Below are 57,671 nucleotides of genomic sequence, written 5' to 3' on the forward strand. Positions count from 1 at the left end.
ATTGATCTTTTGTAAAAACTTCATTTTTAATACCAGAACTTATTAATTGTTCTAGATTGTATTGAGAAGAGTCTAATGTTCCAAAATTAGAACTAATTGTTTGCCCTTGAATAGTTAATTGTATTTCTTTGTCTTCTATAGTTGGTCCTAAAGAAGCATAAAATTGATGTGTTTTTCCTCCTCCTCTTGCAGGTGGTCCTCCACGTCCATCAAAGAAAATAACTTCAATATCAAATTCTCTAGATATTTTTGTTAAAGCTTCTTTTGCTTTAAAAATACCCCAATTTGCCATTAAATAACCACCATCTTTTGTTCCATCAGAAAAACCTAACATTATTGTTTGTTGATTTTTTCTTTTAGATAAATGGTATCTATATGTTTTATTAGTATATAACGTACGCATTACATCACTTGCATTTTCTAAATCGTCTACAGTTTCAAAAAGAGGAATTACATCTACTGGTAATTCGTTTTCAAAACCACATAAATTTAGCATTGCAAAAGTTTGCATTACGTTTAATGCTGATTGGTTATTACTAATAATATATCTATTTGCACCACGTTCTCCATTTCTTTGCTGAATGGTTTTTAAAGCATAAATTGATTCTATGGTTTTAACAGACATTTCATCAGATAAAATTTTAGGATCTATATTACCTTTAACTATAGCTAAAATTTCAATTTGTTCGCTTTCTGATAAACGTTGGTAATTTTCTGGAAAAGTAGTGTCTCCAGCAGCTAATAAATCATCAACTATTTGAGTAAATGCTTTGTGATGTACTCTACTGTCTTGTCTAATATCTAAAGTAGCAAAGTGAAAACCAAAAATTCTTACTTTATTAATAAAGTCATTTAATTCTTCAATAAATAAAGAATCATGTTTTTCTTTAATAATGTTTCTTGCGTCTTCTAATTCTTGTAATAATATTTTTTGAGAAAAATTTACTTTCGCATAACTTCTAACAACATGTTTATACAAACGTTTTTCTATTCTTGCTAAAATTTCTTGAACACCATCAAAAGTAAAACGTCTTTTTAAACGTCTTACATCTCTATAGTAGCTTCTTAATATAGATTGACGCAATCTTTCTGCTACATCTAAAGTAATTTGTGTAGTTACAAATGGATTACCATCTCTGTCTCCACCAGGCCAAAAACCAAGATCTATAATTTCATTATCAGTAGGATGACCATCATATATATTATTCTGAATGTAATTGTAAATTTTACTTACAGAGTGGTAGAATACATTTTCTAAATACCAAATTAAACTTACAGCTTCATCAAAAGGTGTAGGTTTAGATTTTTTGTAAAATGGAGTTTTACCTAATTGAGCCAACAATTTTTTGATTAATAATAAATCGTCGTTTTGTATAGCTTCATCTAAGTCTGTAATAATACCTAGAACAGAACCTGGGTAAAATTGTGTTGGGTGAGCAGTTAAAACGATACGTACTTTAAAATCTTCTAAGTATTTTTTTAATTCTTCTTTTTTGTTGCTTAAAATTGCAGATTCCTTAGAGTTACGTAAAGTACCAAAACCATCCATATTATTTACAATAGGAAAAGCGGCATCTTCAATAGCATCAAATAATACAACTAAACGTTCTATATATTGTATAAATTGAAAAAGTAAATCATTTTTTTCGTTATCAGTTGGTGAGTCTTGATATTTCTTAAAAAACTTTTCAATTATTTGTGTTGGATTTTTTCCGTTCTTAAAACCTTTTTCACAAATCTTTTGAAAAAGAGGCAATAAAACACCTGTATTGCTTATTGTATCGAAAGGTAGTGTTGTGAATATGCTACTATAAATTTGATATTTAGATAACACATTGTCATTAAATCTTGTTAATTCTGGTAATGCAGACATATTTCTTGAAATTTAGTGATGTGAAATTACAAAAAACCAAAAATAAAGAACCTAGGTTTTTAGGAATAATGTCTTTAAAAAATTGCGAAAATGATAGAAATTTACGCCTGTTTTTCTGAAATGTTTAATTTCTATTCAGCTGTGCTGATTTTGTTATTTTTTATACCCTTTTAAAGGTTTTTATTTGATGAAACCTTTTGTTAATACAATGATTTTATTATTCTTTATTAAAGTTTTCTACTCCTTCTTTTAACCAAGAATAATAAGTATCTCTGTCTGTATATTGTTGTGCAGAATTTAAAATCTCTAAATCAGGACTTAATAAAATATAATAAGGTTGTGATGCGTTTTTAAAATTGATAACTTGAAATGTAGACCATTTATCTCCAACAGTTTTTATTTTTTTAATTTTACCATTTGGTTTTAAAAAGTCGAATTGTTGTGCTTCTGGTAATGCTTTCTCATTATCATCTACATACAAAGAAATTAAAATATAATCTTCTTTTAAAGTTTGATAAATGTCTGGTTCACTCCAAACATTTTCTTCCATTTTTCTACAATTTACGCAGGCCCAGCCTGTAAAATCTAATAAAATAGGTTTGTTAACTTCTGTTGCTTTTGCTAAACCTTCATCAAAATCTTTATAGCAATCTAAACCTAAAGGGCAATCGCTTTCTTGTTCATAAATACTATAAAATTGTGGAGGAGGAAAACCACTTAATAAACTTAAATTCCAAGTAGGATTTTTTAAAACTCCAGGAGTAATATAAATGATAAAAGAGATAACTAAAACCCCAAAAGAGATTCTTGAAAATGATAATTTTTTGATTGGAGAATCGTGTGGGAATTTAATTTTAGCAAATAAATACAAGGCTAAGCCTATAAAAATAATTACCCAAATTCCGATAAAGATTTCGCGTTTTAAAATATCCCAATGCGCAACTAAATCTGCATTCGATAAAAATTTGAAAGCTAAAGCTAACTCTAAAAAACCTAAAACTACTTTGGTTGTATTTAACCATCCACCAGATTTTGGTAAAGAATTTAACCAATTTGGGAACAAAGCAAACAATGCAAAAGGCAAAGCCAAAGCCAAACCAAAACCAGACATACCTGCTGTTAACTGTGTTGCTCCACCATCCGAAGTTAAAGAACCAGCTAAAAGAGAACCTAAAATTGGGCCTGTACAAGAAAAGGAAACGATAGCTAAAGTTAAAGCCATAAAAAAGATTCCAATAATTCCGCCAACAGAGGAAGCAGAATCCATTTTATTACCCCAAGAACTTGGTAAAGTTATTTCGTAAAAGCCGAAGAAAGAAAAAGCAAAAAACACTAAAACAGCAAAAAAGAAAATGTTTAACCAGACATTAGTAGAAATTGTATTTAAAATTTCTGGATCTAAATTATCTAAAAAGTGAAAAGGTAAACTTAGTAATATGTAAATTAAGATGATAAAAAAACCATATAAAATGGCATTAAAAATTCCCTTCTTTTTATTTTCTGATTGTTTTGTGAAAAATGAAACCGTTAACGGAATCATAGGAAAAACACAAGGCGTTAAAAGTGCTAATAAACCACCAGCAAAACCAAGAAAAAAGATACTAAATAATCCGTTTGAACTTTCTGATTCTGCGTCAGAAGTGTTTATTAAAAGTTCAGTATTTTTTAATCCTAACTTTAATTGTTTTGTTAATGCTGCACTTCTTTCATCAACAGTATTCGAAATTTTAATTTGATTATTAGTAAGTGAAACTGTAAAATCTTCATCGATATTTATACAAGCAGTTTCACAAACTTGACCAAAGAAATTTAATTTTACTTGCGTGATTTTTTTGTTGGTTAATTGAATTCTTTGAGAAATTTTTGCCTTCTCTTTAAAAACAACTTCTTCTACTTCCCAAACATCAGAATATTTTTTAAATGTATCTTTTTCATCAGCTTTACCAATTAATTTATAGCCAGTTTCGCCATCAGGAATTGTGATTTCTAAAGGTAAAGAAGCCCCATCAGGATTGTATTGTGAGTACAAATACCATCCTTTGTATAATTTAGCATTAAAAATAATATCGTATTCTGTGTCTGATATTTTCTTAACAGAAGTTGCAATGGTTATGGGATCATTTTCTGTTTGTGCTTTTAAAAAAAAAGCAGTGAAAAGGATAAATAGCGTGATGAATTTCTTCATTATATGGTGGTGATTTTTAAATAATTTTCAGTGTTTTTAGTTGATGAAAAACGACGATCTTGTCTGTGGTTTATCACCCAAATAATTTCGTTATCTACATTACAAAGTAACCAAGTATGTTCTTTTTCTAAGAGCGAAAATTTTTCGTCTTTAAAGTATTTGCTCAGTTTCTTTTTTCCTAGCATTCCTGTTGGATAAAGATAGTCTCCATTTTTCCATTTTCTAACAAGCAAAGGGTATTTTAACAAATCTTTATCAATGTAAATAGTCTGTTTATTTTCTTTTGATTTTTCATCAATATCTTCTAAAACTAAATGAATTGGAGTTGTTATTTCTGATTGATCTTTCTGTATTTTAAATGTCATTTCTTGCGAAGTTGACAAATCTATTTTAGATAAAATTAAAAAGTCTCTATCTTTTAATAATCTATGGGTTTTAGAAAAAACTTGTTTACCAGATTGTGCTGATAATAAATCGTAAACATCATGCCATTCTGTAAAATTATAATCCTTTAAAAGTTGATATAAATAGGCTTTTGGATTAGAAAGTTTATTAATTTTAGCAATTGTATATTTTGTTATTTCTAAAGTTGAAGATGAATCTTTTTTGATAATTTTTGATGAAACATCTTGAATTCTATCTTCAATTATTTGCTGCGATTCTTGTAAGTTTTGTAAAGATTTCGCAAAAGTTTCTAACAAACTCGGATTGATTTCCTTTAAAATAGGTACTACTTGATGCCTAATTTTATTACGTACATATTTGGTTGATGCATTGCTTGCATCTTCTCTCCAATCAATATTATTGTTTTTGGCATAATTCAGAATTTCATCCCTTGTAAAAGGTAAAAGTGGACGAACAATATTTCCGTTTTTTTTGGGAATTCCAGTAAAACCATCTAAGCCAGAGCCCCTTGTTAAGTTGATGAGAAAAGTTTCTAAATTATCATTTGCATGATGTGCTGTTAAAATATAATCGAAATTATGTTTTTCTACTAGTTCTTGAAACCAAGTGTAACGTAATTCTCTTGCTGCAATTTGAGTAGAAAGCTTATTGTTTTTGGCAAAAACAGCAGTGTCAAAATTAATTGTAAAGATTGGTTTGTTGTTTGCTCTGGCAAGTTTTGCTATAAACTCTTCATCTAAATCACTCTCTTTTTCTCTAAGTTTAAAATTACAATGTGCTAAAGAAATGTCTATTTTTAATTGATAAAAAAGATGATGAAGAACAACAGAATCTACACCTCCAGAAATGGCAAGCAATAGTTTTTTATCCTTTAAAAAAGGAAAATTATTATTGATATGTTCTTTGAAGTTCTGAAGCATTTGCGCATCAAAAATACGCAATTCTTGTCATTTAAATTTTAGAATTCAACCAGTTTACAACATCTTGTAGCATTTCTTCTTTACAAAGATCATTGTGTAACTCATGATAACCACCTTCATATAATTTTAAAGTAGCAAATTCTGAATTATTTGCAAATTCTTCTGTGCCTTTATAATCGATAATTTTATCATCTGTTCCATGTAATAAATACATTTGTGTTTGTAGTTTACTCGCATTTTCAATAGCCCATTTGCCAGTTTCTATAAAGGTTAACGAAAAATTAGGGCTAATTTTATTATGCACTAAAGCATCATTTACATATTTATCAACTTCTGTTTGATCTCTAGAAATATGAGAAGCATCTAGTTCATTTCCCATAGTTATTGAGGGTGCAATTTTTTGTAAAATTTTTCCAGCTGCTAATTTGATTTTTGGTGGTTGAAAAGCTAGTTTTAAAAACGGACTAGTTGCAATAACTCCTTTTAATTGATGCTTTTTTCTTAATGTATAATTGATTACTGCATTTCCGCCCATAGAATGTCCGTATAAAAAAATGGGTTTGTTTGGGTATAATTCTTTTGCTTTAGCTATGGATTTTGAAATGCTTTCTAAAACCGCTTCAAAATTGGGATTATGGCCTCTTTTACCTTCTGTTTTTCCATGACCAAAATGATCAAAAGCAACAACAGCAAAATCATTTTCAGTTAATTTTTTTGCAACATGTTTGTAACGATTAGAATGTTCGCCCATTCCATGTGCTAAAACTACAACAGCTTTGGTTTCTTTTCCTTGCCAATATCGACCGTAAAATTCAGTGTTATAAATATTAAAATTGAATTCTTTTTGAGTCATATTAGTACTATTAATTTGTTGCTTTAATGTCGTCAGAAGTATTTGATTTCTGGTCTTTACCCATAGAAACGAGTTGGTAATTTAAGGAATCTTTTGATATTTTATAAATAAAATCATTTCCCCAATAATCTTTGGTGATATTTTTATGCAAAGGATTATTTCTAATAATCTTTTTTAATTCTTTAGGATAAAAGCCAAATTGTTTCTTTTCAGAAGAAAGTAAAGTTTGAATTTTAGCAATTTTAGAACTTGTATTTTCTAAAGGTTTGTTGTTAAAATTGAAATAAGAAATTAAAGCAAAAATTATTAAAAATATTGGAAAAGAAATTAAAAGTGGCTTGGTCATTGGGTGCCAAACAATACTTTTCGGAAGATTATTTTCTTGTTCGAACTTTCTTCTTTTCTTATGCTTAATCAAATATTTAACATCTAAATACCATCCTAATATTTCTGCAATTAATTCAGCCAATTTATCTGTTTTTTAACCAAACACGAATTTCCTTTTTTAAAGATTGTTCTGGTTTTGGTAAAGGAATGGTTTTACCAAACTGTTTACTTCTGTTAAATTTACTAAAATTTATTTTTAGTTGTTTCCATTCTTCAGGATACATTTTTAAAAAACCTGCAAACATATTCATCTCATTAGGTTTGTCTGTTATGGTTTCTAAAATTTTTTGGAATTTTGCTTCTTTATTTTGAATCATAATTATTTAGAATTCAACAATACATAACGCATTGCTTTAGCTTTTAGTAAACATTCTTCATACTCTTTTTCTGGAACAGATTTGGCTGTAATTGCACCACCTACAGAATAAGAAATATACTTTTTTTCTTCGTTATACAAAATACTTCTAATTACTACATTAAAATCGAAATCGCCTTCTGGAGTTATGTAACCAACTGTTCCAGAATACAAACCACGTTTTGTTTCTTCTAGCTTTTCTATGATTTTCATTGCAGCGAATTTTGGAGCGCCAGTCATACTTCCCATAGGAAAAGTATCTTTTAAAACTGTTACAGGATGTATGTCCTCTTCAATTTCAGCAACTACTGTAGAAATCATTTGATGTACTTGCTTAAAAGAATACACCTTGCATAACTCCTCTACTTTTACGCTTCCTTTTTTTGCAGATTTAGATAAATCGTTTCTCACCAAATCTACAATCATTACATTTTCTGAACGCTCTTTAATATCTCTAGATAAATCTGATGCAATTTTATCATCATCAATTTTACTTCTTAAACGCTTTGCAGTACCTTTTATTGGTTGAGAAATTATTTTATTACCTTCTTTTTTAATATACCTTTCTGGTGATGCAGATAATAAATATTGATGTTCCATTTTTAGAAAAACAGCAAAAGGAGGCTCAGAAATTTTATTTAAATCTTTGTAAACTTCAATAGGGTTTATGGTCGAATTTTCAGCATAAAATTCTTGGCAAAAGTTGGCTTCATAAAGATCACCGATTTTAATATGCTCTAAAAGTTTATTTACTTTTTGATGGTATTCGTCCTTATGAATTCTGAGTTTGATTTTGATGTCATTTTCAGATTTTTGAGTTGTTATTTTTTTGATTTTTTGGATTGCTACATAGTCACTTTCCATTTCATCATCAACCATTCTTAAATAATGGAATTCAACCTTATTTCCTTTGATAAAAAACAACTTTTGAGGCTGAAAAAAATACAAATCAGCAAAATCTAAACCATCAAAATTATTTGAGTTTAAATTTTCTACATCATTCTTAACATCATAAGAAATATAACCGAAAATATAGTCTTTAGTTGTGGTTTGATATTCTTCTAATTTATCAAAAGCATTAAAATAATCAGTTTTAATTGAAGTAAATTCTTCAACAGCCAAAGCACAATCAAAACTAGAATATTGTTGTTTGTAATTGTTAGAATCTAACCAAATTGCAGTTTCAAATTGTTGTGCCCACAACAAAATTTGTTCTTTAAAATTCTTAAGATTATCAACAGTAAAAGATTGTATGGTTCTCTGCATATTTTTGCAAAAATACTCGAAAGTTTTGGAAACAAAAAAACCTCACTTAATAGTGAGGTTTCTATATAAAATTTAAATTTTAAGCATTTAATGGTTTACCATCCCAAGCCGCTTTTGCAGCTTCTTTTACAGCCTCTGAATAGGTTGGGTGTCCATGACAAATTCTAGCTAAATCTTCTGCAGACGCTCTATATTCCATTGCAACAGCAGCTTCCATAATTAAATCTGCAACTCTTGCACCTACCATATGAACTCCTAAAATTTCATCAGTGTTTTTATCTGCTAAAACTTTTACAAAACCATCAATATCTCCACTTGCTCTAGATCTACCTAAGGCTCTCATAGAAAATTTACCAGATTTATAATCGATTTTTGCATCTTTTAATTCTTGTTCAGTTTTACCAACTGCAGCAACTTCTGGCCAAGTGTACACAATACCAGGAATTAAATTATAATCTATATGTGGTTTTTCGCCAGCTAAATATTCTGCAACAACAACACCTTCTTCTTCTGCTTTGTGAGCTAGCATTGCACCTTTTACAACATCACCAATTGCATAAATATTAGAAATATTAGTTTGTAAATGATCATTTACATCAACTTGACCTCTTTCATTAACTTTTACGCCAGCTTTTTCTAAACCTAAACCTTCTGTATAAGCTTTTCTACCAACAGCAACTAAACAATAGTCACCAGTAAAAGTTACTTCTTCACCTTTTTTGTTATTTGCTTTTACAATAACTTCATCACCATTTCTTTCAACAGAAGTTACACCTGTACTTACGTTAAATTTCATACCTTGTTTCTTTAAAACTTTGGTAAGTTCTTTAGAAACATCAGCATCCATAGTAGGTGTAATTTTTGGAGCATATTCAATTACAGTAACATCTGCACCTAATCTTTTATAAACAGAACCTAACTCTAAGCCAATAACTCCACCACCAATTACTAATAAATGTTTTGGTACTTCTTTTAATTTTAAAGCTTCTGTAGAAGTAATTACTCTTTCTTTATCTAAACTGATAAATGGTAAAGTAGATGGTTTAGAACCAGTTGCAATGATGGTATTTGTACCTTCAATCACTTCTGATGAACCATCACTTTTAGTAATTTTTATATGAGTAGCATCTTCGAAAGAACCTAAACCTTCGTAAACATCGATGTTATTTTTATCCATAAGATATTTAATACCACCAGTTGTAGTTGTAACAACGTTTTCTTTTCTTGCTACCATTTTAGAAAAATCAAAAGAAGGTTTTTCTACAGAAATTCCATGTTCTTCAAAATGATGTACAGCATCATAATAATGGTGAGAAGAATCTAATAACGCTTTAGAAGGAATACACCCAACATTTAAACAAGTACCTCCTAATGTGCTATATTTTTCTATAATAGCTACTTTTTTTCCTAATTGTGATGCTCTAACTGCAGATATATATCCTCCAGGACCAGAACCAATAACAATAATATCGTATTTCATTGTTGATTTTTTTTATGTATTCTATAACCTAATAGGTTGTTTTTTAATAATAGTAGACAAAAATACGGATATTTTTACAGAATAAAGTTAGAATTTAGTAGTTTTACTGAGTAATATATTTAAAGTAATTTCAGATGAAAATCATAAAAAAAATAATGTTAGTGCTTTTGTTAATTTTTATTGTAGCTCAATTTTTTGGGCCAGAAAAAAATGAAGGAAACATAGATACTGTAAATGCATTTATTGCAGAAACAAACCCACCAGAAAAGGTGTTAGATATTTTAAAAACAAGTTGTTTCGATTGCCATTCTGCAAAAACAAGTTACCCTTGGTACAATAATATTACACCTGTTAACTATTGGTTAGCAGATCACGTAAATGATGGTAAAAAACATTTAGATTTTTCGAAATGGAATACTTATTCTTTAAAGAAAAAAGAACATAAAATGGATGAATTGTATGAAGAGGTTGAGAAAGGTGAAATGCCTTTAGATTCTTATACTTGGACGCATTCAGAGGCGAATTTAACTCAAGAACAAATTAATGCAATTGTAACTTGGGGTAAAAAAGTACAGGCAGATTACAAGCAACAAATGACTGCAGAATAATTGAAAAAACAATCTATTTTAATTATAGGTGCAGTTTGGGTAGAGCCCAATTCTTCTGCTGCAGGTAGTAGAATGTTGCAATTGATAGATTTGTTTTTAAAACAGAATTTTATAATCACTTTTGCTTCTACTGCTCAAAAAAGTAAAAATGCTTTTAACCTAGAATCTTTAGGAATTACAACAGTGGCTATTGAGCTGAATTCATCTTCTTTTGATGATTTTATTCAAAAGTTAAAACCAGATATTGTTGTTTTTGATCGATTTATGACAGAAGAACAATTTGGTTGGCGAGTTGCAGAAAATTGCCCAAATGCTCTACGAATTTTAGATACAGAGGATTTACATTTTTTACGAAAAGTAAGGTATCAACAACTAAAAAAAGGAGAGAAATTTACAAACGAAGCTTTGTTGAGATCTGATGATACCAAAAGAGAAATAGCTTCTATTTTAAGATGTGATTTGTCTATAATTATATCTACTTATGAAATGGATTTGCTAAAATCTGTTTTTAAGATTGATGAAAACCTACTTTATTATTTACCTTTTTTATTAGATAAGATTGATGAACATCACACTAAAAAATGGAAATCATTTGAGGAAAGAGAACATTTTGTATTTATTGGGAACTTTTTTCACAAACCAAATATTGATGCTGTACTCACTTTAAAAAATGAAATTTGGAGCAAAATTAGAAAACGACTCCCTGAAGTTGAAATTCATATTTATGGCGCATATATAAATCAACAAATAAAAGAGTTACATAATTCTAGAGAGGGGTTTATTGTAAAAGGGTATGCAGAAAATGCCCAAGAAATTGTAAAAAATGCAAGAGTAGTTTTGGCCCCTTTACGTTTTGGAGCTGGAATAAAAGGCAAATTAACAGAAGCTATGATTTGCGGAACACCAAGTGTTACAAGCTTAATTGGAGTTGAAGGAATGACTAATGAATTGCATTGGAGTGGGTTTGTTGAAGATGATTTTACTGTATTTTCTAAAATGGCAGTAATATTATATGTAGAAAAAAATACTTGGAAAATGGCGCAAAGTAATGGAGTTAAAATTATCAATGCTACATACAATAAACAGAAAATAGGGAAACCTTTTTTAAATAAAATTGATGTAATTAAACAAAATTTAGAACAACATAGAACTCATAATTTTTTAGGAAGTTTGTTGCAACACCAAACGTTACAAGCAACAAAGTTTATGAGTAAATGGATAGAGGCTAAAAATAAGTAAGCAGTTTTTTAGTATTCAGTTTGCAGTCACCATTTTCAGTAAAAAACTCACAGAATTACTGCTTACTGAGAGCTGCCAACTGGCACATAATCTAAAGGTAAATAGGTTGCAACTTTTTCGTAAAAAGACCAATAGCCTTCATAAAACACATCTAAAGGATAAATTAACAATCCGTTTTTATCTACAATAACTCCTTTTTTCTGAGGAATTAAACTTGATGTTTGTGGTAAAGGTTCTCTTTTTTTACTGAATGTGTTTCTTGTAATATATGCTAATTCTTCTTTCTCTTTAGTGTAAACGATACTTAGATTATCATCAAAAGTTAGATAAACCAAACCATTTTTTTGAGTAATTATTTCTTTTTGAGATAGTTTCGATTTGTACAAATAATCTTTAAATTTTACCAAACGAGATTTTTTAAGTACTACTAAAGCAGAGTCTGTTGCGTTTTTTGGTACATCAATTTCTTTATTAAAGTTGATGCCTAAACCTTTACTAAGTTTTATGAGTTCTCTGGCTTTTTTAATTTCTTTTTCAGAAGGTCTTTCTGGATTTGGCACTCTCTTAAATTGGTTAACAATAAAGCCTTGCTCAGTAAAAGTATTGTTTAAAACAGATTTAAAAAAGTGAACTGTAGAGCCACTGTAAGCTTTTTTTCTGTTTTTTTTCCATCTTTTTTGTTTCGCTTTTCCGCCTTTTAATTCTTTGTATCTAGAGTAACCTAAATAATGAACATAGTTTCTGTTTCTTACAAATTCTTCTAGTTCATAAATAATCAAATAGCCCAACGCTTTATGTTTTAATTGCAGAGGTTTTCTGGCAAAAGCAGTAAGAATATTCTCTCTAGCATTGTAATTAAAATGCAAAACTTCAGGATTTAAAAGTTTACATTCTTTAGCTAATTCTGTTATGCCTATAAACTCTTTTTTAAAAAGTTCTAGATTATATTTCCACTCTTCATCATACACTGTTTTTTGAATAATAATTTCATCCAAAACGTTTTCATCATCCTCAAGAACAAAAAACAAAGGTTTAGAGTATGTAGAAGTATTTAGAGTATAATTAATTTTTTTAAATCCAAGATAAGATACAATAAGTTCGAATTTACCTTCTTTAACAGTTAAGTTAAATTGCCCATTGGCATTTGTTGTAGTGCCAAGCATGGTGTTATTTAGGTAAATGGCAACATTTTCTAAAGGTGTTTTTTGATGATATACAGTACCTTTAATTTCTATTTGCGAAAATGATGATATTGTAAAGAAAGCCCATAAAATAAAAAAATTGTTCCTCATTCTATTTTTATAACGAACAAGAAACAATTTTATAACAATTCTTTTGGTTTATTTTTAAGCTTATAACAAACCAGCTCTTCTTAATAAAGCTTCTGGTTTTGGTTCTTGACCTCTAAAGCGTTTGTATAATTCCATTGGTTTTACAGTTCCACCTTTAGAAAGTACATTTTCTTTAAATTTTGTAGCTACTTCTTTGTTAAAAATTCCTTTTTCTAAGAAATACTCAAAAGCATCAGCATCTAAAACTTCTGCCCATTTGTAAGAATAATAACCTGCAGAATATCCGCCTTGAAAAATATGAGAAAAGGCTGTACTCATACAGTTTTCTGCAACATCAGGATACAATCTAGTTTCTGAAAAAGCATCAATTTCAAATTCTTTTACAGAAGTAATTTCTGACGGATTTTCTGAGTGCCATTTCATATCTAAAAGTCCGAAACTCAATTGACGTAAAGTTTGCATTCCTTCATGAAAACTTGCAGATTCTTTAATTTTTTCTACATATTTCATAGGGATAACTTCTCCAGTTTCGTAATGTTTTGCAAACAATTCTAGAGCCTCTTTTTCATAACACCAATTTTCTAAAACCTGACTTGGTAATTCAACAAAATCCCAAGAAACAGAAGTCCCTGATAAACTGTTGTAAGTGGTGTTTGCTAACATTCCATGTAATGCGTGACCAAACTCGTGAAACAAAGTTGTAACCTCATTAAACGTTAATAAAGAAGGTTTTGTAGCTGTTGGTTTTGTGAAGTTACAAACAATAGAAACGTGAGGTCTTTCGTTAACTCCGTTTTTAATTTGTTGCGATTTGTAACTCGTCATCCATGCACCATTTCTTTTTCCTTTTCTAGGATGATAATCCGCATAAAAAACAGAAATAAAGTTGCCTTCATCATCAGTTACGTTATATGTTTTTACATCTGGATGATATTTTTCTATGTTAGAAACTTCTTCAAAATTTAAATCATACAAACGATTAGCGATTTCAAAAACACCATCAATTACATTTTCTAATTTAAAATAAGGCTTTAATATTTCTTGATCTAAATCGAATAATTCTTTCTTTAATTTTTCTGAATAATAAGCGCCATCCCATTTTTGAAGTTGATCAATTCCGTCTAATTTTTGAGCGTATTTTTCTAAATTTTCAAACTCTTTTTGAGCAGCAGGTTTTGCTTTTTCTAATAAATTGTTCGAAAATTCGATTACCTTTTCAGGAGTTTCTGCCATTCTTTCTTCTAAAACAAAATGAGCGTGGGTTTTATAACCTAATAAGTTTGCTCTTTGCTGACGTAAGTTTACAATTTCTAAAACAATTTTTTCGTTGTTAAACTCATTGCCCTGAAAGGCTTTTTTTCCAGCAGCAATTGCCATTTTCTTACGTAATTCTCTATTATCAGCATACGTTAAAAAAGGAATGTAACTTGGATATTGAAGCGTAAAAATATAACCTTCTTTATCTTGTTCTTTTGCTAATTGACTTGCAGCTTCTTTCACAGAATCAGGTAAGCCAGAAACATCCTCTTCATTAGTTAAATGCATTTCAAAAGCATTGGTTTCTGCCAAAACATTTTCGCCAAATTGTAAAGATAATTTAGATAGCTTTGAATCTATTTCTCTTAATTTTGATTTTTTATCATCACTTAAATTTGCACCATTTCTAGCAAAACCTTTGTATTGCTTTTCTAACAACATTTGTTGTTCTGGTGTTAAATCTAAATTTTCTTTATCTTCAAACACAGCTTTTACTCTTGTAAATAAAGCTTCATTTAAAGTGATGTCGTTTCTAAATTCACTTAACCAAGGAGAAACTTCTTGAGCAATTTTTTGAATAGCATCATTAGTTTCAGCTGAGTTTAAATTAAAAAAAATTGAAGTTATTCTATTTAATTTTTCTCCTGTAAAATCTAAAGCTACAGTAGTGTTTTCAAAAGTAGGAGCAACAGTACTATTTGCAATTGTATCAATTTCTGCTTTTGCAATTTCTATCCCTTTTTTAATAGCTGGTTTGTAATCATCAGAAGAAATTTTAGAAAAAGGAGCTGTATTAAAATCTTGTAAAAGTGGGTTCATGTTTTTATAATTTATAAGCCCTTCAAATACGAATACTTGAAGGGCTATTACAATTTGTATTCTTTTATTTTTTTACTCTTTCAGAAGCTTTTTCAACTTTAAGTTTTAAACCTTCTTTATAAGCGATAATTTTGTCTAAAACACATTTATCTGAAGTTCCAATAATTTGAGCTGCCAAAATTCCTGCATTTTTTGCACCATCTAAAGCTACAGTTGCAACAGGTACACCTCCTGGCATTTGTAATATTGATAAAACAGAATCCCAACCATCTATAGAATTTCTACTTTTTACAGGAACTCCAATTACAGGTAAAGGACTCATACTTGCAACCATTCCTGGTAAATGAGCTGCACCTCCTGCACCAGCAATAATTGCTTTTATGCCTCTTTTGTGTGCATTTTTAGAATAATCGAATAATTTTTCTGGAGTTCTATGAGCAGATACAATATCTACTTCTATTTGTATGTCAAAACTTTCTAAAATATCTATTGCTTCTTGCATTATTGGAAGATCTGAATCGCTTCCCATTATTATACCTACCATAATTATTTACTTATCACTCTAATTGTTTCTTTAACTTTTTGTGCTATTTCTCTTGCTTTATTAATATCAGCATTTACAATGGTAACATGTCCCATTTTTCTGAATGGACGTGTTTCTTTTTTACCATAAATATGAGGAGTAACTCCATCAATCCTTAAAATGTCATTTAAATTCTCGTAAATTACATCTCCAGAAAAACCTTCTTCTCCAACAAGGTTTACCATAATTCCTGCTACTTTACTTTCTGTGTTTCCTAAAGGAAGATTTAAAATAGAACGTAAATGTTGTTCAAATTGATTGGTATAACTAGCTTCTATAGAATAATGACCAGAATTATGTGGTCTAGGAGCAACTTCGTTTACCAATATTTTATCATCTACAGTTTGAAACATTTCTACAGCCAATAAACCAACAAAATCTAGTTTACTAACTACATTTAAGGCAACTTCTCTAGCTTTTTCTGCAACCTTAAAATCGATTCTTGCTGGGCAAATTACATATTCAACTTGATTTGCTTCTGGATGAAATTCCATTTCTACAACAGGGTAAGTTGATATTTCACCATCAGAATTTCTAGATACAATTACAGCCAATTCATTTTTAAACGGAATTAACTTTTCTGTAATACATTCTACATTTGGTAAACTTTGTAAATCATCAATATTTCTTACAATTTTTACTCCATTACCATCATAACCAAAACGTGCGGCTTTCCATACAAAAGGAAAATCGATAATGTTATTCTCAAAAGAATGCTTTAATTCTTCTAAATATGCATAATGAGAAAATTCTGCAGTGGGTATTTGATGATCTACATAAAAATTTTTCTGTCTTGCTTTACTTTGAATAATTCTTAAATCTTTTGGCTTTGGATAAATGGTTAAACCTTCGTCTTCCAATTTATCTAAAGCATCTAGATTTACGTTTTCAATTTCTATGGTTAGTAAATCTACAGTTTTACCAAAGTTGTAAACTGCATCAAAATCTAATAAATCTCCAACAACAAACGTGTTACAAATTTCTGCACAGGGTGCAGATGCACTGCCATCTAAAATTGAAGTATGAATGTCGAATTTTTGAGTTTCTGTTAACAACATTCTACCTAGTTGACCACCACCTAAAACGCCTAATTTAAAGTTTGAAGAAAAATAATTTTTCACGATAATTGTAATTGTATTTTAGCAAAAATAAGCATCTAAAAGCTAAGAAACTATTAAAAATTACTGATTCGAATTGTAGAGCCATTTCTGGTTACATTGTACTCAATTGCAGGGCATTGAAAACCTTCTGTTTGTGGTGCACCTCCAAAATCTACACTGTAGGTACTGTCATCACAAGTACATTTTAAAAGTCTGTTTTCAAATATCATTGGAGCAGTGCAATTATTTGCAGGGCATAATCTATCAAAAGCAACAAAATCACTTCCGTTTTTATTAAATAAAAGAATTCCTTTACTTAAACCACCTACACTTGGTAACTCTGCATAACCTCCAGGAGTTTGTGCGTTTATAAGTCCAGGATTGTTTAAATCTGTGGCTGTACTTAAGCTAAAAGATCTTATGCAACCTTCTAAATTAGTTGTATCTGAGCAGTTTATAAAAAAGATAAAACAAGTAAAAATTACTAATTTTTTTAACATTATGGATTTCTGTTTTATTAAAAACGCTGGCAATTTACAAATATTTTGTACATTTGTAGAACAATCTCATTCCTGTTTAGGCAATGAGATTTTTAAATTTAACCCATAAAGGGTTTTTAAGAAATAATTGTATTATCTCTTTTTTGATAAATTATATGTTTTGCAAAGAAAAGGATAAGTTTTAAAAACAAAGAAAATGAGCGAAATTTCATATTATTCTCCAGAAGGATTAAAAAAATTAAAAGACGAGTTACATCAGTTAGAGCAAGTAGAAAGACCTAGAGTTACTCAAGAAATTGCAGATGCTAGAGATAAAGGAGATTTAAGTGAAAATGCAGAATATCATGCAGCAAAAGAAGAACAATCTCATTTAGAAACTAAAATTGCTAAGTTGAAAAATATAGTAGCATCTGCCCGTATTTTAGATGAAAGTCAGTTAGATACTTCTAAAATATTGATTCATTCTAATGTTAAGATTAAAAATACAAGTAATGGAATGGAGTTTTCTTACAGATTAGTTGCAGATTCTGAAACTGATGTTAGAAATGGAAAACTGTCTGTAAATTCACCTATTGGTAAAGGTTTATTAGGGAAAAAAGTAGGTGAACTTGCTGAAATTAAAGTGCCTAATGGAATTATGAAATTTGAAATTGTAGAGATTTCAAGATAATTTTATTTGAAGCTATTTCCTGCTTTCCACTATATCTTTTTTATGAAAAATAAAAAAGGATGTCGTTTCAATCAGGGCTAAACTTGTTTGCAAACTTTTTGAAATAACTTTTTAGGAAATAATTATTTAAAAAACTATTCTAAATTCGGGTTTTGACATTGTCAGAACCCGAATTCTTTTTTTATTTTTACTAAAAACTATTTACTTTTTAATATGAGCATATTTACCAAAATAATCGAAGGAGAAATACCAAGTTATAAAGTAGCAGAAGATGATAATTTTTTTGCTTTTTTAGACATTAATCCAAATGCAAAAGGACATACTTTAGTAGTACCAAAAAAAGAAGAAAACAAGATTTTTGATTTATCAAAAGAAGAATATTTAGCGCTAATGGATTTCTCTTATAGAGTTGCAAAAGCGTTAGAAAAAGCAGTGCCGTGTTTACGAATTGGTATGAGTGTAATTGGTTTAGAAGTACCTCACGTTCACGTACATTTAATACCAACAAATGCAATGGCTGATATGCAATTTACTAAAAAAGAAAAACTAACAAACGAAGAGTTTGTTGCTTTAGCAGAGACTATTGCTAGTAATTTTTCATGATTATAACTTATTCAACAAAATCTGAAAAGTGGTTCCTTTATCAATTTCAGATTTTTTTACAAATATTTTTCCATTGTGGTAATCTTCTACAATTCGTTTTGAGAGCGATAAACCTAAACCCCAACCACGTTTTTTAGTTGTAAAACCAGGTTTAAATATTTGTTTGAATAACTTTTTAGGCATTCCTTTACCAGTATCAGAAACCGTAATTTTAACTTTCTTTTGTTTGCTTTCAATTTTTAGATTGAGCTCACCTTTACCCAACATTGCATCAATAGCATTTTTAATTAGGTTTTCGATTACCCAACCAAATAATTCTGTATTTAATTCTGTAAAAATTTCATCTTCTGTAGATGAAAACGAAAACGAAATCTGTTTAGAACTTCTAGATTCTAAATAATCAAAGGCCTGTTTTGTAATGTCTACAATGTTTTCTTTTTTCAACTCAGGTACAGAACCAATTTTAGAAAAACGATTGGCAATTGTATTTAAACGATGTACGTCTTTTTCAATTTCTTGGATATAAGTTTCATCTACTTTTTCCATTTTTAAAATCGAAATCCAACCTAAAAGAGAAGACAAAGGCGTACCAATTTGATGCGCAGTTTCTTTAGCCATCCCTGTCCATAGTTTATTGGTTTCTGCAGCTTTGTTAGAACTATAAAACAGATAGATAACCGCTAAAAACAAGACTAAAATTAAAATTAATGCTAAAGGATAATAGGTTAATTTGTTTAATAAATCTGAATCTCTGTAATAAATAAAGTCTGTTTTTCCTAGATAATCAACTTGAATTGGCTGATTCTGATCCTTCATAATTTCGAGCTGTTCTTTTAAATATTTAGGATCGTTTTCTTTTTTAGGATCTAAGTTATTAGAACCTTTTATTTCACCATTTGCATCAACCAAAATAAAAGGAATATCTTTTGTTCTGCTGATAACACTTAATGGAAGTTCAGAAATATTTTTTTCTAAATCTTCTAAACTTTCTGTATTTAGTTCTTTAATGGCTTCTCCATGAATTTCCATTTTTGCTCTTTCAGATTGTTTAAATTTTTGAAAGAAAGTGTAAGTGTTCCAGAGAATTAGCGTAACAATTACTAAAGAAACTAGCATTGTTATACGTTTTAATAAAAGTGTATTTGAGAGAAATTTCATTAAAAACAAATATAAAGGTTTCTTGTATATAACTCATTTAAGTATTTGATAGTATCTTTACTAATGAATTTTATTTGTCAGTTAGAGTGAATTTATAAAGTGATAACGTAATAAATTAGTGTCGAGAACTTCTTTATAAAATTTTCTCTTGAAACCGAAAATCACTCAAAGTGACATCTATTTAAATTTTTGAATATGCTTTCAATCAATCCAAAAGAAATTCCAACAGGAAAATTTCACGGCTATTTATTAGGCGCAATTGCACCAAGACCCATTGCATTTGCAAGTACCATAGATACTGATGGTAATCCTAATTTATCGCCTTTTTCTTTCTTTAATGTTTTTGGTTCAAACCCACCAATATTAATATTTTCTCCTGCAAGAAGAGTAAGAGATAATACTACAAAGCATACTTTAAATAATGTTTTAGCAACTAAAGAAGTAGTGATTAATGTTGTGAATTATGATATTGTTCAACAAATGTCTTTGAGTTCTACAGAATATCCAGAAGGAGTAAATGAGTTTGAAAAAGCAGGTTTTACAATGCTAAAATCAGACGAAATTAAACCTTTTAGAGTAGCAGAATCGCCTGTGCAATTTGAGTGTAAAGTAAATGATGTTATTTTTACTGGTGATGAAGGTGGAGCAGGAAATTTAATAGTTTGCGAAGTTGTTAAAATGCACATAAACGAAAATGTTTTAGATGATAATGGAGCAATAGATCAACATAGAATTGATTTAGTGGCTAGAGCAGGAGGTAGTTATTATACAAGAGCCAGAGATGGTTTTTTCGAAATTCCGAAACCAATATCAACTTTAGGAATTGGTGTTGACAATATTCCATCAGAAATTAGAAATAGTACAGTTTTAACAGGTAATAATTTGGGGATGTTAGGTAATATTGAACAATTGCCAACTACTGACACTGTTAATAACTTTGGTAAAGAACACCCAAATTTTATTGGGTTAGAAACTACAAAAAAACATACATTTGCGCAGGATTTTTTAAGTAAAAATGATGTAGAAAGTGCTTGGAAAGTACTTTTATTAAAATAAATATTATGGAAGTTATTGGTAAAGTAAAAATTATTGGAGAAGTACAAACTTTTGGTGCTAACGGATTTAGAAAAAGAGATGTAGTTGTAACTACAGATGATCAATACCCACAAATGATTAGCGTAGAATTTCATCAAGACAAAACAGATTTGTTAAACAACTATAAAGTTGGTCAAGATGTAAAAATTTCAATTAATTTAAGAGGTAGAGAGTGGATTAATCCACAAGGAGAAGCAAAATACTTTAACTCAATTGTTGGTTGGAGAATAGAAAACTTAGGTCAGTCTGCAGCACCAAGTAATTTGCCTCCTGTAGATCAGTTTGAGCCAGCATCTAAAGTTTCTGATGATGAGCCAGATGATTTACCATTCTAGATTGTTAGATTTTTAGTCAGTTAGATTTTTAGAATCTAAGAGACAAGATAAAAAAAGAGAGAATTCATTTAATGAATTCTCTCTTTTTTTTAATTAATATATTTTAGTCTTGGTTCTTGCCTCTAAAAATCTAACTGACTAAGAGTCTAAAAAAAATCTACGATTTTTTAGGCATTGGTCCACGCAAATGAATAATTAATCCGTTTAAGAAATTACGTAGAAACTGATCTCCACATTCAATATATTTAGGATGATCTTCTTTTCTGAAAATTGCACCTAATTCGCCTTTTGTAACTTTAAAATCGACCAAAGCACAAATATCTATAATATCTGTATCACGTAATTTGTGTGCTACTCTTAATTTTTTGAAAATATCGTTATTTGTTAATCCCATATTGCAAAGATAATTGTTTTAATGTACTACTTTAAAAATTGCCCAAGCATAAATTGCAAATCTTGCAAAACGAAATAATCCGAAGAAAAAAACATTTTTAAAAGGATATTTAATCATACCAGCAGTCATACAAGCAATAGAAAAAGGCAAAGGTAATAATGCACCAACTAAAACTAAAATTCCTCCCCATTTACGAGTATTGGCTAGGTTTTTTGCCATTTTAATTTCTAGATATTCTTTTATAGACTTTATTTTTAAGGCCATTCTTCCTATAAAATAAGAAATTAAACCACCTGAATAAGATAATGTTGCTAGAATAGCTAGATTTAAAATAGGTTCGTCAGTTTTTTTTGTCCAAGCAATAAAAATTTCTGGCGGAATTAATCCTAAAATAGTTTCTGAAAGAAAAAATACAGATAAAATAGAAAGCCTAGAAAAAGTTTCTGTAAAATGATGCAAACCATCATTTATATTATAAACGTATTTATTAAATAAGAAAATACCGATAATAATACCTAGAATAGGTAAAATGGCACTTTTTAGGTTTTTACCTACAAAAGAATAAAAACCAGTAATTTTATAATACTTGTGTACTAGTTGGAATTTTTTACCTTGAGATTTTTTAGGTTTTTTTCTTTTAAGCATTTTGTTGTTTTATTAATAAAACGATTTGCAAAAATACTGACAAAATTTTAATAATTTTGAGTAAAATTTTAAATAATTTATTTTTTGATTTTAACGGTTTAAGTAAAAATAGAAACTTTGATTTGGCTCACTGATAAAATAGAATTTCCTGATTACAAATACGCTACAGATGATGGTGTTTTGGCTTTGGGAGGCGATTTGTCTGAAAATCGTTTAATTTACGCTTACAAAAACGGAATTTTCCCTTGGTTTTCTGAGGATGATCCTATTGTTTGGTATTGCCCATCAGAAAGAATGGTTTTATTTCCTGAGGAGGTAAAAGTGTCTAAATCTATGCGAAAAATCATTAAAAATAATGAGTTTGTAATCACAGAAAACCAAGCATTTGAAGAGGTTATTTACAACTGTAAAAACATCAACAGAAAAGATGGTTTTGGCACTTGGATTACAGATGATATGGAACAGGCTTACATTAACTTACACAAAAGAGGAGTTGCAAAATCTATTGAGATTTGGAAAGATAAAGAATTAGTTGGTGGCTTATATGGCTTAGAAATTAACGATATTTTTTGTGGAGAGAGCATGTTTAGTAAAGTGTCTAATGCTTCTAAATTGGCATTTATTCACTTGGCAAAAAACAAAAATTATAATTTGATAGATTGCCAAATTTATAACGAACATTTAGCAAGTTTAGGTGCAAAAGAAATAGAAAGAGGTTTGTTTTTAGAAATTTTAAAAGCCTAGACTTTTTTGATAAAAAAAACAGCCATTTTCTTAAAGAAATGGCTGTAAAATTAGTTTAAAATAGTAGTTAAATCTTTCGTAAATAAATATCTCCGCTAATTGTATTTAGCTTTAAAAAAGCGGTTCCTTTGTTTATGGTAGTTACAATTTTAGAACCAAAACCTGTTTTTTTATTTTTATCAAAATTAATTTCTAAATTAGAATATACACCTCCTGTTAAGGTTTTTGCTTCCAATTTTGCATCAGCAACATAGATATCTATATCTCCACTAATGGTTTTTAGTTGCATTTCTTTAGAGTGTTTTTTTACAGTAATATTTCCGCTAATTAAATCTAGTTTTAAAGCACCAACAAAGTTTTCGGCTTCTACATCACCAGAAATACTTTTAACTTTTAGTTGCATATTATTTGGTACATAAATTATATAATTCACAATATCCTTATGTCTAGAAGTTGAGATTTCTTTGTCATCATTATTAGTATAACTTCTGTATTTTTTAAAATACTCTCCATAATTTGATACTATTTTATAAGTATCACCAATATTTTCTGATTTTAAAGAAAAATAATTATTGTGTTTATTATCATCTAAATTAACAGTTGCTTCAACAGAAATTTCATTTTTATTCCAGTTTTTTACAATAATATTATTAGCGAATTTTAAATGAACATAAACATCATTTTTATTATTACTAGATGCGTTTTCTGTAATTTTTTTTTGAGCTGATAGGTTGTTAATAGTCAATAACAATCCTATGAAGAAGTATAAACTTTTCATTATTAATGTTTTTAAATTAGATGATTTTAGTGTGTTTTAGAAGTAAAGTCTAAAGCGAATTTTCTAAGTAAATTTAGACGATATTCTTATTTTTTGCGCAAATAAATATTACCCATAGAAGATTTAATGTAGATTTTTACGCCACCATTATTTAGTTTAGAAACAATACTTTTTCTGCCACTAACATTTGGTAATCCTTTTTTCTTTGGCATATCAAAATCGAAATTTGTATAAACAGTTCCTTGTGTTTTTAACTCTAAATTTGCTTGTGTATTTGCAGGTATTGCAACATCAATTTCAGAAATAGAAGTAGAAATTGTAATTGGAGATTTTTGGCTAACTTTTACAAAATCGATATTTACTTTACCAACATTAGCATCTACAGTAATTGGTCCTGTAACGTTTTTCATTTCAATTTTACCCACGTTTGCAGAAGCTTCAACTTCGCCTGTAAAACCTTCCATATAAATAGAACCTAGGTTTTCTGCATCCACAGAAATATTGATGTTTTTTGGTAATTTTACAAACAATCCATGTCTTTGAAAGTGCGATTTTAAATCTGTAACATATAGTATATCTCCTTCTTTTGAAATTGAAAAGCCATAACCATTTGTATCGTCTTTTCCTTCAGGATAAACTGCTGTTAAGCCTTTTCTTTTATCTTCTTTTGTACTCGATTTTTCTTCAGAAAAATGATCATTATTATGTTTGTCATTATTATTACTATCTGATAGAATAAGTTCTTGTGTAGTGCCAACTTCTACTCTAATTGCTGTATCTGATGATAATACTACTTTTTTTATGCCAGTTAATGCATATTTAAAATCCTTTTTTTGTGCTGATATTATTGTGCTAACAAATAATACTAAGATGAATATTTTTTTCATGATTTACTTTGTGCTGAATTTAGTGCAGCATCTTTCTATAATAATGTTGATAAATTTAATTCTAATTGTTGTTTTACATATTGAGGAGTTTCCTCATTTTCGAGCATTTTTTCCATGGGTTTAATTGCTCTTTTTTCTTGGATTTTAGATAAAATTGTAATTACTTCTATTTGTACTATAGTACTTTTATCTGTTTCCAAACTTTTTATTAACGCATCTCTAACCAACTCTTCAGACGAAAACTTAGACAACGCTTCTGCTGCAGCTAAACGTACGTTTGTGTTTTTATCAAAAAATAATCTGTTAATTAATGCTTCAATAATTTTTGTATTTTTACTTGTAAATTCTTCTGCATTGTTTACGGCTAAAATTCGCTTGCTTGCAGAATTATCTTCTAATAAAGTTAAAACTTGTGCTGTATTTTTTTCTATTGATGATGTTTTGTTTGGTTGATATTTGCCTAACAAAAAAGCACTGATTACAATTAAAATACTGGCAGCAACTCTTAAATAAGATTTCCAATCTGTTTTTGGTTTTAACTGAACTACTTTAGGATTGTGTCTTTCTATTTCTTGTGCCAACATTTGCTCGAAATTCAACTTTAAATTGGCAGAAGGTGTTTCCATTGTATCATTATCTAAGACAGCTAAAAAAGATTTTAGTTCTGCTAATTCTTGTTGACAATTTGCACAAGTTTTTAAATGATGTTCTACCTCAGATTTTTCTATTTCAGATAAATTATCTTCTAAATAATCGTTCAGTTTATTTTCTATATCTCTACACTCCATTAGTTATTGTTTTGAAAATAGATTTCTTTTAATTTCTTTAAAGCTCTATGCACTTTTACTTTTACAGCATTTTCTGTGCTGCCAATAATTTGTGCAATTTGCTCGTATTTTATTTCTTGAAAACGATGCATAACTATTAATTCTCTATCAGAATTAGAAAGTTTAAGCAACGCTTTTTGTAAATGCTCTAACTCTTCTTGGTTGCTTTCAGAAACCAAAGTTTCGTTAGCATCTAACTTATCATCATCAATTAAATTAGAACGTTCTTTTTTTGTTTTTTGATAATGACTAGAAAATATATTGCGTGCAATAGTATATAACCAAGCTGCAAAATTTCCGTTTTTGTAAGATGTTCTGTACTTAATTACTTTTATAAAAACATCTTGTGTTAAATCTTCGCTAACCATTTTATTACAAACCATCTTATTGAAATAATTATACATACGAACATGATATCTATCAAAAAGAATCGATAATAATTCTATTTTGCCAGTTGCAATTGCTAACATAATTTCTTCGTCAGTTAATTGTTTCAAGGTTGGTTTTTGGTTGGTTTCTATAGTTAAAACCATCAATTTACAAAAAGGTTACATTTTTAATAATTTTTTTCTAAAAAGAACAAATGGTATGGATGCAGATTTGGCTATAATCCATAAAAAAACCCAAGCTATTGCTTGGGTTTTGTATCGTTTTCTAAAAGAAAAAAATTTATTTTTGCTTTGCTAATAAGTCTCTAATTTCAGCTAATAAATCTTCTTGACTTGGTCCTGCAGGAGCTGGTTCTGGAGCTGGCTCTTCTTTCTTTTTAGTTGCGTTTATTCCTTTTATCATCATAAACATAACAAAAGCTACAATTATAAAATCAATAATATTGGTAATAAACTCACCATATAAAATGGCTACTTCTCCAGTAACTTTACCAGTTGCATCTGCAACACCTTCTTTAGCAATATATTTTAATTCTTTAAAATCAGCTTTAAATATTAAGCCAATTAACGGAGAAACAATCCCTCCTGTAAATGAAGTAACTACTTGTTTAAAAGCAGCACCCATAACAAAACCTACTGCAATATCTACAAGGTTTCCCTTCATTGCAAAAGCTTTAAATTCTTTAAGCATTCCCATTTGTGTATAATTTTAGTTTACGCAAAAGTAGAAAAATAAAAACTTTAGTGATTTTTTTATTCGATAAGAGGTGTAAGTTGGGCTTTTAAGCTCCAAATTGTTAAGTTTTATAGAATATTATTTAAAATAAAAATTCTAGTTAAGATAATTATTATTTTAAAACCTTTTTAACGCGCTGAGAAATTGCAGTTAAAGTTTCATAAACAATCGTTTCAGAAATAGTTGCTATATGATTTAGCATTTTCTGATGATTAAAAATGATAACTTCATCACCTTCTTTACAATCAATTTTTGTAACATCAACCATAATCATATCCATACAAACATTACCAATAATTTTTGCTTTCTGATTATTTATTAGTACAAAACCTTTTTTATTTCCTAATTTTCTAGATAATCCATCTGCATGCCCAATAGGGATTGTTGCAGATTTTGTTGGACTTTTAGCTACAAAAGCTCTGTTGTATCCAACAGTTTCACCTGGCTGAATTAAATGAATCTGAGAAATAATAGATTTTAAGTTATGTGTGTTTTTTAATTGAGCAGTTTCTTTATCATCATTACCAAAACCATACAAACCAATACCAACTCTAACCATATCAAATTGTGCTTTAGCATAATTTATAACTCCAGAGGTATTTAAGATGTGTAATAAAGGTTCGTAACCTAGGTGTTTATAGAATTGTTGAGCTATGTATGCAAAGTTATTCAATTGATTTATAGAGAATTCCTTTTCTTCTAAATCTTCACTAGCAGCTAAATGAGAGAATATAGATTGTACTTTTACGTGATTAAAACCTTTTAAATCTGTTAAGATTTTAGGGATATCTGTATGCCAAAAACCTAACCTGTTTAAGCCTGTATTAAATTTTAAATGAATTGGATAATTCATTAAAGGCATTTCGTCTGCTAATTTTAAAAAGGCATTAAAGATTTTAAAATTGTAAAGATTTGGCTCTAATCTATAATCTACAATCGTTTTTAAATTTGGTATCTGTGGATGTAAAACTAAAATGGGTGTTTTAATTTCTGCTTCACGCAAAGCAACACCTTCTTGTGTGTATGCAACAGCAAAATAATCTACTTTATCTTCTAAAAACTTAGCAACTTGCACACCATCAGAACCATAACCAAAAGCTTTAACAACTGCTAAAATTTTGGTTTCAGGCTTTATTTTTTGTTTAAAATAGTTCAAGTTATGCACTAAGGCATTACTATCAATTTCTAAAACTGTAACGTGATTGTTCATAATCTTATATGCTAAATTAGAATCAGCACCTTTTAATCAATTTTTGAGTCATCAGTATTTATATCAGAACCTTCATTTTTTTCGACATTATTGAATTGCTCATTATCAGATTTAATAGTTGAGTTTTGTGAAGTTTCTTCCTGCTTTTTCTTAACAGCTTTATAGTAAGCAGCTCTACTTAAAGGTTCGTATTCTTGGGTTTCTCCAAGCATTACTAATTTATCATTTTGCGCTTTTCTAAAGCTATAATGTGCTAAATTTCCTGTATGTGTACAAACAGCATGTACTTTAGTTACATATTCTGCAGTAGCCATTAGGGCTGGCATTGGTCCAAAAGGATTTCCTTTAAAATCCATATCTAAACCAGCAACAATTACACGAATTCCTCTATTTGCCAAATCGTTACAAACTGCAACAATTTCATCATCAAAAAACTGAGCTTCATCAATACCAACAACATCAACATTGTTTGCTAAAAGTCTTATGTTCGATGAAACTGGCACAGGTGTAGAACGAATTCTAGAATCGTTATGAGAAACTACTTCCTCATCATCATATCTAGTGTCTACAGCAGGTTTAAAAATTTCTACTTTTTGTTTTGCAAATTGCGCACGTTTTAAACGTCTAATTAACTCTTCTGTCTTGCCAGAAAACATAGAACCACAAATTACTTCTATCCAGCCAAATTGTTCAGTATGATTTACTGTATTTTCAAGAAACATTTTGTAATTTTAAGCGTTATAATTTTATTTATTTTTAAGCAATTACAAATCTATAAATATTTAATAGCAAAAAATAATTTATGCTGAAATGATTTCAGCAACTCAAAGATAAGATATGCACAAAAAATTGGAGGCTGATTTAATCAGTTTAGCGCACAACATTTTAAAAATGAAAAACAGAGAAGATGTTTTTGCATTAAAAGAAAAATCTAAAGAAGTTTACGAAAAGCTTGCTTTACTGGCTTTTGTAGAAGAATATGTGAAAGAAACTCCGAATTTAGAAACAACTAAAGAAGATTTGTTAGATAAAGTTGAACTAGCTTTAGAAACAAAAGAAAATACGATTACAGCAGTTCATAAAACTAATAAAGAAATTATTCTTGAAGAAAAAATTGTCTATAATTTAGTTGATGAACCTAAGGTAACTGAAAAAGTAGAAATTTTTGAAGAGTTAGTAGAAGATAAAATTAAAGTAGTTCTAGAAGAAAAAGTTGAACTTAATGATGTTGTTGAGCACCCCATACAAACCAATAAAGTTGAAGAAATTATTGAACAACCTTTTGATGAGTTAGAAGAAATACTTTTTCCTAAAGATGAAGTTGAAGAAAAGTTAGAAGAAAATGAGGTTGTAAAGATTGAAGAAGAAATTATAAACGATGTTATAAAAGTAGAAGAACGTAAAACAATGTCTTTAGAAGAGGAATTACAAGATGTTATTTCTGTTGATGTTATGGCTGATTTATTCGAAAATGCACAGCCAATATCTCTAAACGATAAATTGGCAAAGAACATTCAGATTGGTTTAAATGATAGAATTGCATTTGTAAAAAACTTGTTTAATAATCAGCAAGAAGATTATAATAGAGTAGTTTCGCAATTAAATACTTTTCGATCAGAAAGTGAAGCGAAACATTTTATAAATACAATGGTAAAACCAGATTATAATTGGGATAATCAAGAGGAATTAGAAGTTCGTTTTATGGAGATAATAGAACGTAAATTTGCTTAAAAATTCGAGATTTTGAGTTTATACTCAAAATAATTGCAAACACTTTAGACTTTATCAACTGAAACCTATTTTAATTCATACTCATTTTCACAAGCGTAAAACAGGCGTTACTAGAAGCATAGAAAATGTGCTTCCTTTTTTTTCTGATGAATTTGAAACCTATGTTTATGGTTCTAATATTTCAGGAAATCATCTTACTGCTAAAAAACTAAAATCAATTTTATTTTCTGATGTTAAAACAGTAGTGCATTGCCATAGAAACAATGAAATTATGCGAATGCTTTTTTATCGTTTTTTAGGTGCAAAATTTACTTTAGTTGCAACAAGACACGCAGAAACAAAACCATCTGGTTTAACTTTATACTTATTAAAAAAAGCAGATAAAGTTATTACGCTTATAAAAAGTATGAGCGAAAATTTAGGTATTAAAAACACCATAGTTGGTCATGGAGTTAGAGTTAATGATTTTAAACCAGATGCTAATAAAAAATTAGAGAATATTTCTCAAGAAAACATCATTTTAAACGCTGGTAGAGTAAGAAAAGCAAAAGGACAATTAGTGTTATTAGAAGCTGCTAAGGTTTTAAAAAGCCATAAAAATTGGGCATTAGTAATTGTTGGACAAGTAGATAAACCTGAATTTTTAAAAGAATTAAAAGATATTGCTCAGCAACATAAAATAGAAAATCAAGTTTATTTTATAAACGAAACTAGAGATATTATTACTTATTATCAAGCTGCAAAAATAGTTGTTGCTCCTAGTTTTTCTGAAGGATTTTCTTTAGTAACAGCAGAAGCTATGAGTTGCGAATGTTCTGTAATTGCTACAAAAAATGTAGGTGTACATTCAGAATTAATCACCAATGAAAAGAGTGGATATTTATTTGAAGCAGGAAATAGTACTGAACTAGAAACCCTTTTATCAAAATCTATAACAGGCGAAATTCCACATTTAGGAAAACAAGCAAGACAAGAAATTCTACAAAATTGGAGTGCTCAAAAAGAAGCAGAAGGTTTAATGGAAGTTTATAAATCTTAGACTTAAAAAAATCTATTTTAAAAATTTTATTGTAACAAAATACTTTGGTATTCGTCTGAAAAGAAAACCAAGTATTATGAAACAAATTACAACCATTCTATGTGCATTTTTTATGATAAGTGCTGTAGCACAAGAAACTACCTTTAAAAACTTTTATAAAAAGCATAAAGAACAATCTGCTTTTTCTATTAATTTATCAGCCTCTTTTGCAGGTTCTTTTTTAGATGAAGGTGATAATGACGATTTACAAAAACTACTAAAAAAATCGGGCGATTTTAAATTAATGATTTTTAATAACGAAGACGCTTCAGTATCTAAAGACTTTAAAAAGTATATCAAAAAAAATAAATTAAAAACTATGGCACGTGTAAAAGGTGATGATGGAAAAGCCGCTTTTTATATTTTAGAAAAAAATGATATTGTAAAAGAAATCGTTTTACAAGCCAATAGCGATAATGATAAAGTTATTTTATTCGGATTAAAAACCAATTTAACTATGGATGAATTAGCAGAAATAATGTCTAATTCAGATATTAAATTTTCATCAAAATAATGAGTTAGCTTGTCATTTCAACCTTTTGTAAAAAAACTCCTAATACATTATCAATTTTTAGGTTTCTCTACAAGGTAGAAATGACATTTGCTTTTAAAGAATATCCTTTAAACTTTCAATTACTTTTTTACTATTTCCAATAAATATTTTATCATCAACAATAAAAACTGGGCGTTTTAAAAACGTATATTCATCTAGCAAAAATTGTTTATAATCAGCTTCAGTCAAATCCTGATTTTTCAAATCCATAGCTTTATACAACTTTGCACGCTTGTTAAATAAAGCCTCATAACTACCAGAAAGCACATACATTTCCTCTAATTGTTCTACAGAAATATTATTCGCTTTAATTTCTTGTCGTTCAAAACCATCTGTATTTACTTCTTTTAAAATTCTTCTACAGGTATCACAAGTTTGCAAAAAATAGACTTTCTTCATTTTTATTAAATTATATTTACAACATCAAAATTATACATAAAAAATGAATATACAGTTTGATGTTTTAAGAAAATCTAGAGAACTCGTTTTAAAAGAATTAGAAGGTTTAACTTTAGATCAAATTCACAAAATTCCAGAAGGTTTTAAAAACAATATTGCTTGGAATGTGGCTCATTTAGTAGTTACTCAACAATTGTTACATTATAAATTGTCTGGTTTAAACCCTTTGTGTCCAGATGATTTAATAGAAGCGCATAGAAAAGGAACTGCACCAACAAAAACTTTTACAGAAGAAGAATTTGAAGAAGTAAAAGATTTGTTAATAGGTTTGCCAGATACGTTGCAAGAAGATTTTGAAGCAGGTATTTTCGAGAATTACACAGAATATCCAACAAGTACAGGTTATGTTTTAAAAAACATAGAAAATGCAATTTCATTCAATAATTTTCACGAAGGCATTCATTACGGAATTATAAGATCGATAAAAAAGTTTTTATAGAAGCTATTTCCAGCTTTCAGCACTCGCTTTTTTTGGCTGAAAAAGCCAAAAAAGAGCTCAAACAAATGCTTCAATCTGGGCTAAACTAGTTTGCCAACTTTTAGATAATGTAAGAAATGAAGTTCAACACAAAAACAATTCACGGAGGTCAAAAGCACGAAGAAGCAACAGGAGCAGTAATGCCACCTGTTTTTTTAACATCTACCTACGCACAATCTAGCCCAGGAGTACATAAAGGGTATGAATATTCAAGAGGAAAAAACCCAACAAGAGCAGCATTAGAAAGTAGTTTTGCTGCCATAGAAAATGGTACTCATGGTTTTGCGTTTTCGTCTGGTTTAGCTGCAATAGATTGTGTTTTAAGAACATTAAGTCCAGGAGATGAGGTAATTGCTGGAGACGATTTATATGGTGGTACTTACAGAATGTTTACAAGATTATTTAAAAAATACGGATTAGAATTCTCTTTCGTAGATATGAATAAAGTAAACAATGTTACAGAAGCCATAACAGAAAAAACAAAATTAGCTTGGATAGAAACACCTACAAATCCATTAATGAAAATTGCAGATATCGCAGCAATTGCATCAGCAATAAAAGATGTAAATGAAGCTATTTTAGTAGCTGTAGATAATACTTTTGCAACGCCATATTTACAACAACCCTTAACTTTAGGTGCAGATATTGTTATGCATTCTGCAACAAAATATTTAGGTGGGCACTCAGATATTGTTATGGGAGCATTAATGGTAAAAGACGCAAAATTAGCAGAAGAATTGCATTTTATACAATTTGCAGCTGGTGCAATTGCAGGTCCTATGGATTCTTTTTTAGCTTTAAGAGGAGTAAAAACGTTACATATTAGAATGCAAAGACATTGCGAAAATGGTAGAGCTGTAGCTAAATTTTTAGAAAACCACCCAAAAGTAAGAGAGGTATATTATCCTGGTTTAGAAAATCATCCAAATCATGAAATTGCTAAAAAACAAATGAAAGATTTTGGAGGTATGGTTTCTTTTAGGCTTAAAGACGAAAGTAAAGCAGCTGCATTTAAGTTTTTAGAAAATACTAAAGTATTTACTTTGGCAGAATCTTTAGGAGGTGTAGAGAGTTTGGTAAATCATCCAACAACAATGACACACGCTTCTATTCCAGAACCAGAACGTTTAAAAATTGGTATTACTGATTCTTTAATTCGTTTAAGTGTGGGTATTGAAGATGAAGAAGATTTATTAGAAGATTTAGACCAAGCTTTAAATTTATAAGAACAAAAAAAAAGACCTAAACTAAAATTTAGGTCTTTTTTTTATGTAATTTTTTTTCATCAAAAAATACGCAGAAGCTCCTAAAAATGGAATTAAAAAGATGATGAAAAACCATATTTTTTTGTTGTTATCGCAGCTGAATCTTGTTCTAGAAATGTCTGATATAGCTTTAAACCATAGTGTTAAGCTCAAAATTATAAGCGCAATAATTAAAAGTGTTTTCATTTTTTTTTTAATCAATTGTAAAATTTTCAACCAAGAAAAAGTTGGCCCTTAAGTCTGCATTATTTATTTCTTTGTGATATATAATTTCTTCTGCTAATTGTTTATTAAGATAATTTCCAGTATCCCATTTGTTATTTTTGTTTGTATCTACAATTGCTCTAATAGTATATTTACTAGGTTCTAATAAATCGAAAACTACTTTGGTAGAAGTAGTAATAAATTTACGCTCTACAAGTTGTTCTTGTTTAGAGCCTGAAAGAATTTCTATAATTATGTTTTTGTTATTTACGTTATTTACGTTTAAAGTTATTCTACCATAATCTTCAATTTCTTTAGTAGAAAAATTATAATTTAACGTGTCGTTTTTTATTCCAAAAACATCATTAAAAGCCTCTGGTAGTGCTTTAAAATTGTATTTGTCTTCAGGTTTTTTATCAAAAAGAAAAGCAATTTTATTCTCTTTTTTAGAAGCTAATACTTTGTAATTTACGGCAATTGTATCTTTATCAAAAAGACTGATTTTGGTAGTATCTATCTTTACAATTGGGTTGTTACTACTTATAAAAAAGGTGTCTCTAAAATGTAGTGTATTTCTAACAGTGGTTGTTATTTCTAGAGAATCTAATTTTTTCTTTCTTAGCTTAACTGTTAAGGTGTCTAAAAACTCATTATTAGAAATTGTGAAATTTAAAGAGTCTACATCAATAGGGGTAAACCAGTAATTTAGTGTGTCTTTATCAATTCTAAATTTAGAAACACTTTTAAAAGTATCTGGTACTTTAGAGAGTAGGTTAACCTTCATGTCTTTTGCATCACCCACAAAACCAAACTCTATTTTACCTTTGGTAACTTCTTTACCTCTTTTAAACTCGTAAGGTAAATCTTCTTGAAATAAAATAATAGGTTTGGTTATAATGCTGTCTTTTGGTAATTGAAGTGTATCTGTATAAAAACCAATTTTATCTGTAACAGGATTAAAAATATAATCGTTAATTTCTTCTTTTAAAGCCACCATTAAATACTTGCCTTTTCTTAAATTGGTGAATTTAAAATTGGTTGTATCTAATGTGTTTGTAATATAATTTGGTTTCTTTTTGTAAACAATAGAATCGTTAAAAGCAGTATCTATTCTATATAACAAAACATTTACACTTTTAGGTGTTTCTTTTAATTTTGAATCTTTAATAGAGCCAGAAGTAGTTAAAGAATCTATATAGCTGCCTGTAGAAAATACATATTTAAAATTTTCTAGCTTGTTACCTTCATTATTATCTTCTACTGCATTACCAAAATTAAAAATGTAGGTAGTGTTTTGTTTTAATGTGTCTAAAATTTCGATTTTTATTTCTCTGCTTGCAGTTCCTTGAGGAGTAATTAAAGGCGGATTTTTCATTGGTGGAGATACTACCAACTGATCATTTAAATTTTTTAAGACTACAAATTCATCAAACTCAATCTTAATTTCTTTTTTATTAAAGTTGATACTTTCGTAAGGCGGATTTGCAGTTACAAATAAAGGTGCATCTTCATCTTTAGGGCCACCTTCTGGTCTTCCAGTTCTAGCACAACTTGTTGCAATAATAAGAATTAATGTAAAAAAAAGGAATTTGTAAAAAGTCTTCACTCAAATAAATTTTACACAAATTAACGATTATTTTTTGAATATAAAATCATAAAAATTATTCTGTATATGCCATTGTTAAAACGCTTATTTTACAATTTTCTGATTTCTGAAACTCTTTAGCACAAGCTTTTAATGTAGCACCTGTTGTAATTACATCATCTATTAATAATATATGCTTATTGTTAAATTGAGATGGGTTACTTAAAGAAAATTTAGTGTCTAAATTCCTAAATCGTTCAAAACGAGATTTAAAGGTTTGTGTTTTGGTTGATGAAATTCTGATTAATTCATTTTCTATTAACGGAATATTTAGATGAAAATTCAATCTTTTTCCGAATTTGGTTACTTGATTATAACCTCTTTCTCTTAATTTCTTCGGATGCAAAGGTACAGGTATTATGTAATCTACATCTTTAAATTCACTATTTTCTTTGAGAATTTCACCCAACCAATTGCCAAAGAAAACACCAATATTTTCATTGTCTTTGTATTTTAAATCATGTATTAAATTTAAGGTACTACCTTCTTTTCTATAAAATAACAAGGCATAACCTTTATCAATAGTAACAGATCCATAAAAAGTCTGTGTAACTTTATTGTTTTTATAGTCATTAAAATTTGTGAGCGGTAAATCGTGTCTGCAAAGTGTACAAATTATATTTTCATTTTCTAACAAATGCTCATCACAAACAACACATAATTTGGGGTAAAAAATATAGAATAAATCTTTTAGAATTCTCATAGCGTAAAACAATTCTTCTTAAAGATACATAAATTGTTTTTTATAGGTTTTTATGCACTGCTTTTTATTGATAAATTTCAGTAAATGTGTATTTTTGCGCTCATTATGGCAAAACAAGAAGATCAGTTTAAAAAAGTTTTATCGCACGCAAAAGAGTATGGTTATGTATTTCAGTCTTCTGAAATTTATGATGGATTAAGTGCGGTTTACGATTATGCTCAAAATGGAGTAGAGCTAAAGAAAAATATTAGAGATTATTGGTGGAAAGCAATGGTGCAAATGCACGAAAACATTGTGGGTATAGATGCAGCAATATTAATGCATCCAACAACTTGGAAAGCTTCTGGGCACGTAGATGCTTTTAATGATCCTTTAATCGATAATAAAGATTCTAAAAAACGCTACAGAGCAGATGTTTTAGTAGAAGAATTTAGAGAAAAAATAAATATAAAAATACAAAAAGATATTACCAAAGCACAAAAACGTTTTGGTGATGCTTTTAATGAGGGTGAGTTTAGAGCTACAAATCAAAATGTAATTCGTCGTCAAAAACAAATTGATGAAATTTCTGCAGAATTAACTCGCGTTCAAGAAGAAAGTGATTTAGAAGGTTTTAGAAATTTAATTTTAGATTTAGGTATTGTTTGTCCTGTTTCTGGTTCTAAAAACTGGACAGAAGTTAAACAATTTAACTTAATGTTTGGAACTAAAATAGGAGCTTCAGCAGAAAATTCTACACAAGTATATTTACGTCCAGAAACCGCTCAAGGTATTTTTGTAAACTTTTTAAACGTGCAAAAAACGGGGCGAATGAAAATTCCTTTCGGAATTGCGCAAACAGGTAAAGCCTTTAGAAACGAGATTGTTGCAAGACAATTTATTTTTAGAATGCGTGAGTTTGAACAAATGGAAATGCAATTTTTTGTAAAACCAGGTACGCAAAAAGAATGGTACGAAAACTGGAAAGAAACCCGTTTAAAATGGCATTTAAGTTTAGGAATGGGTCAAGAAAATTATCGTTTTCATGACCATGATAAATTGGCTCATTATGCAGATGCTGCAGCAGATATTGAGTTTAATTTTCCTTTTGGGTTTAAAGAATTAGAAGGAATACACTCTAGAACTGATTTCGATTTAAAAGCACATGAAGAATTTTCTGGTAAGAAATTACAATATTTTGATCATACAGAAAATAAAAGTTATGTGCCTTATGTAGTAGAAACTTCTATTGGTTTAGATAGAATGTTTTTAGCAGTTTTCTCTAACTCTTTACAAGAAGAAGCTTTAGAAAACGGAACTACAAGAACTGTATTAAAATTACCAGCAGTTTTAGCGCCATTTAAAGCAGCTGTTTTACCATTGGTTAAAAAGGATGGTTTGCCAGAAGTTGCCAAACAAATTATGGAAGACTTAAAATGGGATTTTAATGTTTTTTATGATGAAAAAGACGCAGTTGGTAAACGTTACAGAAGACAAGATGCTGCAGGAACACCTTTTTGTATTACTGTAGATCACGATTCTTTAGAAGACAATTCTGTTACCATAAGACATAGAGATACTATGGAGCAAAAGCGTGTTAAAATTTCTGATTTAAAAGAGATAATAAAAGCTGAGGTTGATGTAAAGACTTGGTTAAAAAAAATGGAAGCTTAATTTCTGAATAATATTAAAAAGAAATCCTCATCAATTTTTATATTTTGATGAGGATTTTTATTTTTTTCCTAATTGCTAACTGACTTTAAAACCTCCAACCAACATTAAATCCAATTCTTGGAACTATTACAGGAGATTCTGAACCAAATAAATTACGACCCAAACCACCATACAAATCAATTACTAGGCCTCCATTAGATATGTATTTTGCACCTACTGCAACACCTAAGGCACCATCTGTATATTCTATGTCATAAATATCAGAATCTTCAACAGATTCTTTTTTTCCAGAATTAATTCCGAAGAAACCTTCACCAAAAAAGTTCCAATTATACTCAGTTGTAAAATAATGACGGTAATAAGGAGTTATCATCATATTCTCATTGTACCTAAAATCTGCTTCTTGTTTTTCTAAATTAAACTGTACAGAAATACCAAAAGAAGATTCTTCATTTATATAGTTTTCATAAGAAAAATCTAAAGTTTTTATGATTAGAGCATCAGCAATATCTAATTTAAATTCTCTTTGAGAAAAAGTAATTGAGCTAATGAAAAGGGTAAATATTAAAATTGATTTTTTCATAAATTGTCTTTTAGTTTTTAACGATTTAATTATTAAATTTATTTTATAGATGAATGCTTTTAAAAACGATATCCAACAGAAATTCCAACTCTACCAATAGCATCATCATAACTATTTTCAGAAAAATTACGCCCCACACCTAAAACTAATTCTGTGGTAAAACCTTTTTTAGAAACAAATTTTCCTCCAATAGAAATACCTAAACCAAAGCCAGTTTCAAAGTTATCAGAATTACTATAATAGTCGTAGTGATCATAATCATCATAATAATAGTCTCTTGCAGAGTACAACATACCAAAACCTTCTACAAAAAAACCTCTTGCAAAATTGCCCGAAAAATAACGTCTGTAAAAAGGTGTAAGCGAATAATTTAAATCACTTTCGTCTCTATCTGTACTTAATGTAGCTGCAATACCATAAGAAGACTCTTCATCTATTAAACGCTCATAAGAAACATCAATCCATTTTGCAGCGATTAAAGTTAAAGCGTTAATTTTAATTTCTGTTTTTTTATTGATGTCTTGAGGGTAATTTTCTTCTTTTTCTTGTGCAAAAGCAATTGTAGTTACAAATACTAAAATAATTAAAGTAATTTTTTTCATAGTTAAGTTTTATGATTTAAGTAAACAAATTTATCAAAAACCTTACCAAGATTATTAAAAATTAGCTCTTAATTGCACACTACCTGTATGTATGGTTTTAGAGTTCTCACTTTTTCTACCTAAATAATTTAAATTTAGGTTTAAAAAAGCGTTTAGTTTTCGGTTAAATAGTAAGCTCCAAGTATAGTTTTTACCAGCTTGCAAACCTTCTAACATTTGGTAGGCAACAGGTGTGTTTGCGTCTCCTGTAAAATCATTTAAAAAGACATTTATGTTCGCAGATATTTGATTTTTCTTTTTGCTGATGTAAAAATACTCTACTCCAAATTTTTGTTGATGTAAAGTTTCGAAATCTTCTAATTTGTTTTGTTTGTTTTTAAAGTGATAAAATGCAGAAAATCGATTGTTTTCATTGTATAAAAAACTAATTTTTGGCTGAACTTCATTTGCATTAATTTCGTAGTTTCTGTTTGTGAAATTTTCAGTTTCTAAAGTGTTCAATGATGTTTTTGTCATTAAATCTATTAACCAGAAATCAGCAAATTTATGGCTATAATCTAATTGATGAAGGTTTATGTTATTTTCTTGATTACCAATAAAATATTGCTGTTTTAATTTTGAATTCCCATAAGTGAAAGTCATACTATGTTTTTGTAAATCTTTGTTGTAGTACAAACTATTTCTGATATTTAAATTCAAACCAATTAATGAATTCTCATTAAAATCAAAAGGATTTAATTGAAACGAATTTGCAGTTCTTTCTTGTTCATTTTCTACAGATAAATAACTCTGATTATAAAAGTGAGAAATTAGTTTTTTAAAACCTGTTTTTGTTGCCCAATTTCTTGGATTTAAGGTAATAGTTTGATTCCATTTTGCACGTTGAGTAGCAATAAAACTTAAATTAGGTTTTGGTAAACGTAAATAATTGGCTTGGTCTTGAAATTGAGCAATTTCGAATTCATTAAAATCTTTAATTCCGTCGTTATTATAATCAATCCAAGTATAAAAACCCAAACCAGGTTCAGTCTGAACATAAATATAATCTTGTTGAGCTACATTACCAGAAGAAGTTTCATAAACTGTACTTAAATTGATAAAATTATTGAATAATTTTTGACTAAAAACGACTCTTGAGTTTAGTGCTTTTTCATCATCAGAAAAATTATTTTCTGTAATTCTATAATTAGCATACACACTTAAATTGGTGTTTTTATTTTTGATGAGTTTACTATTAATATAAATTGTTTTTCTGTTATTAATTTCTGCAAACTGATTCGATTTTATACTGTCGTTGTTTCTAAAATTATAACCAATTTTCGCAAATATTTTTGTAGAATCACCAACACCAAAATAACCTTCATATTCTTTAAAACGATGACTTGTATTTATAAATTGATTGGTTGTTACGTCTTTTCTAGAATTGGTTTCGAAATTGATAAAAGTACCCAACCAAGATTTTTTAAATGAATGTTCTGCCTTTGCTTGAGCTCTAAAAAATGAATTGTCTTCTATATTAGAAGTGTTAGATAAAAAGCTTCCGTCAACAAAAAAACTAGTTTTATTAGCTTTAATTTTTGATTTTAATTGATGTTTAGTTCCTTTAAAACCATTGTTGTAAGTTAAATTATAAAATTGATAACTAAGATAATCTTCTTTTTTATTGGTTAGATTTAATAGAGATTGAAAATAGTTTTTAGTAGCATTATTGCTTAAAATATTCCAATCTCTATTAAATTCTACAGGTTCATAACCTTGCTCAGAATAAAAGTTTTCTTGTGCATATTCGTGACTAATTTTACTGGTTAATTTCCAGCTTTTATCAATTAAAGTTTGCTCCCAATTTAGTTTTGTTGCAACTGCAATATTGTTTTCATCATCTACAGCAGAATACAAGTTGGCATCTCTATTACTTATTGCAATTTCAGTGTCTAAAGTGGTTTTTTTAGAAGTATTTAAAGCAGATTTTACAATAAATAATTGCGATTTTGTAGGTGCAACCAACTTTGTAATTGGGCTATAATCACCCAAATTTGTGCCCACAAAACTAAAAATACTTCCTGTTGCAATGGTATCATCTAAAGCATAATCTCCATTATTAGTACCAACATTTGTAAAAGTTACAGTGTATAATTCGTCATTTTCATTGGTAGAATATTCAAAATATTCTTGTAGGCCATTAGTTACTTTTTTGTAGAGAATTTTGTTTTCATCATACACATCTAAAAAAGCACTTTCAGAAAACATAGCAGCTTCATTATTACCAGCATTGGCTAAAATTTCTTTTTGTTCTGTAGATAAACTCTGTTGTAGAGGTTGATTTTTAGCATCATTTTCAGAATAAAAATAACCAGCAAGACTAAATCTTTCTCCTTTATATTCGGCTTTATCGTAGGTAATAAAACGTGTGTAATTTCTTTCTGCGTATTGAAAATCTATCCAAATTCGCATATCATTTGTAATAGGATATGTAGTATTGAAAGATATTTCACCCAAATTATAATTGATGGTATAATCTTCGTTTTCACCCCTTTTTATTAAAGAACCATTTACATAAACCTGTTCTGAACCTTCTATCATTAAAATAACAGATTCATTATTTGCACCGTAAATTTTATAAGGTCCTTGGTTGCCTTCTACACCTGTAAAATTAAAAGTGTTGAATTTACCTCTAACCACAGCTCCAGATGCAGCCACTTTTAAATTGTCGTTTACATTGGCTTCTACTTCCAAACCAGAAACTTGTTTTGCGAACGGAAAGAAGAAAGTTTCTGTGTTTTTAAGTGATAAATCTCCTGCTCTAACACGCCAATTATCAGTAAACATTTCTATAAAAATACGATCAAAATCGGTTAAGTTTTGAGATACTCCATTATTTTGAACAGGAATATTAGTATCAAAAATATTTGCTCTTAAAGTTACTTCTTTAGAAAGTTTACCAGATATTTCTAAATCTAGCGCAGAATTAGTTACCGCATTTTGATTGTTCCCAGAAGTTAAACCCCTTGCTATAAAACCTTTGGTTTGTAAACCATCAAAAAGTTTAACATCTGATTTGTTTTTGTTAGTAGTTAAACTGTATAATTTACCTTGATTTGTATTGTTTTGTAAGATGAGTTTTTCATCAAAAGGAGTATAGATTTTGGTTATAAAATCGGGTAATCTAAAATATTCAACTGTAATTTTTTTGTATTTTTTTTGGTTGATAATTAAGATGGCTTTGCTAAAGTTGATGTTGTAATTCTTAGAAGGAATTAGGAGTTGTTTATCATCAAAAATTTTAAATTCTTGCGGATTTAAAGCCACAGAATCTAATTGAATGGTGTCTTGTTTTACCTCAATAATTTTCTTTCTATAATCTGTAGATTTAGTTTGACTCTGAATTGATAATCCAAAGAAAAGGATAAAATAAAAGAATATTTTTTTAAACATAGAAACTATAAGAAGCTAACGTAAAAATATGTTTTTATGTTTTAAGAAAATAAAATTAAAAAAGAGATTGTTGTTTTACAGGGTTTTCGTGAGCTAACAACCATTTTTTACGCCAAATTCCGCCTGCATAACCTGTTAAAGAACCATCAGAACCAATTACTCTATGGCAAGGAATTACAATCCAAAGTGGGTTTTTTCCATTTGCTGAAGCTACTGCTCTTATGGCTTTTATATCGCCTAAAAATTTACTTTGTTGTAAATAGGTTCTTGTTTTTCCATAAGGAATATCTAATAAGGCTTTCCAAACTTTTTTCTGAAAAGAAGTTCCTTTAGGATTTACAGTTAAGTTAAAACTGGCTCTTTCTCCCTTAAAATATTCTTCTAATTGTGTGACGCAATCTTGCAAAACCTCAGGAATTTCTGTTTTTAAAAGCTCTATAGAAATTGAATCATCATCTAAAACTTTAATAGATTGAATTCCGTTTTTGTCGCCAATAATTTCAGCAATACCAATTGGTGTTTTGTAGTATGTGGTTTGTGAATTCAATTATAAATTATATTTTTTTCTTAATTCTTTGGCTTCTTTATCCGATGAATAATTCATCATTAATAAGCCTTCTGTGCTGTTAATTTCTCCTTCTTTTATTTTAGAGGCCATAAAATTTCTTGATTCTATGGTCTTTTTAAAATCATCACTAAAAATAGAAATTAACTTTTTAATATTTATTTTCGTAAACTTATTTTTGATGATTTGACTCGCAAGAAAATAATTTAAAGTTGTTATTTCTCTTTCAGAGTTTATCAGAATTCTTTTTTTAATTTTTTCTGTATCAGTTTTTATAGTAATAAAATTATCTGTTCCTGATTTTAATCCAGATCCGAATTCATTATGATGTTTTAATTCTCCTCTATATTCTGTAATACTAAGATTTAAATATGTAACTGAGTTGAAATGAATATTTTTTGAGTTGTTAATGATAAATTCGTCTTCCGTAATTTTTAAAAAACCTGTATTTATAATTTTAATATTCTCTTTAGAAAATTTCAAAATGAAAAATGAAAAAATTAATATTAAACCAGAAATAAAAATTAATGAAGAGAAAATAGTATCTATTATTTCTATGGATAAATATTCATTATTTAAACTTACCATAGCAATACTAACTACAAGAATTCCTAGACTTAATGTTAAATATGTTATTGGATGATCAAAGGACCAAAAGTTAGATTTTATTTCAACAGTGTTTAAAGTCATAATCTAAATTCCAAAAACGTCTTTAGAATTTTGAGTCGTAATTTCTGCAATTTCTTGGTAAGAAAGTCCGTAAATATCTACCAATTTATCAACAACATTAGTAAGGTAAGCAGACTCATTTCTTTTTCCTCTAAATGGAGTAGGAGCCAAATAAGGTGCGTCTGTTTCTAAAACAATGTGTTTAATATCAATTTGGTTTAAAAATTTATCAATTTTACCATTTTTAAAAGTTGCAACACCACCAATTCCTAATTTCATATTGTAAGAAATGGCTTGTTGAGCTTGCTCTAATGTGCCAGTAAAACAATGAAAAATTCCTCTTAAATCATCACTTTTTTCTGATTCTAGCACTTCAAAAACTTCATCAAAAGCATTTCTACAATGTATATTTATAGGCATTTTCTTTTCTTTTGCCCACTGAATTTGCGTTCTAAAAGCCTCTTGTTGCTGTGTTGAAAAAGTTTTGTCCCAATACAAATCCATACCAATTTCGCCAATGGCATAGAATTGTTTTTTATCGATCCATTTTTTTACGTGGGCCAATTCTTCTAAGTAGTTTTCTTTAACAGAAGTTGGGTGTAAGCCCATCATTAAAAATACAGAATTCGGATTTTCTTTTTCTAAAGTTAGCATTTTGTCTGTATAATTAGAATCTATTGCAGGAATAAAAAAACGAGTAACACCAGCGTCTTTTGCGCGTTGAATCATTGCTTTTCTGTCTTCGTTAAATTGTTCTGAATATAAATGGGTATGCGTATCTGTAATCATTATTTAGGTCGATTTTCATCAACAAAATTAAGAATATTAGAGCGTATAAAATCAAAAGATGTCATCTTTATAATCTGTATCTTTGCAGAAAATATACAAAATGACTTTCCAAGATTTAGACTTATCAAATCAGTTACAATATGCTATTGACGATTTGGGTTTTACAACCCCAACTCCAATTCAAGAGCAAGCATTTTCTGTAGTAAGATCTGGTAAAGATGTTGTAGGAATTGCGCAAACAGGTACAGGAAAAACCTTTGCGTATATGATGCCAATTTTACGTGATTTAAAATTTTCGAAACAATTGCATCCAAGAGTTTTGGTTTTAGTACCCACTCGTGAATTGGTTTTGCAAGTTGTAGATGAAATTGAAAAATTATCAAAATACATTAATACAAGAGTTTTGGGTGTTTATGGTGGTGCAAATATCAACACACAAAAACAAGCCATTTTACAAGGTCAAGATATTATTGTGGCAACTCCTGGACGTTTGTACGATTTAGGTTTAAGTAATGCTTTAAAGCTAAAATCAATTCAGAAATTGGTAATTGATGAGGTAGATGTAATGTTAGATTTAGGTTTTCGTTTTCAGTTGATGAATATTTTTGATATTCTACCAGAAAGAAGACAAAACGTACTGTTTTCTGCAACTATGACAGAAGATGTAGATGCTTTAATTTACGATTTTTTTAAAAATCCGCAGAAAATATCTATTGCAGTTAGTGGAACTCCATTAGATAATATAGAGCAGGTTTCTTATAATATTCCCAATTTTTTTACCAAAGTAAACTTGTTAAATCATCTTTTAAGTGATAAAGAAACGTACAATAAGGTGTTAATATTTGTAGGTTTTAAAAGAACTGCAGATTATTTGTTTAAACATTTAGAAGAAGTTTTTGGTAGCGAAACTTGTGTAATACATTCTAATAAAACCCAGAATTACAGAATACGTTCTATTCGTCAGTTTGATGAAGGTAATAACCGAATTTTAGTAGCTACAGATGTTATGGCTCGTGGTTTAGATTTTGATAATGTGAGTCACGTTATTAATTTTGATACGCCAGATTTTCCTGAAAACTATATGCATAGAATAGGTAGAACTGGTAGAGCAGAAAAAGCGGGTAAAACAATTTTATTATCTACAGAAAAAGAGCAAAAACCTAAAGACGAAATAGAAACTTTAATGGATTATAAAATTCCAGTTTTAGAATTGCCAGAAGAAGTAGAAATTTCGAAATTATTAACGGAAGATGAACGACCAAGTGAAGATAGAGAACAATCTAAAAACAGAACAGGACAAGAATATGTGCCTGGCCCAGCTTTTCATGAAAAGAGTGAAAAGAATAGTAAAGTGAATTTAGGAGGTTCTTACAGAAGAGAAATTGCAAAGAAATATAAGAAGCCTAAAACAAGAGGAGATAAAAATTACAATAGACGAAATAAGAAGAAATAATGCAGATTTTAACAGCACAAGAATTGCATAATTTAGCGATGAATATTGTTGGTGAAAAGCTTACAAAAATGGGGTATGAGTTCCAATCCATTAATAGTCAGTTAAAAAGACACCCTCAGTTTGTGTTATTTAAAAAAGGAGAACCTACCATTTTTGTATTGGTAAAAGCTACAGATAACCTACATAACCCAAATGAATATGATACCTTTTGGATGGAAACTTTTATAAATCACGCAAAAAAACAAAATGCTAAAGTTTGGTTTGCAGGTGTAGGAATTGCAAATGCAGAAAGTGTTGAAAGCCCTGTTTTTAAAGACCAACCTTATTATGTGGCTTTTGAAGACTTTGTTAAAGTTTTGGAGTAGGTTTTTGTTAAATTGTCGTTATTCGATACTTTTAACGGTTCTTTTTTTTCGCATTCGTTTAGGACCGTACCAAAGCCAAAAACCAGTAATGGTAAAACTTATTAGCGCAAGTCCCATTACAGACGTATATATTAGTTTTATTTGTCCATTTGTTGTTTCAAAATACTTGTCAAGTATAGATCCATCATGGATGTTTTCAATATAATCAGAACGTCTTTGCCCAATATGTAATAATTGACCTGTTGCACCATCAAGTTGAATGCTCCAATAATGATCTTCAAAAATAAATTTTACCATACCTTTATTTTTTCTGATATCAATTCGATCTATTTTTGATGAGAGTTTAGGCGATATTGAATCGTGTAGGATTTTACAAGCATTTTTATGTAAACTATCTATTGGTAGCCAATTTTTAAGATCTATTGATGTTCCTTGGTAAGATTTTGATAAAATAATGCCATTACTATGCTTTTTCCAACCTAATAAAAGTCCGGTTACAGATATAAAAAAGAAAAAAATGAATAGTAAAGCACCTGTCTTTCTGTGAACTTTTCTAAAAATCCTTAATAATTTTGCTTGCTTTTGCCTTTTATTTTTAATGCCCATTGTTTTTCTTACGATTCTAAATCAGTAGCTGTTCAGCAATAATATAATTTATGGGTATTATTTTATGCAAATTAAAAGTTAAAAGAGTTCATTTTTTTAAGTTTAACTTTTAAAAACAAAAAAAAACCAACTTTTAAAGTTGGTTTTTAATAAGATATTAAAGAATAAAATTACTCTGCATCTTGCTCTAATAATTCAAAAAACTGATTTAATTTAGGCATAATAATAATTTTTGTTCTTCTATTTTTTGCTTTGTTTTCTTTAGTATCATTTTCTACTAAAGGTATATACTGACTTCTACCAGCTGCAATTAAACGTTGTGGTTGTACTCCGTATTTATATTGTAAAATACGAGTAATAGAAGTTGCTCTTAAAGCAGATAAATCCCAGTTATCTTGTATTATGTTTCTTTTAATTGGTGTAGAATCTGTGTGCCCTTCAATCATAACTTCCATTTCTGGTTGTCCTTTAATAACTTTGGCAATTTTCTCTAAAACTGTATAAGCGTTATCAGTTACATTATAACTACCGCTTTTAAATAAAAGTTTATCAGAAATAGAGATAAATACTACTGTTTTTTCTACATTTACAGTAATATCTTCATCTTGTATACCGTCTGTTAAATTCTTAGTTAAGTGAAATTTAATAGCAAGGTTTAAAGAATCTTTTTGAGTCATTGCTCTTCTAATACCGTTAATGTATTTATCTTTTTCGCTTAATTGAGCAATTACTTTGTTTATACCATCAGAAGATGATTTAGATAAAACTGTTAAGTTTTCAACTTGTTTTAAAGCATTTTTTTTGTCTTCTTTTAAAGAAGATACTTGCTCTGTAAGCGAAGATACTTGCGTGTTTTTTTTCTCTTGGTCTATCAAACATTTTTGTAAAGTTGTTTCAACTTTTAACAATTCATCTTTTGTTTTTGCGTGAGTAGATTCTAATTGTGCATACTGTTTTTTAGATACACAAGAACTTACTAAGATTACAGACAATATTAATAATGCTGTTATTTTTTTCATCATTTAAAAAATTAAATTCGACTACAAATTTAACAAAATCAGTAGATAATTAGTAGTATAAATACGATTTTGTGAAAATTTTATATACTATTTTTGCAAAAAAGAAGAAACAGATTTATGAAAGCAATACAGAATGTATTATTTTTTTTAGCCCTATTACTCTTTATCTCTTGTAAAAAAGAGATTAAAAACCAAGACTATATTTTAAAAGGTGGTGTTTTTGGAACCACTTATAAAATTACTTATTTAAATGCATCTAAAAATTATCAAAAATCTTTAGATAGTCTGTTTTTGGTGATTAATAATTCTGTATCAACTTATATTCCTACTTCAGATATATCCAAAGTAAATGCTGGGGAAAATAATGTAATTATTGATGATATTTTTACAGAAGTTTTTAAAAAATCGAAAAGAATACATAAAGAAACTAATGGTTTTTTTGATCCTACAGTGGGTAATTTGGTAAATGCATATGGTTTTGGCCCTAAAAAAGAAAAGATAAATCTAACAAGTAAAGAAATAGATAGCAGTATGCAATTTGTTGGTTTAGATAAAGTTGTTTTAAAAAATGGTACAATTGTAAAAGAAAAATCTCAGGTATATTTAGATTTTAATTCAATTGCTAAAGGTTTTGGAATAGATATTGTATCTCGTTTCTTTGATGCTAGGCAAATTGATAGTTACCTTATAGAAATTGGCGGAGAAATAAAAGCAAAAGGATTAAAAAATAACAAAGAACCTTGGATAATAAAATTAGTTAATCCTGTTAAAGCTGATGATAATGATGGTTTTAAAATAATAAACCTTTCTAATAAATCTATGGCAACTTCTGGCAATTATCGAAAGTTTAGAATTACAGATGATGGAAAAAAATATGTACACACCATAAACCCTAAAACTGGTTTAGCTACAGAGAGTAATTTATTAAGTGCTTCTGTAATTGCTGCATCAGATTGTGCAGATGTAGATGCTTATGCAACTGCTTTTATGGCTATGGGCTTAGAAAAAACAAAAGAATTTTTAGAGAAACATTCAGAAATTAAAGTAATTTTAATTTATGCAGATACAGATGGTTCTTTACTAGAATTTTCAACATACTAAATTATAATACAGGTCGTTAATTACTTAAATCGTTAACTTTTTATGCTTTTAAAAAATATAAACTTTAAACAACTATTATTTATTTTAATTATTTGTGTTTGCAGTAGTTTGCAAATAAATGCTCAATCGAACAAAAAAATAGCTTATTCATATATTAGAAAGGCCAATGCAGCTATAGAAAAAAGTATAGATTATGCAGAAGCGCTTATCAATTTTAATAAAGCTATGGAGTATATGGATGTTATTACAGATAAAAATGTAGCAAGTTTAGGTGCAAGATCTTATTACGAAATTCATCATACTCAAAGTACCATTCAAAGACAAATTCGATTTTTAGAAATTTCTAATAAATACTCTAAACAATATTTTTCACTCGCAAAAAATAAAAATTCTAATGATTATGAAGATAACTTAGAATTGTACACTCATGCAAAAAGCGATCTTAAAAAATTAAGATATGCCCTTAGAAGAAAGAGTATGGGTAAGTTTTAACCCCTAAATTTCAGCTTTTTTTTATTAAATTGTATATATTGCAAAAAATAAGAAAAAGGTTTATTTATGAAGAAAATTGTTGTTGTTATATGTTTATTAATGTTTGTTGTAACTGAAGCACAAACTAATAAAGATATTGCAAATGTGTATATTAGAAAAGCAAATGAAGTTTTAGCAGAAAGTATAGATTTTGAAACAGCCCTTACAATGTTTCAAAAAGCAATGAAATACACAGATACAATTTCAGATAAAAAAATAGCTTCTTTAGGAGCTTCTGTTTACTTCGAAACTTACCAAAAGCAACCAACTTTAAAAGACCAATTAGCTTTTTTAGAAAAAGCAAAATTTTACTCTAAACAATATTTTAATTTAAACGATGGTAAAAATAAGACCTCTGAAGATTTTATAAATAATTCCGATAATTATGTGTTTATATTAGAGAATATAGAAAGTATAAATGATAAATTAGATAAAATAGAACAAGATCGTTTAAAGAAAGAGAAAGAATTACGTAGAATAGATTCTCTAAAAACAGTTTGGAAAAATAAATCAGAAACTTTATCTATTAAAGTAGATAGTATTTATAATTTTAATAAAAATAAAGTTGCTTTATTTACAAAAGGTGCTTTTTTTGGTCTTATAAATGATAAAGGAGAAATACTTTTTGAAGCTAATGAATATAAAGAAGCTATTTCTTTTGATGGTTTTGTAATATTTAAAAATGAAGCTATTAACCCTACAAAATTGTATAGTTACAATACCAATAATAATGTAAATTTTCAAATACCTAGTATCTCTGATTTTAATACACTATCTACACATTATGGTAAAGTAATGTTACCTAGAGGAAATGGAAGGTTGGTAACCTATCCAAACAATTCGCATAATGCTTTTGTTTATGACCTTAATGTAAAAAAAACAATTAAGGTTGCAAATCTAGAAGATCTGCTTAAAAGACTAAAAAAGTTTGAAACTATAGGCAAATATAATAAAGACGAACAGGTTAAAATTGAAAAAGAATGGTATAATTTTGGAGGTCATTTAGGAGGAGGAATTCATCCTTTATATGGTGTAGAAGATTATGGTTTAAAAGGTTTTTTATGTTCTTTAGATGCTAGTTTTATAAGTACAAGTTCAGGCTATCAATACATAGGAGCTTTCCATAATAGTAAATATCAAGCATTAAAAGGTAATCAGGTTATATGGATAAACCAAAATGGTACAAAAGTAAATGCAGCTAAAGATGAAGCTGAAAAGTATTCTGGTAATTCAATTGTTAGTAAATTAGACAATGGTAATTATCAAATAACTCAAGAAGGAATAATTATTTTAGGGAAAGAGAGCTTAGTAAAAATGTCAGAATTTTTAAGAAGTTTTTCTAATTAATTTCTGTTATTTCTTATAACATACAGGTAATATTTCGCCTTTCATTAAGCAAAATCGTGTTACTTTTTCTTCGGATATTTTTTTGGTATAATCTATTTCATCAACTTTAAAACCTACAGAGCGTAGTCTGTTAAAGTAATCTTTTCCGTAAACTCTTACATGATCATATTGTCCGAAAATTTTAGCACGTTCTTTTTTATCTGTAATGGAATCATCTTCAAAAGTTGTTTCTCTAGATATATCTTGCGGAATTTGAAAAATACCAAATCCGCCTTTTTTTAAGACTCTATACAACTCCTGCATTGCTTTTTTATCATCAGGAATGTGCTCTAAAACGTGATTGCAAAAAACAACATCAAATTCATTGTCTTTAAAAGGTAAATCGCAAATATCTGCTTTAACATCTGCAATTGGCGATTCTAAATCAGAAGTAATGTAGTCTAGATTTTTCTGTTTTCTAAACAAATCTAAAAAACATTGTTCTGGGGCAATATGTAAAGTTTTTAATTTTTTGGTTGATGTAAAAAAGTTGGTTTCATCCTTTAAAAACAACCACATTAACCTATGCCTTTCTAATGATAAAGTTGATGGAGAAAGTGCATTTTCTCGCTGTTTACCATAACCATAAGGTAAAAATTTACGAAACGATTTGCCATCAATAGGATCTGTAAATTGATTTCCTTTTAAAGTTAATGCAATCATTGGACGCACTAAATAACTTGCTTTTATTAGCAAAGGTCTTGGAATTGTATTTAATATGGATTTAAAGATTTTGTTTGACACGGATTTCACAGATTTACACTGATAATAGCGTTATAAAATTACTCTTTTATATTTTAAACTATCTTCACCAAAATTAATTAGTAAACCCAATTTAAGACTAGAAACGGCTAAGTAGTTTAATGTTTGTTTAATATGAGAAGAGGTTAAACATTGCACAGCTTTAATCTCTAAAATTATTTTATCATTAATAATAAAATCTGCTCTATATTTATGAGGCAGTATATTTCCTTTATAACTGATACTGAATTTTTTCTCTTTTGAATATTTAATATTGTTATCAATCAACTCAATTTCAAGAGCATCACTATAAACAATCTCATTAAATCCTTTTCCTAATTGATTATGAACTTCCATACAAATACCTATAATTTTATAAGTTTCTTCTTTGTAAAGTAAATTGTTCATTTTCTTGAAATTAATTTATCCGTGAAAATCTGCGAAATTCGTGTCTAAATATTTTGTCGAAATTCGTCTTCCTCATCAGTAACAATACCTAAAGCTTCATTTACATATTTAAAAGTAGAAAGAAGTTCTGGTTTTCCGTTAACAATGGCAACATCATGCTCAAAATGTGCAGAAGGTTTGTTGTCTAAAGTAGTAATGGTCCAACCATCTGAATGTTGTCTTATTTTGTGAGTTCCCATATTTGTCATAGGTTCAATAGCTACAACCATACCTTCTACAAACTTTTTTCCTCTTCCTCTTCTACCATAATTTGGCATTTCTGGGTCTTCATGCATTTTTCTACCTAAGCCATGACCTACCAATTCTCTAACTACTCCATAACCGTGTTTCTCAGTAAAATTCTGAATAGCATAACCAACATCTCCAACTCTTTTGCCTACTTTAAATTCTCTAATACCAACGTATAAACTCTCTTTGGTAACTTCTAATAATTTTTTGGTTTCAGCATCAATTTCACCAACAGCAAAAGTATAAGCATGATCACCATAAAATCCATTTTTTAACGCACCACAATCTATAGAAATAATATCGCCTTCTTGTAGAGGTTCGTTTGTTGGGAATCCATGAACAACCTGAGAATTAGGACTCATACAAAGTGTATTCGGAAAATCGTACAAACCTAAAAAACCAGGAATAGCACCTTGTTCTCTAATAAAATCTTCTGCAAGTTTATCTAAATATAAAGTAGTTACGCCAGGTTTTACTTCTTTGGCTAACATTCCTAAAGTTTTAGAAACTATTAATGCACTTTCGCGCATAATTTCTATTTCTTCTCTGGTTTTAATATGAATCATTCTCTAATAATTGAAATGCAAAGTTACTACAATTATTAATAATTATATGCTGATGTAACTCAAGTAAAAAAGCAATTTATTGTTAAAAAAGAAAACACGAATTTCAAAGATTTTTGTTGATCTATGAAATTCGTGTTAGAAATTTATCTACTAAAATAGCAGTTATTCGCTCTTATCGTAAGAATGTTTATAAGGTGCTCCTGTAACTATTTTTAAAATGTCTTTTTCAAGATTTTCTCTAGGGTATTCTACATAACGTCCTACTTCTTTACCTTCTTTATAAAAAATAAAAGTTGGTACTCTAATTATGTTATAACCTTCTTGTAAATTATCTGGTGTTTTTTTGTTTCTACCTACAGTAACTAATTCAAAATAATTTAAATCGAAACCAGTTTCTTCTAAAATTTTGTAAAAACGTGGAGTTTCTCTTTTGCTGTCTCCACACCAAGTACCCATAAAACCTTTAATGGTAAAATCATTAATAATAGGTTTTAGTTTTTCTATAATTTCTTTATTGGTATTATACTCACTATATCTGCTGTTAAACCAAGATTTATAAGAAGCATCTGCAAAAGAATTTTTATCTGCAAAACCAATTAAATAACCTCTATCGTTTTTAGTGGCATTTGCATTTTTGGCTTTTACTTTAATGTATTCTTTAGCTTTTACAATTTTTTCTGCTACTTCTGTTTCTTTGTTTTCTACAGTAGATTTACTTGAATTACAAGCAAAAATAATAGTAGTTAAAAATATAAATATGATTTTCTTAAGCATTATAAAAGTGATTTTTGTGTCATTTCTTTTGGTTGATTTACACCCATTAAATCTAAAATAGTTGGAGCAATATCACCTAAAATTCCGCTTTTAATTGATTTTATTTCATCATCAATTAAAATAAAAGGAACAGGATTTGTTGTGTGTGCTGTATGAGGAGATCCATCAGGGTTCATCATTGTCTCACAGTTTCCATGATCTGCAATTAGTAAAGTAGAATAACCATTGGCTAAACCAGTTTCTATAACTTCTTTGGCACAAATATCTACAGTTTCACAAGCTTTAATGGCTGCTTCCATAATTCCTGTATGCCCAACCATATCTCCATTTGCAAAATTTAAACAAACAAAATCTGCTTCACCTTTTTCTAAATCTTCGCAAAGAGCATCTTTTAATTCATAAGCAGACATTTCTGGTTTTAAATCGTAAGTAGCTACTTTTGGCGAATTTCTTAATATTCGAGATTCACCTTCAAAAGGTTCTTCTTGTCCTCCAGAAAAGAAAAATGTAACGTGTGGATATTTCTCAGTTTCAGCAATTCTGATTTGTTTTTTGCCAGCTGCAGATAATACTTCTCCTAAAGTATTTTTGATATTATCGTTATTATAAATTACATTAATCCCTTTAAAAGAAGAATCATACATTGTAATTGTTGTGTAGTATAAGTCTAATTTTTTCATTCCGAATTCTGGGAAATCATTCTGACTTAAAACGTTTGTTAATTCTCTACCTCTATCTGTTCTGTAGTTAAAGAAAATAATAGCATCACCTTCTTTTATTTGTGCTTTTGGAGACCCGTCTTCATTTGTAATAATGATTGGTTTGTGAAATTCATCAGTTAAACCAGCTTCATAATTCGCATTTAAAGTTGCAATAGCATCTGTAGTTTTTGTACCAATTCCATTTACTAAACCATCATAAGTTTCTTTAATACGTTCCCATCTATTGTCTCTATCCATTGCGTAATAACGACCTGTAATTGATGCTAATTCACCAACACTTTTTGTCATATACTCTTGCACATCATTAATGAAATATGTTCCTGATTTTGGGTCACAATCTCTACCATCAGTAAAAGCATGTAAGAAAACATTAGTAACATCATTTTCTTTAGCAACATCTAATAAACCTTTTAAATGATCTATGTGTGCATGAATTCCTCCATTAGAAACCAAGCCTAATAAATGAACATTTTTGTTGTTTTCTTTGGCATATTTAAAAGTATCTAATAATACTTTTTCTTTACCTAAGGTTTTTTCTTTAACAGCTTTGTTAATTCTAGCTAAATTCTGGTATACAATTCTACCAGCACCTAAATTCATATGGCCAACTTCTGAATTACCCATTTGTCCTTCAGGTAAACCAACGTGCTCACCATCTGTTCTTAATTGTGCATTCGGATATTTGTCATATAAAGAATTGATATATGGCGTTTTTGCGTTGTATATGGCAGATACTTTTGGGTCTTGTGTAATTCCCCAACCATCTAATATCATTAAGATAACCTTCTTGTTCATTTTATAGTTTTATAACGTAAAAATAAGAAAGATTTTGGAGATATTTTTAAAATTCTACGAAACCGATAAAGTTGAGAATAAACTAATATTTAACTGTGATAATAGTGATATTAACATAAATTTAGTTTTTTTTTAGATAAAATATAGGAATGCGTTAAACGCTTGTTAAATGAATTAAAGTTCTGAAACATAGTTGGTTTAGTTTGGTCTATTAAATATATACAAACAACCATAAATTATATAATAACCTAAAAACTTATCTATTATGAAAAAAATAATCTTAAGCACATTTATCTGCTTATTCGTATTCTCAAGTTCAAGTAACGCAACTTCTTTAGATTTAAATAAGCAAACTGTTGCATCAGCAAAATTTGGTTATGCAGTAAACTCATTTTGTAAATTAATACAAATGGGAAATTACGATGCTGTAAAAGCACTTATTGAAGCTGGTCATAATGTTAATAAAAAATCTACAGGTTTAACTCCGTTAATGTTTGCTGCTAGATATAATAAATCTAAAATTGCAAAATTATTAATTGATAATGGAGCAAAATTAGATACAAAATCTGACAAGGCTTTAAAAATGACAGCTTTACAAATTGCAAAACAGTCTAAAGCAGTAGATGTAGTAAAGGTGATTAAAGCTGCTTACAGGAAATAGAAATTAGTTGTGACGTCTTAAAATAGTGTTACAAAATTAATAAATTAAAGGTAGTGATTTTTTATCACTGCCTTTTTTTGTTTAAAATTTTACAAAGCCGATAACGTAAATGACGATTATTAAAAGACAAGTAGAAATAATAGCAAATCTCCTTAATCTTTTTCTGTTTTCTGATTGTAGCTTTTCTCTTATTCTTTTGAGTTGTGCTGGTGTAGATTTTTTAGAAAAAGAAACTTGAATGTTTTTACCTTCTTTAAAATCTTTCATTTTTTTAAAAGTAGAAACACGTGTTCTTTTGTTATTTTTTAAACTTGTAATCATTGCTGCTGCAGAACCTCCAAAACCCATAATAGTATCTATTTTTATTATAGGTAGTAAAAAATGATTAAATGTTACAATTGTGTTATTATTAAATAATTGATTGTTTTGGTTTAAAATAAATTTTAAATAGGATAAAACTGTTCATTAATTACAAATTCCGTAATTTTATAAGATAATATTTTTAAGTATCTAGAACAAAATTAAATGTAAAAATGAATGAAGTAACCCAAAAACTGCCTAAACATTTGCATAAATTTATTGTAAAGCAACCTTATGATGAATATACAGCACAAAACCAAGCAGTTTGGAGATATGTAATGCGAATGAATATAGATTATTTAAGCAAGGTTGCACATAAATCATACATGCCTGGTTTGCAAAAAACAGGAATTTCTACAGAAAATATTCCAAGAATGGAGGGGATGAATCGTATTTTAAAAGAAATTGGTTGGGCAGCAGTTTCTGTGGATGGTTTTATTCCTCCAAATGCTTTTATGGAATTCCAAGCCTATAATGTTTTGGTAATTGCTTCAGATATGAGAACAATAAATCATATAGAATATACACCTGCACCAGATATTATTCACGAAGCTGCAGGTCATGCACCAATTATTGCAAATCCAGAATATGCTGAGTATTTAAGACGTTTTGGAGAAATTGGTAGCAAAGCCATATCATCTGCTAAAGATTATGAAATGTATGAAGCCATCCGACTTTTGTCTATATTAAAAGAAGACCCAAATTCTACAGCGTTGCAAGTTAAAGAAGCGCAAAAAAAAGTAGAAGAATTACAAGATAATATGGAAGAATTATCAGAAATGGCTAAAATTAGAAATTTACATTGGTGGTCTGTAGAATATGGTTTAATTGGTTCTTTGAATGATCCTAAAATTTATGGAGCAGGACTTTTATCATCTATTGGAGAAAGTGCTTGGTGTATGCAAAATGAAGTAAAAAAACTGCCTTACTCTATAGAAGCTGCCACTAAGAATTTCGATATTACTAAACCACAACCTCAATTATTTGTAACTCCAGATTTTGCTTATTTAAGTTTGGTTTTAGATGAGTTTGCAAACACAATGGCCCTGAGAAATGGAGGTTTAAATGGAATTGTAAAATTAATAGATTCTAAAAATATTGGTACTATAGAGTTAACAACAGGAGTTCAGATTTCTGGAAATTTTGATAGCGTTATTCAATTTAAAAATAACAAAGTGGCTTATTTTCAAACTATTGGTAAAACAGCTTTGTCTAATAGAGACAAAGAATTAATTGGTCATGGAACAACAAAACATGCTAATGGTTTTGGTAGCCCAATTGGTAAATTAAAAGGAATTAATTTGCCAATAGAAGACATGAGTCCTAGAGATTTAAAAGCTTACGGAATTTACGAAGGTGAGTTTATGACGTTAGAGTTCGAAAGTGGAGTAGTAGTAAAAGGAAAAGCAATAACAGGTACTAGAGATTTAAGAGGTAAAATTTTAATAATCACATTTGCGAATTGCACAGTAACTTATAAAGAAAAAACGCTCTTTCAGCCAGAATGGGGTTTATATGATATGGCTGTTGGTAAAGAAGTAATTTCTGCTTATGCTGGTCCTGCAGATGTTGGCTCTTTTGAAGATACAAGTAAAGTTTCTGAAGTTAAAACACACAAAATAAGCTATTCAGAAAATGAGAAAGCATTGTATTTTTTATACAACCAAGTAAAAGAAATGAGAGAAGGTAATACAGTATCAGAATTAAAAATAACAGAAATTTTTAATCAGTTAAAAACTAAATTTTCTAAGGATTGGTTATTGATTTTAGAGCTCTATGAATTAGCTTTGCAAAATAATTACAAGATTAAATCTGAAATTTTAGCAACATTACATCAGTTAAAGTGTAACAAAAGCTACACAAGGTTAATAGAAAATGGATTAGCTTTGTGCT

General features: G+C 28.8%; 60 protein-coding genes (2 of these 60 cut by a window edge). 20 read left to right on the forward strand and 40 right to left on the reverse strand.

Annotated elements, in window-relative coordinates:
• The 8 genes from KO506_RS02115 to lpdA all read right to left on the reverse strand — a co-directional run.
• Positions 1-1,873, reverse strand: the 5' portion of a protein-coding gene (locus tag KO506_RS02115; protein ID WP_215993249.1) for a phosphoenolpyruvate carboxylase. It extends 707 nt beyond the left edge of the window; 1,873 of the gene's 2,580 nt are visible here — the first part of the coding sequence; its start codon is at positions 1,871-1,873; the stop codon falls past the left edge of the window.
• Between the two features lie 217 nt (positions 1,874-2,090).
• Entirely contained in the window at positions 2,091-4,058 is a 1,968-nt protein-coding gene (locus KO506_RS02120) for a protein-disulfide reductase DsbD family protein (protein WP_215993250.1), read from the reverse strand.
• On the reverse strand, positions 4,058-5,383 hold the full coding sequence (tilS, locus tag KO506_RS02125) for a tRNA lysidine(34) synthetase TilS (protein WP_215993251.1): 1,326 nt from the start codon (positions 5,381-5,383) through the stop codon (positions 4,058-4,060). The genes KO506_RS02120 and tilS overlap by 1 nt, the downstream gene beginning before the upstream one ends.
• Positions 5,384-5,414: 31 nt before the next feature.
• On the reverse strand, positions 5,415-6,236 hold the full coding sequence (locus KO506_RS02130; RefSeq protein ID WP_215993252.1) for an alpha/beta hydrolase: 822 nt from the start codon (positions 6,234-6,236) through the stop codon (positions 5,415-5,417).
• Between the two features lie 10 nt (positions 6,237-6,246).
• Positions 6,247-6,705 carry a type II secretion system protein GspG gene (locus KO506_RS02135; RefSeq protein ID WP_215993253.1) on the reverse strand — a complete coding sequence of 153 codons (459 nt, stop codon included), beginning with the start codon at positions 6,703-6,705 and terminating at the stop codon, positions 6,247-6,249.
• Between the two features lies 1 nt (position 6,706).
• The gene (locus KO506_RS02140; RefSeq protein ID WP_215993254.1) at positions 6,707-6,940 is read right to left on the reverse strand and encodes a hypothetical protein; all 234 of its coding nucleotides are present in this window, start codon (positions 6,938-6,940) and stop codon (positions 6,707-6,709) included.
• Between the two features lie 2 nt (positions 6,941-6,942).
• Complete coding sequence (locus KO506_RS02145) at positions 6,943-8,244, reverse strand: anthranilate synthase component I family protein (RefSeq protein ID WP_215993255.1); 1,302 nt, start codon at positions 8,242-8,244, stop codon at positions 6,943-6,945.
• A 79-nt stretch (positions 8,245-8,323) separates the two neighbouring features.
• A complete protein-coding gene (gene lpdA, locus KO506_RS02150) occupies positions 8,324-9,724 on the reverse strand; it encodes a dihydrolipoyl dehydrogenase (RefSeq protein ID WP_215993256.1) in 1,401 nt (466 codons plus the stop codon).
• A gap of 134 nt (positions 9,725-9,858) precedes the next feature.
• Between lpdA and KO506_RS02155 the strand changes: the two genes are divergently transcribed.
• Positions 9,859-10,332, forward strand: a complete 474-nt coding sequence (locus KO506_RS02155) for a heme-binding domain-containing protein (RefSeq protein ID WP_215993257.1) — start codon at positions 9,859-9,861, stop codon at positions 10,330-10,332.
• Complete coding sequence (locus tag KO506_RS02160) at positions 10,333-11,571, forward strand: glycosyltransferase (RefSeq protein WP_252726753.1); 1,239 nt, start codon at positions 10,333-10,335, stop codon at positions 11,569-11,571.
• Positions 11,572-11,633: 62 nt separating this feature from the next.
• Here KO506_RS02160 and KO506_RS02165 read toward each other — a convergent pair whose 3' ends face one another.
• From KO506_RS02165 to KO506_RS02185, 5 genes are all read right to left on the reverse strand, one after another.
• Positions 11,634-12,863, reverse strand: a complete 1,230-nt coding sequence (locus KO506_RS02165) for a carboxypeptidase-like regulatory domain-containing protein (RefSeq protein ID WP_215993258.1) — start codon at positions 12,861-12,863, stop codon at positions 11,634-11,636.
• A 60-nt stretch (positions 12,864-12,923) separates the two neighbouring features.
• A complete protein-coding gene (locus tag KO506_RS02170) occupies positions 12,924-14,939 on the reverse strand; it encodes a M3 family metallopeptidase (RefSeq protein WP_215993259.1) in 2,016 nt (671 codons plus the stop codon).
• Between the two features lie 64 nt (positions 14,940-15,003).
• Positions 15,004-15,483, reverse strand: a complete 480-nt coding sequence (gene purE / locus KO506_RS02175) for a 5-(carboxyamino)imidazole ribonucleotide mutase (RefSeq protein ID WP_215993260.1) — start codon at positions 15,481-15,483, stop codon at positions 15,004-15,006.
• 2 nt (positions 15,484-15,485) lie between these two features.
• Entirely contained in the window at positions 15,486-16,643 is a 1,158-nt protein-coding gene (locus KO506_RS02180; RefSeq protein ID WP_215993261.1) for a 5-(carboxyamino)imidazole ribonucleotide synthase, read from the reverse strand.
• A 53-nt stretch (positions 16,644-16,696) separates the two neighbouring features.
• Positions 16,697-17,122 (reverse strand): phosphoribosylaminoimidazole carboxylase, encoded by a 426-nt coding sequence (locus KO506_RS02185; RefSeq protein WP_215993262.1) that lies wholly within the window; start codon positions 17,120-17,122, stop codon positions 16,697-16,699.
• A 196-nt stretch (positions 17,123-17,318) separates the two neighbouring features.
• Between KO506_RS02185 and greA the strand changes: the two genes are divergently transcribed.
• Positions 17,319-17,792, forward strand: a complete 474-nt coding sequence (greA, locus tag KO506_RS02190; RefSeq protein WP_215993263.1) for a transcription elongation factor GreA — start codon at positions 17,319-17,321, stop codon at positions 17,790-17,792.
• A 213-nt stretch (positions 17,793-18,005) separates the two neighbouring features.
• On the forward strand, positions 18,006-18,395 hold the full coding sequence (locus tag KO506_RS02195; RefSeq protein ID WP_215993264.1) for an HIT family protein: 390 nt from the start codon (positions 18,006-18,008) through the stop codon (positions 18,393-18,395).
• On the opposite strand, the gene KO506_RS02200 is transcribed toward KO506_RS02195, so the two are convergent.
• Entirely contained in the window at positions 18,396-19,553 is a 1,158-nt protein-coding gene (locus tag KO506_RS02200; RefSeq protein ID WP_215993265.1) for a sensor histidine kinase, read from the reverse strand.
• A 195-nt stretch (positions 19,554-19,748) separates the two neighbouring features.
• On the opposite strand from KO506_RS02200, the gene KO506_RS02205 reads away from it, so the two are divergent.
• Positions 19,749-20,609 (forward strand): flavin reductase family protein, encoded by an 861-nt coding sequence (locus KO506_RS02205; protein WP_215993266.1) that lies wholly within the window; start codon positions 19,749-19,751, stop codon positions 20,607-20,609.
• Between the two features lie 5 nt (positions 20,610-20,614).
• On the forward strand, positions 20,615-20,983 hold the full coding sequence (locus tag KO506_RS02210; RefSeq protein WP_068356955.1) for a DUF3127 domain-containing protein: 369 nt from the start codon (positions 20,615-20,617) through the stop codon (positions 20,981-20,983).
• 157 nt (positions 20,984-21,140) lie between these two features.
• Here KO506_RS02210 and KO506_RS02215 read toward each other — a convergent pair whose 3' ends face one another.
• Together KO506_RS02215 and KO506_RS02220 are read right to left on the reverse strand one after the other, a co-directional pair.
• On the reverse strand, positions 21,141-21,377 hold the full coding sequence (locus KO506_RS02215) for a DUF1456 family protein (RefSeq protein WP_215993267.1): 237 nt from the start codon (positions 21,375-21,377) through the stop codon (positions 21,141-21,143).
• A gap of 18 nt (positions 21,378-21,395) precedes the next feature.
• Positions 21,396-22,022, reverse strand: coding sequence for a YqaA family protein (locus KO506_RS02220; RefSeq protein ID WP_215993268.1), 627 nt, complete (start codon positions 22,020-22,022; stop codon positions 21,396-21,398).
• Between the two features lie 117 nt (positions 22,023-22,139).
• Here KO506_RS02220 and aat point away from each other — a divergent pair, with 117 nt between their 5' ends.
• Positions 22,140-22,766, forward strand: a complete 627-nt coding sequence (gene aat / locus KO506_RS02225) for a leucyl/phenylalanyl-tRNA--protein transferase (protein ID WP_215993269.1) — start codon at positions 22,140-22,142, stop codon at positions 22,764-22,766.
• 67 nt (positions 22,767-22,833) lie between these two features.
• On the opposite strand, the gene KO506_RS02230 is transcribed toward aat, so the two are convergent.
• The 7 genes from KO506_RS02230 to KO506_RS02260 form a co-directional block, all read right to left on the reverse strand.
• Positions 22,834-23,544, reverse strand: coding sequence for a DUF4097 family beta strand repeat-containing protein (locus tag KO506_RS02230; protein ID WP_215993270.1), 711 nt, complete (start codon positions 23,542-23,544; stop codon positions 22,834-22,836).
• 86 nt (positions 23,545-23,630) lie between these two features.
• On the reverse strand, positions 23,631-24,431 hold the full coding sequence (locus KO506_RS02235) for a hypothetical protein (protein ID WP_215993271.1): 801 nt from the start codon (positions 24,429-24,431) through the stop codon (positions 23,631-23,633).
• 35 nt (positions 24,432-24,466) lie between these two features.
• Positions 24,467-25,219 carry a HEAT repeat domain-containing protein gene (locus tag KO506_RS02240; protein ID WP_215993346.1) on the reverse strand — a complete coding sequence of 251 codons (753 nt, stop codon included), beginning with the start codon at positions 25,217-25,219 and terminating at the stop codon, positions 24,467-24,469.
• Positions 25,219-25,755, reverse strand: coding sequence for an RNA polymerase sigma factor (locus tag KO506_RS02245; protein ID WP_215993272.1), 537 nt, complete (start codon positions 25,753-25,755; stop codon positions 25,219-25,221). Before KO506_RS02245 ends, KO506_RS02240 begins: the two co-directional genes overlap by 1 nt.
• A gap of 172 nt (positions 25,756-25,927) precedes the next feature.
• Positions 25,928-26,338: a large-conductance mechanosensitive channel protein MscL gene (mscL, locus tag KO506_RS02250; RefSeq protein ID WP_215993347.1), complete on the reverse strand. Its 411-nt coding sequence runs from the start codon at positions 26,336-26,338 to the stop codon at positions 25,928-25,930.
• A gap of 157 nt (positions 26,339-26,495) precedes the next feature.
• A complete protein-coding gene (gene alr, locus KO506_RS02255; protein WP_215993273.1) occupies positions 26,496-27,593 on the reverse strand; it encodes an alanine racemase in 1,098 nt (365 codons plus the stop codon).
• A 32-nt stretch (positions 27,594-27,625) separates the two neighbouring features.
• Entirely contained in the window at positions 27,626-28,315 is a 690-nt protein-coding gene (locus KO506_RS02260; RefSeq protein WP_215993274.1) for a thymidine kinase, read from the reverse strand.
• Between the two features lie 169 nt (positions 28,316-28,484).
• Between KO506_RS02260 and KO506_RS02265 the strand changes: the two genes are divergently transcribed.
• The 3 genes from KO506_RS02265 to KO506_RS02275 all read left to right on the forward strand — a co-directional run bounded on the left by KO506_RS02265 (position 28,485) and on the right by KO506_RS02275 (position 30,916).
• Positions 28,485-29,324, forward strand: coding sequence for a hypothetical protein (locus KO506_RS02265; protein WP_252726754.1), 840 nt, complete (start codon positions 28,485-28,487; stop codon positions 29,322-29,324).
• A 127-nt stretch (positions 29,325-29,451) separates the two neighbouring features.
• Positions 29,452-30,363: a glycosyltransferase family 4 protein gene (locus KO506_RS02270; RefSeq protein WP_303435793.1), complete on the forward strand. Its 912-nt coding sequence runs from the start codon at positions 29,452-29,454 to the stop codon at positions 30,361-30,363.
• 76 nt (positions 30,364-30,439) lie between these two features.
• Complete coding sequence (locus KO506_RS02275; RefSeq protein ID WP_215993276.1) at positions 30,440-30,916, forward strand: DUF4252 domain-containing protein; 477 nt, start codon at positions 30,440-30,442, stop codon at positions 30,914-30,916.
• Between the two features lie 93 nt (positions 30,917-31,009).
• Here the strand turns inward: KO506_RS02275 and KO506_RS02280 are convergent, their stop codons facing one another.
• Positions 31,010-31,354, reverse strand: a complete 345-nt coding sequence (locus KO506_RS02280) for an arsenate reductase family protein (protein WP_215993277.1) — start codon at positions 31,352-31,354, stop codon at positions 31,010-31,012.
• 43 nt (positions 31,355-31,397) lie between these two features.
• Between KO506_RS02280 and KO506_RS02285 the strand changes: the two genes are divergently transcribed.
• On the forward strand, positions 31,398-31,853 hold the full coding sequence (locus tag KO506_RS02285) for a DinB family protein (RefSeq protein WP_215993278.1): 456 nt from the start codon (positions 31,398-31,400) through the stop codon (positions 31,851-31,853).
• 116 nt (positions 31,854-31,969) lie between these two features.
• Positions 31,970-33,118, forward strand: a complete 1,149-nt coding sequence (locus KO506_RS02290) for a cystathionine gamma-synthase (RefSeq protein ID WP_215993279.1) — start codon at positions 31,970-31,972, stop codon at positions 33,116-33,118.
• Positions 33,119-33,350: 232 nt separating this feature from the next.
• Here the strand turns inward: KO506_RS02290 and KO506_RS02300 are convergent, their stop codons facing one another.
• Together KO506_RS02300 and KO506_RS02305 are read right to left on the reverse strand one after the other, a co-directional pair.
• Entirely contained in the window at positions 33,351-34,967 is a 1,617-nt protein-coding gene (locus tag KO506_RS02300) for an Ig-like domain-containing protein (RefSeq protein WP_215993281.1), read from the reverse strand.
• Positions 34,968-35,022: 55 nt separating this feature from the next.
• Positions 35,023-35,709, reverse strand: a complete 687-nt coding sequence (locus tag KO506_RS02305) for a ComF family protein (protein ID WP_215993282.1) — start codon at positions 35,707-35,709, stop codon at positions 35,023-35,025.
• A gap of 105 nt (positions 35,710-35,814) precedes the next feature.
• Between KO506_RS02305 and KO506_RS02310 the strand changes: the two genes are divergently transcribed.
• Positions 35,815-37,362, forward strand: a complete 1,548-nt coding sequence (locus KO506_RS02310; protein WP_215993283.1) for a glycine--tRNA ligase — start codon at positions 35,815-35,817, stop codon at positions 37,360-37,362.
• An 85-nt stretch (positions 37,363-37,447) separates the two neighbouring features.
• Here the strand turns inward: KO506_RS02310 and KO506_RS02315 are convergent, their stop codons facing one another.
• The 6 genes from KO506_RS02315 to KO506_RS02340 are packed head-to-tail and all read right to left on the reverse strand — an operon-like array spanning position 37,448 to position 44,002.
• A complete protein-coding gene (locus KO506_RS02315; protein WP_215993284.1) occupies positions 37,448-37,945 on the reverse strand; it encodes a DUF3575 domain-containing protein in 498 nt (165 codons plus the stop codon).
• Between the two features lie 59 nt (positions 37,946-38,004).
• Complete coding sequence (locus tag KO506_RS02320) at positions 38,005-38,547, reverse strand: DUF3575 domain-containing protein (RefSeq protein ID WP_215993285.1); 543 nt, start codon at positions 38,545-38,547, stop codon at positions 38,005-38,007.
• Positions 38,548-38,601: 54 nt separating this feature from the next.
• On the reverse strand, positions 38,602-41,979 hold the full coding sequence (locus KO506_RS02325) for a hypothetical protein (protein WP_215993286.1): 3,378 nt from the start codon (positions 41,977-41,979) through the stop codon (positions 38,602-38,604).
• A gap of 55 nt (positions 41,980-42,034) precedes the next feature.
• The gene (locus KO506_RS02330; RefSeq protein ID WP_215993287.1) at positions 42,035-42,526 is read right to left on the reverse strand and encodes a methylated-DNA--[protein]-cysteine S-methyltransferase; all 492 of its coding nucleotides are present in this window, start codon (positions 42,524-42,526) and stop codon (positions 42,035-42,037) included.
• Complete coding sequence (locus KO506_RS02335) at positions 42,527-43,234, reverse strand: hypothetical protein (protein ID WP_215993288.1); 708 nt, start codon at positions 43,232-43,234, stop codon at positions 42,527-42,529. It lies immediately after the preceding gene.
• 3 nt (positions 43,235-43,237) lie between these two features.
• Complete coding sequence (locus KO506_RS02340; RefSeq protein WP_215993289.1) at positions 43,238-44,002, reverse strand: TatD family hydrolase; 765 nt, start codon at positions 44,000-44,002, stop codon at positions 43,238-43,240.
• 100 nt (positions 44,003-44,102) lie between these two features.
• Between KO506_RS02340 and KO506_RS02345 the strand changes: the two genes are divergently transcribed.
• Together KO506_RS02345 and KO506_RS02350 are read left to right on the forward strand one after the other, a co-directional pair.
• On the forward strand, positions 44,103-45,455 hold the full coding sequence (locus KO506_RS02345) for a DEAD/DEAH box helicase (RefSeq protein ID WP_215993290.1): 1,353 nt from the start codon (positions 44,103-44,105) through the stop codon (positions 45,453-45,455).
• Positions 45,455-45,820 carry a Na(+)-translocating NADH-quinone reductase subunit F gene (locus tag KO506_RS02350; protein ID WP_215993291.1) on the forward strand — a complete coding sequence of 122 codons (366 nt, stop codon included), beginning with the start codon at positions 45,455-45,457 and terminating at the stop codon, positions 45,818-45,820. Before KO506_RS02345 ends, KO506_RS02350 begins: the two co-directional genes overlap by 1 nt.
• 18 nt (positions 45,821-45,838) lie before the next feature.
• On the opposite strand, the gene KO506_RS02355 is transcribed toward KO506_RS02350, so the two are convergent.
• Positions 45,839-46,426, reverse strand: coding sequence for a PepSY domain-containing protein (locus tag KO506_RS02355; protein WP_215993292.1), 588 nt, complete (start codon positions 46,424-46,426; stop codon positions 45,839-45,841).
• 170 nt (positions 46,427-46,596) lie between these two features.
• A complete protein-coding gene (locus tag KO506_RS02360; RefSeq protein ID WP_252726755.1) occupies positions 46,597-47,448 on the reverse strand; it encodes an OmpA/MotB family protein in 852 nt (283 codons plus the stop codon).
• Positions 47,449-47,562: 114 nt separating this feature from the next.
• Between KO506_RS02360 and KO506_RS02365 the strand changes: the two genes are divergently transcribed.
• The 3 genes from KO506_RS02365 (at position 47,563) to KO506_RS02375 (ending at position 50,424) form a co-directional block, all read left to right on the forward strand.
• Positions 47,563-48,546 (forward strand): FAD:protein FMN transferase, encoded by a 984-nt coding sequence (locus KO506_RS02365; protein ID WP_215993293.1) that lies wholly within the window; start codon positions 47,563-47,565, stop codon positions 48,544-48,546.
• 42 nt (positions 48,547-48,588) lie between these two features.
• The gene (locus KO506_RS02370; RefSeq protein WP_215993294.1) at positions 48,589-49,038 is read left to right on the forward strand and encodes a hypothetical protein; all 450 of its coding nucleotides are present in this window, start codon (positions 48,589-48,591) and stop codon (positions 49,036-49,038) included.
• A gap of 66 nt (positions 49,039-49,104) precedes the next feature.
• The gene (locus tag KO506_RS02375; protein ID WP_215993295.1) at positions 49,105-50,424 is read left to right on the forward strand and encodes a hypothetical protein; all 1,320 of its coding nucleotides are present in this window, start codon (positions 49,105-49,107) and stop codon (positions 50,422-50,424) included.
• 6 nt (positions 50,425-50,430) lie between these two features.
• On the opposite strand, the gene KO506_RS02380 is transcribed toward KO506_RS02375, so the two are convergent.
• The 5 genes from KO506_RS02380 to gpmI all read right to left on the reverse strand — a co-directional run bounded on the left by KO506_RS02380 (position 50,431) and on the right by gpmI (position 54,757).
• Positions 50,431-51,207: a class I SAM-dependent methyltransferase gene (locus KO506_RS02380; protein ID WP_215993296.1), complete on the reverse strand. Its 777-nt coding sequence runs from the start codon at positions 51,205-51,207 to the stop codon at positions 50,431-50,433.
• A gap of 30 nt (positions 51,208-51,237) precedes the next feature.
• Positions 51,238-51,612 (reverse strand): GxxExxY protein, encoded by a 375-nt coding sequence (locus KO506_RS02385; protein ID WP_215993297.1) that lies wholly within the window; start codon positions 51,610-51,612, stop codon positions 51,238-51,240.
• Positions 51,613-51,656: 44 nt separating this feature from the next.
• A complete protein-coding gene (map, locus tag KO506_RS02390) occupies positions 51,657-52,466 on the reverse strand; it encodes a type I methionyl aminopeptidase (protein ID WP_215993298.1) in 810 nt (269 codons plus the stop codon).
• A gap of 162 nt (positions 52,467-52,628) precedes the next feature.
• Positions 52,629-53,240, reverse strand: a complete 612-nt coding sequence (locus tag KO506_RS02395) for a thioredoxin family protein (RefSeq protein ID WP_215993299.1) — start codon at positions 53,238-53,240, stop codon at positions 52,629-52,631.
• Positions 53,240-54,757, reverse strand: a complete 1,518-nt coding sequence (gene gpmI, locus KO506_RS02400; protein ID WP_215993300.1) for a 2,3-bisphosphoglycerate-independent phosphoglycerate mutase — start codon at positions 54,755-54,757, stop codon at positions 53,240-53,242. The genes KO506_RS02395 and gpmI overlap by 1 nt, the downstream gene beginning before the upstream one ends.
• 265 nt (positions 54,758-55,022) lie before the next feature.
• On the opposite strand from gpmI, the gene KO506_RS02405 reads away from it, so the two are divergent.
• Positions 55,023-55,418 (forward strand): ankyrin repeat domain-containing protein, encoded by a 396-nt coding sequence (locus KO506_RS02405; RefSeq protein WP_215993301.1) that lies wholly within the window; start codon positions 55,023-55,025, stop codon positions 55,416-55,418.
• 81 nt (positions 55,419-55,499) lie between these two features.
• On the opposite strand, the gene KO506_RS02410 is transcribed toward KO506_RS02405, so the two are convergent.
• Positions 55,500-55,766, reverse strand: coding sequence for a hypothetical protein (locus tag KO506_RS02410; protein ID WP_215993302.1), 267 nt, complete (start codon positions 55,764-55,766; stop codon positions 55,500-55,502).
• A gap of 185 nt (positions 55,767-55,951) precedes the next feature.
• Between KO506_RS02410 and KO506_RS02415 the strand changes: the two genes are divergently transcribed.
• Positions 55,952-57,671, forward strand: the 5' portion of a protein-coding gene (locus KO506_RS02415; protein ID WP_215993303.1) for an aromatic amino acid hydroxylase. It continues 2 nt past the right edge of the window; the window shows 1,720 of its 1,722 coding nt (coding positions 1-1,720); its start codon is at positions 55,952-55,954; only part of the stop codon is in view: it crosses the right edge, with 1 base visible at position 57,671.

It is taken from the genome of Polaribacter vadi (assembly GCF_018861005.1).
Taxonomy (GTDB): Bacteria; Bacteroidota; Bacteroidia; order Flavobacteriales; family Flavobacteriaceae; genus Polaribacter; species Polaribacter vadi_A.

Bases quoted from the DNA above. Each gene is read 5' to 3' on its own strand.
- KO506_RS02120 (WP_215993250.1), bottom strand. From the start codon at position 4,058: ATGAAGAAATTCATCACGCTATTTATCCTTTTCACTGCTTTTTTTTTA.
- tilS (WP_215993251.1), bottom strand. From the start codon at position 5,383: ATGCTTCAGAACTTCAAAGAACATATCAATAATAATTTTCCTTTTTTA.
- KO506_RS02130 (WP_215993252.1), bottom strand. From the start codon at position 6,236: ATGACTCAAAAAGAATTCAATTTTAATATTTATAACACTGAATTTTAC.
- KO506_RS02140 (WP_215993254.1), bottom strand. From the start codon at position 6,940: ATGATTCAAAATAAAGAAGCAAAATTCCAAAAAATTTTAGAAACCATA.
- KO506_RS02145 (WP_215993255.1), bottom strand. From the start codon at position 8,244: ATGCAGAGAACCATACAATCTTTTACTGTTGATAATCTTAAGAATTTT.
- lpdA (WP_215993256.1), bottom strand. From the start codon at position 9,724: ATGAAATACGATATTATTGTTATTGGTTCTGGTCCTGGAGGATATATA.
- KO506_RS02155 (WP_215993257.1), top strand. From the start codon at position 9,859: ATGAAAATCATAAAAAAAATAATGTTAGTGCTTTTGTTAATTTTTATT.
- KO506_RS02165 (WP_215993258.1), bottom strand. From the start codon at position 12,863: ATGAGGAACAATTTTTTTATTTTATGGGCTTTCTTTACAATATCATCA.
- KO506_RS02170 (WP_215993259.1), bottom strand. From the start codon at position 14,939: ATGAACCCACTTTTACAAGATTTTAATACAGCTCCTTTTTCTAAAATT.
- purE (WP_215993260.1), bottom strand. From the start codon at position 15,483: ATGGTAGGTATAATAATGGGAAGCGATTCAGATCTTCCAATAATGCAA.
- KO506_RS02185 (WP_215993262.1), bottom strand. From the start codon at position 17,122: ATGTTAAAAAAATTAGTAATTTTTACTTGTTTTATCTTTTTTATAAAC.
- greA (WP_215993263.1), top strand. From the start codon at position 17,319: ATGAGCGAAATTTCATATTATTCTCCAGAAGGATTAAAAAAATTAAAA.
- KO506_RS02195 (WP_215993264.1), top strand. From the start codon at position 18,006: ATGAGCATATTTACCAAAATAATCGAAGGAGAAATACCAAGTTATAAA.
- KO506_RS02200 (WP_215993265.1), bottom strand. From the start codon at position 19,553: ATGAAATTTCTCTCAAATACACTTTTATTAAAACGTATAACAATGCTA.
- KO506_RS02205 (WP_215993266.1), top strand. From the start codon at position 19,749: ATGCTTTCAATCAATCCAAAAGAAATTCCAACAGGAAAATTTCACGGC.
- KO506_RS02210 (WP_068356955.1), top strand. From the start codon at position 20,615: ATGGAAGTTATTGGTAAAGTAAAAATTATTGGAGAAGTACAAACTTTT.
- KO506_RS02215 (WP_215993267.1), bottom strand. From the start codon at position 21,377: ATGGGATTAACAAATAACGATATTTTCAAAAAATTAAGAGTAGCACAC.
- KO506_RS02220 (WP_215993268.1), bottom strand. From the start codon at position 22,022: ATGCTTAAAAGAAAAAAACCTAAAAAATCTCAAGGTAAAAAATTCCAA.
- KO506_RS02230 (WP_215993270.1), bottom strand. From the start codon at position 23,544: ATGAAAAGTTTATACTTCTTCATAGGATTGTTATTGACTATTAACAAC.
- KO506_RS02235 (WP_215993271.1), bottom strand. From the start codon at position 24,431: ATGAAAAAAATATTCATCTTAGTATTATTTGTTAGCACAATAATATCA.
- KO506_RS02240 (WP_215993346.1), bottom strand. From the start codon at position 25,219: ATGGAGTGTAGAGATATAGAAAATAAACTGAACGATTATTTAGAAGAT.
- mscL (WP_215993347.1), bottom strand. From the start codon at position 26,338: ATGCTTAAAGAATTTAAAGCTTTTGCAATGAAGGGAAACCTTGTAGAT.
- alr (WP_215993273.1), bottom strand. From the start codon at position 27,593: ATGAACAATCACGTTACAGTTTTAGAAATTGATAGTAATGCCTTAGTG.
- KO506_RS02260 (WP_215993274.1), bottom strand. From the start codon at position 28,315: ATGTTTCTTGAAAATACAGTAAATCATACTGAACAATTTGGCTGGATA.
- KO506_RS02265 (WP_252726754.1), top strand. From the start codon at position 28,485: ATGAAAAACAGAGAAGATGTTTTTGCATTAAAAGAAAAATCTAAAGAA.
- KO506_RS02275 (WP_215993276.1), top strand. From the start codon at position 30,440: ATGAAACAAATTACAACCATTCTATGTGCATTTTTTATGATAAGTGCT.
- KO506_RS02280 (WP_215993277.1), bottom strand. From the start codon at position 31,354: ATGAAGAAAGTCTATTTTTTGCAAACTTGTGATACCTGTAGAAGAATT.
- KO506_RS02285 (WP_215993278.1), top strand. From the start codon at position 31,398: ATGAATATACAGTTTGATGTTTTAAGAAAATCTAGAGAACTCGTTTTA.
- KO506_RS02290 (WP_215993279.1), top strand. From the start codon at position 31,970: ATGAAGTTCAACACAAAAACAATTCACGGAGGTCAAAAGCACGAAGAA.
- KO506_RS02305 (WP_215993282.1), bottom strand. From the start codon at position 35,709: ATGAGAATTCTAAAAGATTTATTCTATATTTTTTACCCCAAATTATGT.
- KO506_RS02310 (WP_215993283.1), top strand. From the start codon at position 35,815: ATGGCAAAACAAGAAGATCAGTTTAAAAAAGTTTTATCGCACGCAAAA.
- KO506_RS02315 (WP_215993284.1), bottom strand. From the start codon at position 37,945: ATGAAAAAATCAATTTTAATATTTACCCTTTTCATTAGCTCAATTACT.
- KO506_RS02320 (WP_215993285.1), bottom strand. From the start codon at position 38,547: ATGAAAAAAATTACTTTAATTATTTTAGTATTTGTAACTACAATTGCT.
- KO506_RS02325 (WP_215993286.1), bottom strand. From the start codon at position 41,979: ATGTTTAAAAAAATATTCTTTTATTTTATCCTTTTCTTTGGATTATCA.
- KO506_RS02335 (WP_215993288.1), bottom strand. From the start codon at position 43,234: ATGACTTTAAACACTGTTGAAATAAAATCTAACTTTTGGTCCTTTGAT.
- KO506_RS02340 (WP_215993289.1), bottom strand. From the start codon at position 44,002: ATGATTACAGATACGCATACCCATTTATATTCAGAACAATTTAACGAA.
- KO506_RS02345 (WP_215993290.1), top strand. From the start codon at position 44,103: ATGACTTTCCAAGATTTAGACTTATCAAATCAGTTACAATATGCTATT.
- KO506_RS02350 (WP_215993291.1), top strand. From the start codon at position 45,455: ATGCAGATTTTAACAGCACAAGAATTGCATAATTTAGCGATGAATATT.
- KO506_RS02355 (WP_215993292.1), bottom strand. From the start codon at position 46,426: ATGGGCATTAAAAATAAAAGGCAAAAGCAAGCAAAATTATTAAGGATT.
- KO506_RS02360 (WP_252726755.1), bottom strand. From the start codon at position 47,448: ATGATGAAAAAAATAACAGCATTATTAATATTGTCTGTAATCTTAGTA.
- KO506_RS02365 (WP_215993293.1), top strand. From the start codon at position 47,563: ATGAAAGCAATACAGAATGTATTATTTTTTTTAGCCCTATTACTCTTT.
- KO506_RS02370 (WP_215993294.1), top strand. From the start codon at position 48,589: ATGCTTTTAAAAAATATAAACTTTAAACAACTATTATTTATTTTAATT.
- KO506_RS02375 (WP_215993295.1), top strand. From the start codon at position 49,105: ATGAAGAAAATTGTTGTTGTTATATGTTTATTAATGTTTGTTGTAACT.
- KO506_RS02385 (WP_215993297.1), bottom strand. From the start codon at position 51,612: ATGAACAATTTACTTTACAAAGAAGAAACTTATAAAATTATAGGTATT.
- map (WP_215993298.1), bottom strand. From the start codon at position 52,466: ATGATTCATATTAAAACCAGAGAAGAAATAGAAATTATGCGCGAAAGT.
- KO506_RS02395 (WP_215993299.1), bottom strand. From the start codon at position 53,240: ATGCTTAAGAAAATCATATTTATATTTTTAACTACTATTATTTTTGCT.
- gpmI (WP_215993300.1), bottom strand. From the start codon at position 54,757: ATGAACAAGAAGGTTATCTTAATGATATTAGATGGTTGGGGAATTACA.
- KO506_RS02405 (WP_215993301.1), top strand. From the start codon at position 55,023: ATGAAAAAAATAATCTTAAGCACATTTATCTGCTTATTCGTATTCTCA.
- KO506_RS02410 (WP_215993302.1), bottom strand. From the start codon at position 55,766: ATGGGTTTTGGAGGTTCTGCAGCAGCAATGATTACAAGTTTAAAAAAT.